The organism is Salinivibrio sp. ML198, from assembly GCF_001996015.1.
Taxonomy (GTDB): domain Bacteria; phylum Pseudomonadota; class Gammaproteobacteria; order Enterobacterales; family Vibrionaceae; genus Salinivibrio; species Salinivibrio siamensis.
Genome location: NZ_MUEZ01000004.1, coordinates 115,344 through 173,014, shown reverse-complemented (window position 1 = coordinate 173,014; position 57,671 = coordinate 115,344). Strand labels below are relative to the sequence as shown.

The 57,671-nt window shown below is 51.6% G+C and carries 48 protein-coding genes (2 of these 48 cut by a window edge); 34 read left to right on the top strand and 14 right to left on the bottom strand.

Annotated elements, in window-relative coordinates; genetic code table 11:
• The 12 genes from BZG25_RS04240 to lpxC all read left to right on the top strand — a co-directional run.
• Positions 1 to 1,579: the 3' portion of a penicillin-binding transpeptidase domain-containing protein gene (locus BZG25_RS04240; RefSeq protein WP_077638561.1), read on the top strand. 188 nt of this gene lie to the left of the window's left edge; 1,579 of the gene's 1,767 nt are visible here — the last part of the coding sequence; its start codon lies beyond the left edge, outside the window; the stop codon is at positions 1,577 to 1,579.
• Positions 1,572 to 3,038 (top strand): UDP-N-acetylmuramoyl-L-alanyl-D-glutamate--2,6-diaminopimelate ligase, encoded by a 1,467-nt coding sequence (gene murE, locus BZG25_RS04235; RefSeq protein ID WP_077638560.1) that lies wholly within the window; start codon positions 1,572 to 1,574, stop codon positions 3,036 to 3,038. Before BZG25_RS04240 ends, murE begins: the two co-directional genes overlap by 8 nt.
• Positions 3,035 to 4,402, top strand: a complete 1,368-nt coding sequence (murF, locus tag BZG25_RS04230; RefSeq protein WP_077606078.1) for a UDP-N-acetylmuramoyl-tripeptide--D-alanyl-D-alanine ligase — start codon at positions 3,035 to 3,037, stop codon at positions 4,400 to 4,402. The genes murE and murF overlap by 4 nt, the downstream gene beginning before the upstream one ends.
• Positions 4,402 to 5,484, top strand: coding sequence for a phospho-N-acetylmuramoyl-pentapeptide-transferase (mraY, locus tag BZG25_RS04225; RefSeq protein WP_046073965.1), 1,083 nt, complete (start codon positions 4,402 to 4,404; stop codon positions 5,482 to 5,484). Before murF ends, mraY begins: the two co-directional genes overlap by 1 nt.
• A gap of 2 nt (positions 5,485 to 5,486) precedes the next feature.
• Positions 5,487 to 6,839 (top strand): UDP-N-acetylmuramoyl-L-alanine--D-glutamate ligase, encoded by a 1,353-nt coding sequence (gene murD, locus BZG25_RS04220; protein WP_077638559.1) that lies wholly within the window; start codon positions 5,487 to 5,489, stop codon positions 6,837 to 6,839.
• The gene (gene ftsW / locus BZG25_RS04215; RefSeq protein WP_046073967.1) at positions 6,836 to 8,041 is read left to right on the top strand and encodes a cell division protein FtsW; all 1,206 of its coding nucleotides are present in this window, start codon (positions 6,836 to 6,838) and stop codon (positions 8,039 to 8,041) included. The genes murD and ftsW overlap by 4 nt, the downstream gene beginning before the upstream one ends.
• Positions 8,034 to 9,095: an undecaprenyldiphospho-muramoylpentapeptide beta-N-acetylglucosaminyltransferase gene (gene murG, locus BZG25_RS04210; RefSeq protein WP_077638558.1), complete on the top strand. Its 1,062-nt coding sequence runs from the start codon at positions 8,034 to 8,036 to the stop codon at positions 9,093 to 9,095. The genes ftsW and murG overlap by 8 nt, the downstream gene beginning before the upstream one ends.
• A gap of 10 nt (positions 9,096 to 9,105) precedes the next feature.
• A complete protein-coding gene (gene murC, locus BZG25_RS04205) occupies positions 9,106 to 10,563 on the top strand; it encodes a UDP-N-acetylmuramate--L-alanine ligase (RefSeq protein WP_046073969.1) in 1,458 nt (485 codons plus the stop codon).
• A 217-nt stretch (positions 10,564 to 10,780) separates the two neighbouring features.
• Positions 10,781 to 11,557 (top strand): cell division protein FtsQ/DivIB, encoded by a 777-nt coding sequence (locus BZG25_RS04200; RefSeq protein ID WP_077638557.1) that lies wholly within the window; start codon positions 10,781 to 10,783, stop codon positions 11,555 to 11,557.
• A gap of 11 nt (positions 11,558 to 11,568) precedes the next feature.
• Positions 11,569 to 12,825, top strand: a complete 1,257-nt coding sequence (gene ftsA, locus BZG25_RS04195) for a cell division protein FtsA (RefSeq protein ID WP_046073971.1) — start codon at positions 11,569 to 11,571, stop codon at positions 12,823 to 12,825.
• A gap of 33 nt (positions 12,826 to 12,858) precedes the next feature.
• Entirely contained in the window at positions 12,859 to 14,034 is a 1,176-nt protein-coding gene (gene ftsZ / locus BZG25_RS04190) for a cell division protein FtsZ (RefSeq protein WP_046073972.1), read from the top strand.
• Positions 14,035 to 14,151: 117 nt separating this feature from the next.
• Positions 14,152 to 15,069: a UDP-3-O-acyl-N-acetylglucosamine deacetylase gene (gene lpxC, locus BZG25_RS04185; protein ID WP_046073973.1), complete on the top strand. Its 918-nt coding sequence runs from the start codon at positions 14,152 to 14,154 to the stop codon at positions 15,067 to 15,069.
• A 105-nt stretch (positions 15,070 to 15,174) separates the two neighbouring features.
• On the opposite strand, the gene BZG25_RS04180 is transcribed toward lpxC, so the two are convergent.
• Positions 15,175 to 15,633 (bottom strand): DUF721 domain-containing protein, encoded by a 459-nt coding sequence (locus BZG25_RS04180; RefSeq protein ID WP_077638556.1) that lies wholly within the window; start codon positions 15,631 to 15,633, stop codon positions 15,175 to 15,177.
• 484 nt (positions 15,634 to 16,117) lie between these two features.
• Between BZG25_RS04180 and secA the strand changes: the two genes are divergently transcribed.
• Positions 16,118 to 18,850: a preprotein translocase subunit SecA gene (gene secA / locus BZG25_RS04175; RefSeq protein ID WP_077638555.1), complete on the top strand. Its 2,733-nt coding sequence runs from the start codon at positions 16,118 to 16,120 to the stop codon at positions 18,848 to 18,850.
• 62 nt (positions 18,851 to 18,912) lie between these two features.
• Positions 18,913 to 19,308 carry an 8-oxo-dGTP diphosphatase MutT gene (mutT, locus tag BZG25_RS04170; protein WP_046073976.1) on the top strand — a complete coding sequence of 132 codons (396 nt, stop codon included), beginning with the start codon at positions 18,913 to 18,915 and terminating at the stop codon, positions 19,306 to 19,308.
• Between the two features lie 43 nt (positions 19,309 to 19,351).
• On the opposite strand, the gene yacG is transcribed toward mutT, so the two are convergent.
• From yacG to nadC, 8 genes are all read right to left on the bottom strand, one after another.
• The gene (gene yacG / locus BZG25_RS04165) at positions 19,352 to 19,552 is read right to left on the bottom strand and encodes a DNA gyrase inhibitor YacG (RefSeq protein WP_069363361.1); all 201 of its coding nucleotides are present in this window, start codon (positions 19,550 to 19,552) and stop codon (positions 19,352 to 19,354) included.
• A gap of 10 nt (positions 19,553 to 19,562) precedes the next feature.
• Positions 19,563 to 20,303, bottom strand: a complete 741-nt coding sequence (gene zapD, locus BZG25_RS04160) for a cell division protein ZapD (RefSeq protein WP_077638554.1) — start codon at positions 20,301 to 20,303, stop codon at positions 19,563 to 19,565.
• A 23-nt stretch (positions 20,304 to 20,326) separates the two neighbouring features.
• A complete protein-coding gene (gene coaE, locus BZG25_RS04155; RefSeq protein ID WP_077606087.1) occupies positions 20,327 to 20,941 on the bottom strand; it encodes a dephospho-CoA kinase in 615 nt (204 codons plus the stop codon).
• Positions 20,941 to 21,810, bottom strand: coding sequence for an A24 family peptidase (locus tag BZG25_RS04150; RefSeq protein WP_077638553.1), 870 nt, complete (start codon positions 21,808 to 21,810; stop codon positions 20,941 to 20,943). The genes coaE and BZG25_RS04150 overlap by 1 nt, the downstream gene beginning before the upstream one ends.
• A gap of 64 nt (positions 21,811 to 21,874) precedes the next feature.
• Positions 21,875 to 23,089 (bottom strand): type II secretion system F family protein, encoded by a 1,215-nt coding sequence (locus BZG25_RS04145; protein ID WP_077638552.1) that lies wholly within the window; start codon positions 23,087 to 23,089, stop codon positions 21,875 to 21,877.
• Between the two features lie 9 nt (positions 23,090 to 23,098).
• A complete protein-coding gene (pilB, locus tag BZG25_RS04140; RefSeq protein WP_241828642.1) occupies positions 23,099 to 24,820 on the bottom strand; it encodes a type IV-A pilus assembly ATPase PilB in 1,722 nt (573 codons plus the stop codon).
• Entirely contained in the window at positions 24,789 to 25,226 is a 438-nt protein-coding gene (locus BZG25_RS16205) for a prepilin-type N-terminal cleavage/methylation domain-containing protein (RefSeq protein ID WP_077638550.1), read from the bottom strand. Before BZG25_RS16205 ends, pilB begins: the two co-directional genes overlap by 32 nt.
• Before the next feature lie 248 nt (positions 25,227 to 25,474).
• A complete protein-coding gene (gene nadC, locus BZG25_RS04130; protein ID WP_046073983.1) occupies positions 25,475 to 26,380 on the bottom strand; it encodes a carboxylating nicotinate-nucleotide diphosphorylase in 906 nt (301 codons plus the stop codon).
• A 159-nt stretch (positions 26,381 to 26,539) separates the two neighbouring features.
• Here nadC and BZG25_RS04125 point away from each other — a divergent pair, with 159 nt between their 5' ends.
• From BZG25_RS04125 to lpdA, 7 genes are all read left to right on the top strand, one after another.
• A complete protein-coding gene (locus BZG25_RS04125; RefSeq protein WP_077606092.1) occupies positions 26,540 to 27,535 on the top strand; it encodes an ABC transporter substrate-binding protein in 996 nt (331 codons plus the stop codon).
• Positions 27,532 to 28,836 (top strand): diguanylate cyclase domain-containing protein, encoded by a 1,305-nt coding sequence (locus BZG25_RS04120; protein ID WP_077606093.1) that lies wholly within the window; start codon positions 27,532 to 27,534, stop codon positions 28,834 to 28,836. The genes BZG25_RS04125 and BZG25_RS04120 overlap by 4 nt, the downstream gene beginning before the upstream one ends.
• Positions 28,837 to 28,860: 24 nt before the next feature.
• On the top strand, positions 28,861 to 29,409 hold the full coding sequence (gene ampD, locus BZG25_RS04115) for a 1,6-anhydro-N-acetylmuramyl-L-alanine amidase AmpD (protein WP_077606094.1): 549 nt from the start codon (positions 28,861 to 28,863) through the stop codon (positions 29,407 to 29,409).
• Positions 29,410 to 29,645: 236 nt separating this feature from the next.
• Positions 29,646 to 30,419 carry a pyruvate dehydrogenase complex transcriptional repressor PdhR gene (pdhR, locus tag BZG25_RS04110; RefSeq protein WP_046073985.1) on the top strand — a complete coding sequence of 258 codons (774 nt, stop codon included), beginning with the start codon at positions 29,646 to 29,648 and terminating at the stop codon, positions 30,417 to 30,419.
• Positions 30,420 to 30,508: 89 nt separating this feature from the next.
• Positions 30,509 to 33,175, top strand: coding sequence for a pyruvate dehydrogenase (acetyl-transferring), homodimeric type (gene aceE, locus BZG25_RS04105; protein WP_077638549.1), 2,667 nt, complete (start codon positions 30,509 to 30,511; stop codon positions 33,173 to 33,175).
• A 12-nt stretch (positions 33,176 to 33,187) separates the two neighbouring features.
• On the top strand, positions 33,188 to 35,068 hold the full coding sequence (aceF, locus tag BZG25_RS04100; RefSeq protein WP_077606096.1) for a pyruvate dehydrogenase complex dihydrolipoyllysine-residue acetyltransferase: 1,881 nt from the start codon (positions 33,188 to 33,190) through the stop codon (positions 35,066 to 35,068).
• 186 nt (positions 35,069 to 35,254) lie between these two features.
• The gene (gene lpdA / locus BZG25_RS04095; RefSeq protein ID WP_046073988.1) at positions 35,255 to 36,679 is read left to right on the top strand and encodes a dihydrolipoyl dehydrogenase; all 1,425 of its coding nucleotides are present in this window, start codon (positions 35,255 to 35,257) and stop codon (positions 36,677 to 36,679) included.
• An 81-nt stretch (positions 36,680 to 36,760) separates the two neighbouring features.
• Here lpdA and BZG25_RS04090 read toward each other — a convergent pair whose 3' ends face one another.
• Positions 36,761 to 37,291 carry a TetR/AcrR family transcriptional regulator gene (locus tag BZG25_RS04090; RefSeq protein ID WP_046073989.1) on the bottom strand — a complete coding sequence of 177 codons (531 nt, stop codon included), beginning with the start codon at positions 37,289 to 37,291 and terminating at the stop codon, positions 36,761 to 36,763.
• A gap of 171 nt (positions 37,292 to 37,462) precedes the next feature.
• Between BZG25_RS04090 and BZG25_RS04085 the strand changes: the two genes are divergently transcribed.
• A complete protein-coding gene (locus tag BZG25_RS04085) occupies positions 37,463 to 37,696 on the top strand; it encodes a hypothetical protein (RefSeq protein ID WP_077638548.1) in 234 nt (77 codons plus the stop codon).
• 51 nt (positions 37,697 to 37,747) lie between these two features.
• Here BZG25_RS04085 and BZG25_RS04080 read toward each other — a convergent pair whose 3' ends face one another.
• Complete coding sequence (locus BZG25_RS04080; protein ID WP_046073991.1) at positions 37,748 to 39,661, bottom strand: methyl-accepting chemotaxis protein; 1,914 nt, start codon at positions 39,659 to 39,661, stop codon at positions 37,748 to 37,750.
• 554 nt (positions 39,662 to 40,215) lie between these two features.
• Between BZG25_RS04080 and acnB the strand changes: the two genes are divergently transcribed.
• A complete protein-coding gene (gene acnB, locus BZG25_RS04075; protein ID WP_046073992.1) occupies positions 40,216 to 42,813 on the top strand; it encodes a bifunctional aconitate hydratase 2/2-methylisocitrate dehydratase in 2,598 nt (865 codons plus the stop codon).
• Between the two features lie 61 nt (positions 42,814 to 42,874).
• On the opposite strand, the gene BZG25_RS04070 is transcribed toward acnB, so the two are convergent.
• Complete coding sequence (locus BZG25_RS04070; protein WP_077606099.1) at positions 42,875 to 44,026, bottom strand: glycerate kinase; 1,152 nt, start codon at positions 44,024 to 44,026, stop codon at positions 42,875 to 42,877.
• A gap of 126 nt (positions 44,027 to 44,152) precedes the next feature.
• On the opposite strand from BZG25_RS04070, the gene BZG25_RS04065 reads away from it, so the two are divergent.
• The 6 genes from BZG25_RS04065 (at position 44,153) to BZG25_RS04040 (ending at position 50,341) form a co-directional block, all read left to right on the top strand.
• Positions 44,153 to 44,536, top strand: a complete 384-nt coding sequence (locus BZG25_RS04065; protein ID WP_046073994.1) for a YacL family protein — start codon at positions 44,153 to 44,155, stop codon at positions 44,534 to 44,536.
• Between the two features lie 299 nt (positions 44,537 to 44,835).
• Positions 44,836 to 45,174 (top strand): P-II family nitrogen regulator, encoded by a 339-nt coding sequence (gene glnK, locus BZG25_RS04060; RefSeq protein WP_046073995.1) that lies wholly within the window; start codon positions 44,836 to 44,838, stop codon positions 45,172 to 45,174.
• 18 nt (positions 45,175 to 45,192) lie between these two features.
• Positions 45,193 to 46,422, top strand: a complete 1,230-nt coding sequence (locus tag BZG25_RS04055; protein WP_046073996.1) for an ammonium transporter — start codon at positions 45,193 to 45,195, stop codon at positions 46,420 to 46,422.
• Positions 46,423 to 46,586: 164 nt separating this feature from the next.
• Positions 46,587 to 47,603, top strand: coding sequence for a Fe(3+) ABC transporter substrate-binding protein (locus tag BZG25_RS04050; RefSeq protein ID WP_046073997.1), 1,017 nt, complete (start codon positions 46,587 to 46,589; stop codon positions 47,601 to 47,603).
• A 63-nt stretch (positions 47,604 to 47,666) separates the two neighbouring features.
• A complete protein-coding gene (locus tag BZG25_RS04045) occupies positions 47,667 to 49,298 on the top strand; it encodes an iron ABC transporter permease (RefSeq protein WP_046073998.1) in 1,632 nt (543 codons plus the stop codon).
• Positions 49,295 to 50,341, top strand: a complete 1,047-nt coding sequence (locus BZG25_RS04040) for an ABC transporter ATP-binding protein (protein ID WP_077578733.1) — start codon at positions 49,295 to 49,297, stop codon at positions 50,339 to 50,341. Before BZG25_RS04045 ends, BZG25_RS04040 begins: the two co-directional genes overlap by 4 nt.
• Positions 50,342 to 50,400: 59 nt before the next feature.
• On the opposite strand, the gene BZG25_RS04035 is transcribed toward BZG25_RS04040, so the two are convergent.
• Positions 50,401 to 51,006 carry a TetR/AcrR family transcriptional regulator gene (locus BZG25_RS04035; RefSeq protein ID WP_077578734.1) on the bottom strand — a complete coding sequence of 202 codons (606 nt, stop codon included), beginning with the start codon at positions 51,004 to 51,006 and terminating at the stop codon, positions 50,401 to 50,403.
• Positions 51,007 to 51,352: 346 nt separating this feature from the next.
• Here BZG25_RS04035 and hpt point away from each other — a divergent pair, with 346 nt between their 5' ends.
• Complete coding sequence (gene hpt / locus BZG25_RS04030) at positions 51,353 to 51,883, top strand: hypoxanthine phosphoribosyltransferase (protein WP_046074001.1); 531 nt, start codon at positions 51,353 to 51,355, stop codon at positions 51,881 to 51,883.
• A 103-nt stretch (positions 51,884 to 51,986) separates the two neighbouring features.
• Here hpt and can read toward each other — a convergent pair whose 3' ends face one another.
• Positions 51,987 to 52,646 (bottom strand): carbonate dehydratase, encoded by a 660-nt coding sequence (gene can / locus BZG25_RS04025; protein ID WP_046074002.1) that lies wholly within the window; start codon positions 52,644 to 52,646, stop codon positions 51,987 to 51,989.
• Positions 52,647 to 52,854: 208 nt separating this feature from the next.
• Here can and BZG25_RS04020 point away from each other — a divergent pair, with 208 nt between their 5' ends.
• The 4 genes from BZG25_RS04020 to BZG25_RS04005 all read left to right on the top strand — a co-directional run.
• Positions 52,855 to 54,510 (top strand): SulP family inorganic anion transporter, encoded by a 1,656-nt coding sequence (locus tag BZG25_RS04020; protein ID WP_046074003.1) that lies wholly within the window; start codon positions 52,855 to 52,857, stop codon positions 54,508 to 54,510.
• 338 nt (positions 54,511 to 54,848) lie between these two features.
• Entirely contained in the window at positions 54,849 to 56,501 is a 1,653-nt protein-coding gene (locus BZG25_RS04015) for a SulP family inorganic anion transporter (RefSeq protein WP_077606103.1), read from the top strand.
• Positions 56,502 to 56,515: 14 nt separating this feature from the next.
• The gene (locus tag BZG25_RS04010) at positions 56,516 to 57,439 is read left to right on the top strand and encodes an ABC transporter ATP-binding protein (protein WP_077606104.1); all 924 of its coding nucleotides are present in this window, start codon (positions 56,516 to 56,518) and stop codon (positions 57,437 to 57,439) included.
• Positions 57,436 to 57,671, top strand: partial view of an ABC transporter permease gene (locus tag BZG25_RS04005; protein ID WP_046074006.1) — the beginning only. It continues 535 nt past the right edge of the window; 236 of the gene's 771 nt are visible here — the first part of the coding sequence; its start codon is at positions 57,436 to 57,438; its stop codon lies beyond the right edge, outside the window. Before BZG25_RS04010 ends, BZG25_RS04005 begins: the two co-directional genes overlap by 4 nt.

Below are 57,671 nucleotides of genomic sequence, written 5' to 3'. Positions count from 1 at the left end.
GCGCGTGGAGCAGGTGCATTCCGCGCGTGGGATGATTGAAGACCGCCAAGGTGAGCCGTTGGCGGTCAGTGTCCCCGTGCAAGCGGTGTGGGCCGATCCGGTGACTGTGTTTAAACACCAAGGGCTGAACAACGTTGAGCGCTGGTATGCGCTGGCCGACGTGCTGGGTCTAGACCGCCAGGCGTTGATTGACAAGATTCAAGCGAACCGCAAGCGGCGTTTTATTTATTTACAGCGTCAAGTGCGTCCAGCAATGGCCTCGTATGTAAACAAGCTCGACTTGCCCGGAGTGGGACTGAAAGCCGAGTCTCGCCGTTTTTATCCTAGTGCGGAGGTGAGTGCCCACTTAGTGGGAATGACGGGGATTGATGGCCATGGCCTGGAAGGCATTGAACGCCGGTTTGACGACTGGTTGGCCGGTGAGCATGGCAAACGTACCGTGCGTAAAGACAGATTTGGTCGTGTGGTTGAACATATTGCCACTGAAGACAAAAAAGAAGGCCAATCACTCACGCTCAGTATCGACCAGCGTTTGCAAGCCATTGCCTACCGGGCGATTAAGCAAGCGGTGGCCGACTATCGCGCCACGTCTGGCTCGTTGGTGATGGTGGATGTGAAAACCGGCGAAGTGATGGCGATGGTTAACGCCCCCTCTTATAACCCTAATAATCGTAGCTCGCTGAAAAGTTTTAATATGCGCAACCGCGCGATCACCGATGTGTTTGAGCCTGGATCAACCATGAAGCCCTTTGTGGTGCTTACCGCGTTGGAAAACGGTGTCGCGGATATGGACACCGTAATTGATACCGGCAATGGCATCATGCAAATCGGCGGAAGCCGCGTGCGGGATGTGTCCAAAGTGGGTAAAGCCAATCTCGCGCGGATCCTCAAAAAGTCGAGCAACATTGGTGTGAGTAAGCTGTCCTTAGCGATGCCAGTGGAGACCCTGTTGGGCGAGTACGGCAGCTTTGGCTTGGGAGCCAGTACCGGTGTCGAGCTTGTGGGTGAGTCGGTGGGCCATTTTCCTTCTCGTCGTCGTTGGTCCGATTTTGAACGAGCCACCTTGGCTTTTGGTTATGGCCTGTCGGTGACCCCGACGCAGCTTGCACGCGCTTACGCTACCCTCGGCGCCTTGGGGATCAATCGACCGCTGAGTATTTTAAAGCGTGAAGGGGTGACCGAAGGCAAGCAGGTTGCGTCGCGTGAGAACGTTTATAAAGTGCTGCAAATGTTAGAAGGCGTGACGCAAGAGGGCGGAAGTGCGCGCCGTGCTGCGGTGGACGGTTACCGAGTCGGGGCGAAAACCGGTACGGCCAAAGTGGCGGTAGCGGGCGGTTATGGCGATGAGTATATCGGCTATACCGCGGGCCTTGCGCCGATCAGCAACCCAAGGCTAGCGATGGTGGTGGTGATCAACGAGCCACAAGGTGACAAGTATTACGGTGGCCAAGTGGCGGCGCCGGTGTTTTCGGATGTGATGAAAAGTGCGCTCCAGATCTTAAACATTGCGCCGGACAAGGGCACAGGCCCTGGGCTGCAAGTGGCAAAATATGCAAGTGAAGTGAACCGGAATGAATGATTTAAACCAATGGCTGAGCCCGTGGCTGGCGGATGTGCCCAGCCTCTCGGTCCAGCAAATGACATTAGACAGTCGCCAAGTCGGTGCCGGTGATGTATTTGTGGCGGTTCAAGGTCACCAGGTTGACGGTCGCCAGTTTATTCAAGCAGCGATTGAGGCAGGCGCGGCGGCCGTGGTGCAACAAGGTGAAAACGACCAGATAGCCTGGCGCGATCAGGTGCCAGTGATCAGCTTGCGCGCGTTACCTCATGCCCTCTCGGCGATGGCGGCGCGCTTTTATCAGGATCCTCAGCAACACCTCGGGTTGATTGGTATCACCGGAACCAACGGCAAAACCACGGTGTCGCAACTGATTGCCCAATGGCTAGACGCTTTAGATCAACGCACAGCCGTGATGGGCACCACGGGGAACGGCTTTATTGGCGCGCTTAAAGCCGCTGACAACACCACTGGGGACGCGATTAGCATTCAAGCCCAATTAGCCGATTTCGTTGAGCAAGGTGCCCGGCATGTGGCGATGGAAGTGTCATCGCACGGCTTGGTGCAAGGGCGCGTGGCCAGCCTTGCCTTTGATGCCGCGGTGTTTACAAATTTAAGTCATGATCACCTTGATTATCACGGCACCCTCGACGCCTACGCCGAGGCGAAAAAGCAACTGTTTGAGTTAGGCTCGCCACTTAAAGTCATCAATGCGGATGATACGGTGGGTCGCACTTGGCTCAAGCAATGGCCAGACGCTATCGCTGTCGCCATGACCACCTCCTCATTAGATGGACATACAGGCCCGTTTGTGCGCGCAACCTCGGTCGCCTATGCCAGCGACGGTGTGCGGGTACAGGTCGACTCATCGTGGGGGCAAGGCGAGATCCAAGCGGCATTAGTGGGAGATTTTAATGTCAGCAATTTGCTGGTGAGCTTGGCCACCTTATTGGGGCTGGGCTATCCGTTAGCGCCGTTATTGGCCGTGAGCCCGCAGCTGCAAGCTGTCACAGGGCGGATGGAGGTTTTTCTCGCCGCTGACAAACCGACAGTCGTGGTTGACTATGCTCACACGCCCGATGCGCTGGAGAAAGCGCTGCTTGCGTTGCGACGTCATTGTAAAGGCGCGCTGTGGTGCATATTTGGCTGTGGCGGAGACCGTGATACACGCAAGCGGCCGTTAATGGCCCGCCTCGCCGAACAGCATGCCGATCATACGGTGTTAACCAATGATAACCCTCGCAGCGAAGCGCCTGAAGCCATTACTCAAGACATGCTTGCGGGCATGGAGGCGCCAGAGCGCGCATGGGTAAAACATGATCGCGCCGACGCGGTGAGCCAGGTTATTCGCCAAGCGAAAGCCGAGGACATTGTTTTGGTCGCAGGCAAGGGCCATGAAGATTATCAAGTGTTGGCGCACGGCAAGGTGCACTATTCCGACCGAGAGACGGTGGCGGCGCAACTCAAGGAGTTATCATGATTCGGACCTCACTCGATACCCTCGCGCACGCGGTGAACGCGACGATTTTACAACGTGAGTTGATACCGGCGAGCCCGCAAGTTGATGCCATTACCACGGATACCCGCGAGCTTGGCGAAGGGGCGATGTTTGTTGCCCTGAAAGGGGAGCGCTTTGATGGCCATGACTTTGCGGCTCAAGCCAAAGAGGCCGGTGCGGCGGCGATAGTGGTCGATCGTCCGCTGGATGTGGCGATCCCTCAATTGCTGGTGGAGGACACGCGTATTGCCCTTGGCCAACTCGGGGCGTGGGTGAAAAGCCAGTGTCAGGTGTCCACCATTGCCATTACCGGCAGCTGCGGTAAAACCACCGTGAAGCAGATGTTGGCGGCGATCCTCGCGCAAAAAGGACCCACGTTAGCCACTGCGGGTAATTTCAATAATGATATCGGTGTGCCACTGACCCTGTTTCGACTGACGCCTGAGCACCAGTATGCGGTGATTGAGCTGGGCGCGAATCATATTGGCGAAATCGCTTATACCACCGCGTTGGTTAAACCCGATATTGCTATGGTGACTAACTTGGCCGCGGCACATCTTGAGGGATTTGGCTCATTGGAAGGAGTGGCGATTGCCAAAGGAGAGATCTACCAAGGCTTACCAGAAGGTGGCATTGCTCTGGTCAATCAGCACAGCCACGGCGGCGAAAAGTGGCAAGCGGTCTTGGCTGACAAGCAGGTGATCACCGTCACTGACACTGAGGCGGCACCACTGAGGTTGCTAGATAGCACGCTCACTGATTCGGGCTGTTATCACATGACCTTGAGTGACGGCCAGATACAAAGAACCGTGACCTTGCCTCTGCCCGGATTGCACAATATTACCAATGCGCTGATGGCAGGCTGTGCGGCCATGCAATTACCAGGCGTGGCGTTGGACGATGTGGTGAGTGGCTTAGCGGCGATGGAAAATGCTGCGGGACGCACTCAGGTCACTGAGCCTCGACCAGGCTTGAGGTTGATTGATGACACCTACAACGCCAGTGTGCCGGCAATGAAATCCGCGATTGATGTGCTGGCCAGCTACCCAGGCGAAAAGTGGCTCATTGTGGGCGATATGGCTGAGCTTGGGCAATACAGTGAACAAATGCATCGTGAAGTGGGAGAGCATGCCGCGCAAGCGCAGTTACACCAAGTTTTCACGACTGGAAACGATAGCCGTGTGATCAGCGAATGCTGTGGCGGTAACCATTTTGATAGTAAAGAGGCGCTCATTGCGCATGTCGTAGCCATGATAAATACACAGACACCTAACACCATTCTTATTAAAGGCGCTCGCGGGATGGCGATGGAAGCCGTTGTTGCCGCCATCAAGGAGGCTTGCTAATGCTTTTATGGTTAGCGGAAGCGCTACAAAACCTTTTACCCTCGATGCGGTTGTTTGAATACCTGACGTTCCGAGCGATTGTGAGTGCATTAACCGCACTATTGTTCTCGCTATGGGCCGGGCCGCGTTTGATTAAACGCCTACAATCGATGCAAATTGGCCAAGTGGTCCGTGAAGAAGGCCCTGAATCTCATTTTAGCAAGCGCGGTACACCGACCATGGGCGGGGTACTGATCGTCGCGGCCATCAGTCTGACGGTCTTTTTGTGGGCGGACTTGGCCAACCCATATGTATGGGCGGTGATGGTGGTCCTGCTTGGCTATGGCGCGGTGGGATTTGTTGATGATTACCGCAAAGTGGTACGCAAGAATACGGATGGGCTGGTCGCGCGCTGGAAGTATTTCTGGCAATCCGCCATTGCGTTAGGGGTGGCGTTTGCCCTCTATGCGCACGGCAAGGACACCGCAGCCACTCAGTTGGTGGTACCGTTTTTCAAAGATGTGATGCCGCAACTTGGCTTGTTCTATGTGGTCTTTACCTACTTTGTGATTGTGGGGACCAGCAATGCGGTCAACCTGACGGATGGTCTCGATGGGTTAGCGATTTTGCCCACCGTGATGGTCGCCGGTGGGTTTGCCTTTATTGCTTGGGCGACAGGAAATGTGAACTTTGCCAGCTACCTGCATATTCCGTATATCCAATACAGCAGTGAGCTGGTGGTTGTTTGCGCCGCGATTGTTGGGGCTGGCCTTGGCTTTTTGTGGTTCAACACTTACCCAGCTCAAGTGTTTATGGGGGATGTGGGCTCGCTGGCATTAGGCGGTGCGCTAGGCACGATTGCGGTACTGGTGCGTCAAGAGCTGTTGCTGATCATCATGGGCGGGGTGTTCGTGATGGAGACGGTGTCGGTGATCTTGCAGGTTGGCTCCTATAAATTGCGCGGCCAACGTATTTTCCGTATGGCACCGATTCATCATCACTATGAGCTAAAAGGCTGGCCGGAGCCGCGGGTAATCGTGCGCTTTTGGATCATTTCGTTGATGCTAGTGCTCATTGCACTGGCCACACTTAAGGTACGCTAATCATGCCAGCCGCGAGCCAGCGTTCATTAACCGAATTTCATCATATCGTGGTGATGGGCTTGGGCGTGACCGGATTGTCAGTGGTGCGCTTTATTGCCCGCCATCATCCCAAGGCGTGCATTCGCGTGATGGACTCTCGCACGCAGCCTCCGGGGCAAGACCAACTGCCGGATAACGTTGAATTGCACACAGGCAGCTGGCAACCCACGTGGTTAGCGGACGCCGACTTGGTGGTCACTAACCCTGGGATATCGCTGCGCACACCCGCCTTGCTGCCAGTCCATGCAGCGGGCACCCCTGTTGTGGGGGATATTGAGTTGTTTGCTTGGTATTGCGACCAGCCCGTGGTGGCGATCACCGGCTCCAACGGCAAAAGTACTGTCACGGCGTTAGTGGGCGAAATGGCTCGAGCGGCAGGCATGAATGTTGGCGTCGGCGGCAATATTGGTGTGGCGGCGTTAGACTTGCTCGACCGCGGTCACGAGCTGTATGTGTTGGAGTTGTCGAGCTTTCAACTCGAAACCACCGAGTCGCTGGTTCTAGATGGCGCGGCCTTTTTGAATTTCTCAGAAGATCACATGGATAGATACGGCAGCTTGGCCGATTATCGTGCCGCCAAGTGCCGTATTTTCACCCATGCGACTACCCTGATTGCCAATGCCGATGATCCGCAAACGCACGATGATCTGCAAACGAACAGCGCCGCCTCCATGCGTCTGTTTGGTTTCCACCAAGGCGATTATTGCCTCATCAGTCACCAAAGTGAAGCTTGGTTAGCGGCACACAGCCAGCCACTGCTTCCCGTCTCTTCACTGGGACTGGTGGGCCGTCATAACGTGGCGAATGGGCTGGCGGCCATGGCGCTGGCTGACAGTGTCGGCATTAGCCAACAAGGACAAAAAGCGGCACTCAGCACGTACGCAGGCCTCCCGCACCGTTGCCAAAAAGTCGCCGAGCATCAGGGCGTGCTATGGGTCAATGATTCAAAAGCCACCAATGTGGCCAGTACCCTGGCGGCGCTTGATGGTTTGGATCTCGACGGGCGGTTACACCTTTTGGTGGGTGGCGATGGTAAAGGCGCCGACTTTCGCGCTTTACAACCGGCGTTGGCGAAACTCTCGGTATCGCTTTATTGCTTTGGCAAGGATAAAGCCCAGTTAGCACAGCTCGATAAGCAGGCGCACTGTGTCGATACTCTGCAACAAGCGATGACGGCCGCTGCTAATCAAGTGACAGCCGGTGATATGGTGTTGTTATCGCCCGCCTGCTCGAGTCTGGATCAATTTGCTAATTTTGCTGCCCGTGGTGACGCTTTTATCGCGGGCGTAGAATCGATGATTGCGAGGCAGACATGACCGTGCGCAGACTTCCTCAATACTGCTGGCAGTGGCTTCGGACACCGTCTCCTGGCGTGTTATACGATCGCCAGTTAGTGTGGACGTCGTTGCTGTTGATGGTCATCGGGTTAGTCATGGTGACGTCGGCATCTTTGCCTGTGGGGCTTAGGCTGGCGGATGCGCCTTTTTTGTTTGCCAAGCGTCATGCTTTTTATCTGACCGTCGCCATCGTCGCCGCAGTGGTAGTGATGTACATTCCCGTGCATTGGTGGCAGCGCTATAGCGGCTACATGTTATTGCTCTCGTCGCTATTGTTACTGGCGGTGCTTGCTGTGGGTCGGTCTGTCAATGGTGCCGCGCGCTGGATCTCTGTGGCTGGGATCAATATTCAGCCTGCGGAGATCGCCAAGTTATCTTTGTTTGTCTTTTTAGCCGGTTATCTAGTGCGTCGTCATGGTGAGGTGCGTGAGCATTTCCGCGGCTTTGCCAAACCGCTGGCTGTCTTGTTGCTGTTTGCGAGCTTGCTGTTGGCACAACCTGATTTAGGCTCGGTGGTGGTGATGTTTGTCACCACTGTGGGCATGTTGTTTATTGCAGGGGCCAAGCTGTGGCAGTTTATTGCGCTGCTGATCACCGGGTTGACCTTGGTAGGCGGCTTGATTGTCGCTGAGCCTTACCGAGTGCGCCGTGTCACTGCCTTTTTAGACCCATGGCAAGACCCGTTTGGCAGTGGTTATCAGCTAACCCAGTCTTTGATGGCATTTGGTCGCGGAGATTGGTTTGGACAAGGGCTCGGTAACTCCATCCAAAAACTGGAATATCTGCCAGAAGCCCATACTGATTTCGTGTTTGCGGTGATTGCCGAAGAGCTTGGCTTGGTGGGCGTCAGCGTCATTTTGTGTTTGATTTTTTACTTGGTGTTTAAAGCCTTGTTTATTGGTAAGCGTTGCCTCGAGCAAAACCAACTATTTGGTGGCTTTCTTGCCTTCGGGATTGGGATCTGGTTTGCGTTCCAAACCATGGTCAATGTGGGGGCTGCTGCTGGTATGCTCCCCACTAAAGGCTTGACCTTACCGTTGATCAGTTACGGGGGCTCCAGCTTGGTGATCATGGCGGTGGCCGTGGCGCTTTTATTGCGCATTGATCATGAATATCGCTTAGCCACATCGCAAGCACATCAAAGAAACCCTTATCAAGATAAAGACCCTAACAATGCGTAAAAAACGATTATTAGTGATGGCAGGTGGCACCGGTGGGCATGTTTTTCCGGGGCTCGCCGTCGCCAAGTATTTAGAGAAACAAGGCTGGGACGTTTGTTGGTTGGGCACTGCGGATCGCATGGAGGCCGATTTGGTGCCTAAATATGGCATCGAGATCGCATTTATTCGCGTTAAAGGCTTGATTGGTTCAGGGCTGATGCGCAAGCTACGAGCCCCTTGGATGATTGTCAGTGCGATTTGGCAAGCGCGACAAGTCATTAAACGGGTTAAACCGGATGCTGTGTTAGGCATGGGCGGTTATGTGAGTGGTCCAGGTGGCATTGCGGCGTGGTTAAGCGGTGTGCCCGTTATCTTACATGAACAAAATGCGGTCGCAGGGTTAACCAACCGCTGGTTGGCGAAGGTCGCCAAACAGGTGTTACAAGCGTTTCCTGGCGCATTCGATGGCAAGACAGTGGTGGGTAATCCGGTGCGCCGAGATGTGTGTGATATTCCGGCGCCTGAACACCGTTTGCATGAACGAGAAGGGCCGTTGCGGATTTTGGTGATGGGAGGCAGCCAAGGGGCGCGTATTCTTAACCAAACGGTCCCCGAGGCGGTCGCGCTCACCGAGCAAGCGGTGACGGTTCGCCACCAAGCAGGCAAGCATAACGCCGACCTGACACGGGATGCTTATCAGCAAACCGGTGTTAGCGATGTGGTTGTCAGCGAATTTATTGACGATGTTGCCGAGGCCTATGCGTGGGCCGATGTAGTGATTTGCCGCAGCGGGGCATTGACGGTTTCTGAGCTGGCGGCGGCTGGCGTTGGGGCGATTTTCGTCCCCTTTATGCATGCCGATAGGCAACAAGCACTCAACGGTGATTATTTAGTCGCCCGTGGTGCGGCTTTAATGATTGAACAGCCATCACTGACAGCAAGCACATTGGCTGAGACAATCAACCAGCTTGACCGTCCGCGCTTGTTAGCGATGGCGACGGCAGCGCGAGAGGCGGCCATTATTGATGCAGATGCCCGTGTCGCGGACGTCATCGTCACGCACGCCAACAAATAGAGAATAGAGAATGGGTAAATTGGATAATCAGCAGCTGGAAAAAATTCGCACCATGATCCCGGAAATGCGCCGGGTTAAGCGGATCCACTTTGTGGGGATCGGCGGTGCAGGCATGTGTGGTATTGCTGAAGTGCTGATTAATGAAGGTTACCAAATAACCGGCTCGGATCTTGCACAGAATATCGTCACAGAGCGATTGGCATCTATGGGGGCGCAGATTTTTATCGGTCATCAAGCCAGCCATATTGAACAAGCCAGTGTCGTGGTGGTATCGACGGCCATCAAGCCGGATAACCCAGAGGTGGAAGCGGCAAAGGCGGCGCGTATTCCTGTGGTGCGTCGGGCGGAAATGCTTGCCGAGTTAATGCGCTACCGGCACGGAATTGCCGTTGCCGGTACACACGGCAAAACCACCACCACCGCGATGGTCACACAAATTTTCTCTGAGGCAGGGTTAGATCCCACGTTCGTCAATGGAGGGTTGGTAAAAAGTGCAGGCACCAATGCGCGGTTAGGTAGCAGTCGCTATTTGATTGCCGAAGCAGATGAAAGTGATGCTTCCTTTTTACACTTGCAGCCAATGGTCGCCATTGTCACCAACATAGAAGCGGACCACATGGACACTTATGGTGGTAGCTTCGCGAAATTGCAGCAGACGTTTATCGACTTTCTCCATAATCTGCCCTTTTACGGATTGGCGGTGGTGTGTATTGATGATCCGGTCGTTCGTGAGCTGATCCCGTCGATTGGACGGCAAGTGATCACTTACGGGTTCTCGCAAGATGCCGATGTATGTTTACATGATTACCAACAGCATGGGCAGTGTGGCGTGTTTAAAGTCACACGCCCTCACCGCGAGACACTGACGATTCGTTTAAATACGCCAGGCCAGCACAATGCGCTCAACGCGGCAGCGGCGATTGCTGTCGCCACAGAAGATGGTGTCGACGATGAGGCTATTTTACGTGCTTTAGCCAATTTTGCGGGTACAGGGCGGCGTTTTGACCAACTCGGTGAGTTTGCCGTGGAGGATGGCACCGCCTTGCTGGTGGATGATTATGGTCATCACCCCAGTGAAGTGGACGTGACCATCAAAGCGGCACGCGCTGGCTGGCAAGACCATCGTTTAGTGATGATTTTTCAGCCACACCGTTACAGCCGTACGCGCGATCTTTATGATGACTTTGCCAATGTGTTGGAAAAAGTGGATGTTTTGCTGATGCTGGATGTGTACTCAGCGGGTGAAACGCCGATTGCGGGGGCTGACGGTAGAAGCTTGTGTCGTAGCATTCGCGCGCGCGGGAAGCTGGATCCTATTTTTGTGCCTAATGCTGAGGCATTACCCCCGGCGTTAGCCAACGTGCTGCAACCTAATGACTTGGTTTTAACACAAGGCGCGGGTGATATTGGTAAAGTAGCAAAAAATTTAGCGGCAAAGCAGCTAGACAAGGCTAAAATGGCGCAATAAAAAGTAGCTGGCGAGATAAAAATAGCGGTCAACATCGGTTGTTGCGAGAATAAACATCGGTTTTTATCGTCTTTGTGGGAAAATGACGCGCAATCGATCCCAGCTTATTGATGAAAGTGCATCTCTAGGTTGGAGAGCGTCACGCGGGATCGCTATAATCAGTCGGTTTTTTCGCTGTGAGTGTCAAGTCGCATCGACACAAGGCGATAAGATAGGTATGAGCATGGTCAATGCCCTGACACGCGTACAAGCAGTGATAAAACTGGATCGGCAAACAGGCGCCTCACTCGCGTTCCTGGTTGGAGTGATCACCCTGATGTTGCTAGGGATCGTCCGTGTGATTGATTGGATGAGTGATGAGCAGCAGCTCCCCTTGTCACAACTGGTGATGGAAGGTGACCAAACACATGTCAGTGTTGATCAAGTTCGCCAAGCGGTGTTGTCAGGCGGCGAGCTAAAAAGCTTTATGCTGCAGGATGTAAATCGCATCCAAGCGAACATTGAGGCGCTCCCATGGGTGAAACAGGTCGCGGTAAGAAAGCAATGGCCCGACACCTTAAAGGTACATATTACTGAATACCGGGCGAGCGCGATTTGGAATGGGCAAAAGTTGCTGACGCCAGACGGGACGGTATTCAATGGCGCCCCGCAAGATGTCGCCGATAAAAAGCTGGTGTCGCTACACGGCAATACCGGCACGTCGGAAGAAGTATTGCATACGAGTCGAGAGCTCGAACGTAAATTACAGCGAATTGGCTTATCGATTCAGGCGTTATCACTCAATAAACGGCGCTCATGGCGTATCGTGACACGAGATGGCGTACGGATTGAGTTAGGGCGAAAGGCGCGACAAGAGAGGCTAGCGCGATTGGTCCGTTTATATCCGCGGATAAAGGCACAAGACAAAGCCATTGCGTATGTCGATTTACGTTATGACACCGGGGCTGCGGTAGGCTGGAAAACAGAGGCAGACGACGCGAATCGCCAAAATTAAGAGATGGTTGAATGAATAAAACGACAGACAAGTCACTGATAGTTGGGCTCGATATAGGGACGTCCAAAGTGTCTACCCTGGTCAGTGAAGTGCTGCCAGATGGCACGATCAACGTGCTGGGTGTGGGCAGTAGTCCCTCTCGCGGCATGGATAAAGGTGGCGTTAACGACTTAGAGTCTGTGGTTAAATCTGTTCAGCGTGCGGTGAATGAAGCCGAGATGATGGCAGATTGCCAAATCAGCTCAGTCTATCTTTCTTTGTCAGGGAAGCATATTCACTGCCAAACTGAGAGAGGGATGGGGACAATATCGGATGAAGATGTTACCCAAGACGACATAGACAATGTTATTCATACCGCGAAGTCGGTCAAAATCAGTGATGAGCAGCGCGTGCTGCATGTGATCCCACAAGAATACAAAATTGATTATCAAGAAGGGATCAAAAATCCGCTCGGGTTATCCGGGGTGAGGATGGAAGCGAGTGTGCACCTCATCACATGTCACAATGACACCGCAAAAAATATTGAGAAAGCAGTCGAACGTTGTGGTCTTAGCGTTGATCAACTGATTTTCTCCGGGCTTTCAGCAAGTCATGCCGTGATCACACCGGATGAGCGAGAGCTAGGTGTCTGTGTCGTCGATATCGGCGGCGGCACCATGGATCTTGCCGTGTGGACAGGAGGTGCCCTCCGCCATGCCGAAGTGATCCCCTATGCGGGCAATGTGATTACCAGTGATATTGCCTATGCCTTTGGCACACCACTGGCCGATGCAGAAGACATTAAAGTGAAATATGGCTGTGCATTGAGTGAGTTGGTGAACAAGGATGCCAAAGTGAATGTCCCAAGTGTGGGAGGACGCCCATCAAGGACATTGCAGCGACAAACCTTGTCAGAGGTGATTGAGCCGCGTTGCTCAGAGCTTTTGGGTCTGGTGAACCAAAAGCTGGTCGCTATCCAAGAAAAGCTGCGTAGCGATGGTGTTAAACATCAAATGGCAGCGGGAATTGTGCTCACTGGGGGCGCATCACAAATGCATGGCTTGGTGGAATGTGCAGAACGCGTATTCCAAAACCAAGTAAGAGTGGGGCAACCTGTGAATGTCACCGGATTGACCGACTATGTGCAAGCGCCTTGTTATGCAACCGCGGTTGGGCTTTTACACTACGGCAAAGAGAGCTTGCTGACAGAAACGAGTGAACCAGAACAAAAGCGGGCTGTGGCTAGCTGGATAAACAAGCTGAGTAGCTGGTTTAAGAAAGAATTTTAACCCTGATGCGAACAGGAAGGACGGAGAGAACTCATGTTTGAACCGATGATGGAAATGTCTGACGATGCGGTGATTAAGGTCGTCGGCATTGGCGGTGGCGGTGGTAACGCCGTTGAGCATATGGTGCGTGAGTCAATCGAAGGGGTTGACTTTATTAGCATTAACACGGATGCCCAAGCACTACGTAAAAGCAGCGTAGGCACGGTCATTCAAATTGGTGGTGATATCACTAAAGGCTTAGGTGCGGGGGCTAACCCACAAGTAGGTCGAGATTCTGCCCTTGAAGATCGCGATGCGATTAAAGCTGAGCTCGAAGGTGCCGATATGGTATTTATCGCAGCCGGAATGGGCGGTGGTACAGGAACCGGCGGAGCCCCCATTATTGCGGAAATCGCGAAAGAAATGGGAATCCTGACCGTTGCTGTGGTCACTAAACCATTCAGCTTTGAGGGTAAAAAGCGACTCGCTTTTGCAGAGCAAGGTATCGAAGAGCTGTCAAAACATGTTGACTCGCTGATTACGATCCCGAACGAAAAACTGCTTAAAGTGCTAGGTCGTGGGATTACATTGCTCGATGCCTTTGCCAAAGCAAACGACGTGCTACGCAACGCCGTGCAAGGGATCGCCGAGTTAATCACGCGCCCAGGTCACATCAACGTCGACTTTGCGGATGTCCGCACTGTGATGTCAGAGATGGGACACGCGATGATGGGCAGCGGCGTGGCAACCGGCGAAGATCGCGCGGAAGAGGCAGCAGAAATGGCCATTTCTAGCCCACTTCTTGAGGACATCGATTTAGCCGGTGCGCGCGGTGTGCTGGTGAATATTACCGCGGGCTTTGATATGCGTCTTGATGAATTTGAGACCGTGGGTAACACCGTCAAAGCGTTTGCATCAGACAATGCGACTGTGGTGATTGGGACATCGATGGACCCAGAGATGAGCGACGAGCTGCGTGTGACTGTCGTGGCCACCGGAATTGGTAATGAGCGTAAGCCAGATATCACCTTGGTGACCAACTCACAGTCTGGGCAAGCACAGGCAGAGCCGAAAAAGGCACAGCCTTTGCAAGAGAAACCTCAGGCGGCAAGTGCAAACCCTGCGGCGAAAGAGCAGCCTGCTGCATCGTCTTCGAATGCAGCACCAAAATCGCAGACCGAGCATGATTATCTCGATATTCCTGCGTTTTTGCGTAAACAAGCTGACTAATCGCAATTGCTTGGTTTGTAGCCAGTGATGTGCTACCATCACGCTCCCCTTGTCTAAGGTGACAGGGTAATGAGTGACGCAGAGCACACTTTTTTGAGAAAAAGTTGAGATAAGCCGATGATTAGACAGCGAACATTGAAAAGTATGGTCCAAACGACTGGTGTGGGTCTCCACTCTGGGCGTAAGGTTACGCTTACTCTGCGTCCGGCTCCTGCCAATACCGGTGTGATTTACCGTCGCACAGACATGGAGCCACCGGTCGATTTTCCGGCTAACCCTGAGGATGTGCGCGACACCATGTTGTGCACCGCCTTAGTCAATGACGCGGGTGTTCGCATCTCAACCGTTGAGCATCTCAGTGCAGCGATTGCAGGCATGGGGATCGATAACATTATTATCGAAGTGGACGCGCCAGAAATTCCAATTATGGATGGCAGTTCAAGCCCGTTCATCTTTTTGCTGCAGTCTGCGGGTATCGACGTCCAAAACGCGCCAAAACGGTTCATTCGCATTAAAAAGCCTGTTCGCATTGAAGACGATGACAAATGGGCGGAGTTGCTGCCGTATAACGGCTTCCGTCTTGATTTTGCTATCGAATTCGACCACCCCGCGATTGAATCTGAGCAACAAAACCTGGTATTAGACTTTTCAAGCCAGTCTTTTATTAAAGACTTGAGCCGGGCTCGTACCTTCGGTTTTATGCGTGACATCGAGTACCTGCAGTCACAAAATTTGTGTCTGGGTGGCAGCTTTGACTGTGCCATCGTGCTGGACGATTATCGTATCCTGAATGAAGAAGGCCTGCGCTTTGACAACGAACTCGTCAAGCATAAGGTGTTGGACGCTATCGGTGACCTTTACATGTGTGGCCACAGTATCCTCGGTGAGATGCGCGCGTACAAATCGGGCCATGCACTGAACAACAAACTGTTGCGCGCGGTCTTGGCCGATCAAGAAGCTTGGGAGTGGGTCACGTTTGAAGAAACCGACACCTCACCGGTCGCATTTGCTGAGCCGGGGATGGTCTTGGCCTAAGCCCTGTCTGATGCGGTAGGCGGTTGCACGGTAAAAGCGCAATGCACCATACTGAGGCAGAATAAACCGCTAATACCCAGAGATTGATAGATAAAAAGCCAGAGCTCACTCTGGCTTTTTTTGATCCTCGGCGAGTTTGGCCAACGCCTCGAACCGTGCTTTTAGTTTGGGAGAGGCATTGTCACCTAGTGCACGCAGTAACTCACCCGAGGCTTGACTAAGGTGGCGGGACGGCGTGGTTTCTTTGTCTTCTCGATCGGCGGCGGCGAGTGCCGGGTTAATTTTCACTTCAATGGTTGTTAGGCTTGCCAGCCCTTTTTGACGTAATACCGACAATAAATGCTGTCGTTCGTAGTTCAGTCGCATCGCCCAGGCGGCGCTACCAGCTTCTACCACCAATACGCCATCACGATAATTGGCGACGCGGCAAGCTTTTGATGTCTCACCGGGTAACAAGGCTAAGATCAGCTTGTTTAGCTTGGCGAGCTCAACCGCTCGCTGAGCAATATTATTGGGGTCGCTCTCCAACAGATGGAGGGTAGAGCGGGGACGGTGGTCTCTCATCGCGCAATAACTGCCTTTTTTGTCATCAATTCGGCGCCTGAACGGGCGCACAGCGTCTAATTTTCGCTAATTGATCCCTTGAGTATTGGATTTGTCATAGGATGTGAAAGTAATTTACCTTATCATACATGCTCCACCTCGGCATGTAGCCTACCGGGTTGATATATCGGTATGTCCTGAGGTGATCACCGTAGAGTGAAAAAACCATTCACAGGTAAGTGTCGCATGGGTAAGGCGATGGCGGCGTATTTTTTCCGTGCCATCTACCACATTTACATTCAGTCACGTGGAAATCGTTGTGAAGTGGCGTCATCGCCCTTGAATTCTGTCCGATTTGGCTCCACTTAAGGTAGATGCGTTTTGGCATCTTGTGTTGAATCGATGAGCTTAAGCCAACCCGCGTTTGAACTGAAACACGCCAGCATAGAGGCAGTGTAGCGGCCGCCCATGTGGGAAAACCATTAAAAAGAGTACCGGCAACGCCATGTTATCGAAAGTCCTGACTAAAGTTATCGGAAGCCGTAATGACCGCACCTTGCGTCGGCTGAGAAAAGTTGTTGATGAAATCAACAAACTCGAACCCCAATTTGAAGCATTGAATGATGATGCGCTGAAAGCGAAAACCGTTGAATTCCGCGAGCGCCTTGATCAAGGTGCCGAGCTTGATGACCTCCTTCCTGAAGCCTTTGCCACTGTACGAGAAGCCTCTAAGCGTGTATTTGGCCTACGCCACTTTGACGTGCAAATGGTCGGCGGTATCGTACTCCACAATGGTCAGATTGCGGAAATGCGCACCGGTGAAGGTAAAACCCTGACCGCGACGCTACCTTCTTATTTGAACGCCCTGACCGGAAAAGCGGTTCACATTGTGACGGTGAATGATTATTTGGCGGAACGTGATGCCGAAACCAACCGTCCGTTGTTTGAGTTTTTAGGAATGACGGTGGGCGTCAATGTCCCCAACATGCCGCCGGAGGCGAAAAAAGCCGCTTATGCGTGTGATGTACTTTACGGTACCAACAATGAGTTCGGCTTTGACTATTTGCGTGACAACATGGCGTTTCGAGCAGAAGACCGTGTGCAACGCGATCGCTATTTCTCGATTGTCGATGAGGTTGACTCGATCCTCATTGATGAGGCGCGTACGCCTCTGATTATTTCTGGGCCAGCAGAAGATAGCTCGGAGATGTATCAGCGTATCAATGCCTTGATCCCAAGCCTGAAGCAGCAAGAGCAAGAAGATACCGAAGACTATCAAGGTGATGGCCACTTCACGGTCGATGAAAAAGCCAAGCAAGTGTACATGACCGAAAATGGTCAAGAGTTTGTCGAAGACTTGCTCAAGAAAAACGGCTTGATGGAAGACGGCGATACGCTGTACTCACCGGCAAATATCAGCCTGATTCATCATATTAATGCCGCATTACGCGCGCACGTCTTGTTTGAGCGCGACGTTGATTACATCGTTAAAGACGATGAAGTCATCATCGTGGATGAGCACACTGGGCGTACCATGCCGGGACGTCGTTGGTCAGAAGGCTTACACCAGGCGGTGGAAGCCAAAGAAGGGGTGAAAATTCAAAACGAGAACCAAACGCTGGCCTCGATCACCTTCCAAAACTTCTTCCGTTTGTATGACAAACTCTCAGGCATGACAGGGACCGCGGACACCGAGGCGTTTGAATTCCAGTCTATCTATGGCCTAGACACCGTGGTTATCCCGACTAACCGCCCAATGGTGCGTAAAGATCACGCCGATCAGGTCTACATGACCGAAAAAGAAAAGTTTGCCGCGATTGCGGAAGACATCAAAACACGTGCCAAAGCCGGTCAACCGGTATTGGTCGGAACGGTATCGATTGAAAAATCTGAATTGTTATCGAATGCCTTGAAAAAAGATGGCATCAAGCACCAAGTGCTCAACGCCAAATTCCACGCCCATGAAGCCGATATTGTTGAGCAAGCCGGTTACCCAGGCACGGTAACGATCGCCACTAACATGGCCGGTCGTGGTACCGATATCGTGTTGGGTGGTAGCTGGAAACAAGTGCTGGGTGATGTTGAAAACCCGACCGATGCGCAAGTAGAAGCGGCGAAAGAAAAATGGCAGCAGCTTCATGACCAGGTCGTTGAAGCGGGTGGCCTGCATATCATTGGTACTGAGCGTCATGAATCTCGTCGTATCGATAACCAGCTGCGTGGTCGTGCTGGTCGTCAAGGTGATCCAGGCTCAACCCGTTTCTATTTGTCGATGGAAGATTCTTTGATGCGGATCTTCGCCTCAGAAAAAGTCTCTAACATGATGAAACGATTAGGGATGGCCGAAGGCGAAGCCATTGAGCACCCATGGGTCAATAAAGCCATTGAAAACGCACAACGAAAAGTAGAAGGGCGTAACTTTGACATCCGTAAGCAACTGCTCGAATTTGATGATGTCGCCAACGATCAGCGCAAAGTGGTGTACGAGCTGCGTGACGCGTTACTGGTGTCAGAAGATATCAGCGAAATGATCGAGCACAACCGCGAGGATGTGGTTAATAACATTGTGAACCAGTACATTCCGCCACAATCGCTAGAAGAAATGTGGGATATTGCTGGCCTTGAAAAGCGCCTTAAAGCGGATTTTGATCTCGAATTGCCGATTCAGCAATGGCTAGATGAAGACGACAAGCTGTATGAAGAGTTGTTGCGCGAGCGCATTCTGACGGCCTTGATCGAGGTTTATAAAGGCAAAGAAGAGGCGGTAGGGGCAGAAACCCTGCGTAACTTTGAAAAAGCAGTGATGCTGCAAACCTTGGATACGCTTTGGAAAGAGCATCTCGCGGCGATGGATCACCTCCGTCAAGGTATTCACTTACGTGGCTATGCGCAGAAGAACCCGAAACAAGAGTACAAGCGCGAATCGTTTGAGCTGTTTGAGGGCATGCTAGAAGCGCTGAAAACCGATGTGGTGACAACGCTTAGCCGAGTGCGTGTTCAGCAGCCGGATGACGTTGAGCGTATGGAAGCCGAGCGCAAAGCGCGCGCAGAGCAGGCCGCGCAAAAGCAGCAAGTTAACCATGCGCAAGCTGATAACCAGTTTGATGATAGCGACAGCGCCGAACAGAGTGGCAGCGGCAACGAAACCGTGGTGCGTGATGGACGTAAAGTTGGTCGTAATGAGCCTTGTCCTTGTGGATCAGGGAAGAAATTTAAGCAATGTCACGGTAGAATCTAAGCCCTGACCATGCATTATCAAAAAGGCCGTTTATCGGCCTTTTTTTATTATCAGGAGAGACCATGAAACGGATAAGTATTGCCGCTGGCATTATTGTTAATCCGACACAAGACAAAGTCTTTATCACTCGCCGCCATGCTCACGCGCATCAAGGGGGAAAGTGGGAATTTCCTGGCGGAAAGATTGAGGGGAGTGAAACCCCGCAACGGGCACTGCTGCGTGAATTAAACGAAGAAGTCGGGATTACTGCAAAAGCGGTCAGCCCCTTTATATCGTTGGACTTTGACTTTCCCGACAAAGCATTAAGTTTGGATTTTTTCTTGGTCTGTGACTTTGAGGGCGAGCCGCAAGGCTGTGAGGGGCAGGAGGGTATTTGGGCACCGATTGCCGAATTGGATAACTATCCGTTTCCCGAGGCCAACGATGCGGTATTAGAAAAAATTCGCGCTCGGTTCTGAGCGCGAGAGAGGCGTCGTAGAAAAGTGAGCAAGGGCAGAGCGTTTACTCGTGCTGCCCTTCTGACCAGAGATCATCATCAGAAAGGTCAGGGGCCCCGGGGATGGCTTTTTCTTCACTGGCCCATTCTCCCAAATCAATCAACTGACAGCGTTTACTGCAAAATGGACGATGTGGGCTGACCTCTCCCCAAACCACAGGCTGTTGGCATGTTGGGCATTTGACAACGGTAGGGGCATCACTCACGTGGATCTCCTTAACAAACACTGATATGAACAGACATATTGTCGGCGACCTCGTGATCGTCGTCAAATGGCATAAAGCGGATCGCGAAGCGGTTTTTGTGCCCAGACACTAACGGGTAAACCCCGAGATCAGGGGATATCTTAAGCCGAATTAAGCAGGCTCCATCCGCCTCTTGCTGGTAAAAGCCTTGTTGGACGTTGGCGGTTCCCCCGTGTGCGCTTTCACGCGTGAGCTGCAGCCAGAACGCCAAAGCGTGGCGTAATGGTGCCAGGGTTTCCATCCAGGCCTGAATCGCACTTTGCCGTGCGGCAAGCGGTTGATGGAGCCAGTAATGGAAATTGGGGAGATCAAAGCTACAGCTCCCCCCTGGAATCGAAAAGCGCTGCTTGATGCTGGTTAAAAAGCGATCTTCTTTTAACGCTTGGCCGAAGCGTTTGGCTTGCAATACTGCGCGTTGGTGTGCGGCGAGTTGTTCGAGTAGCTGGTTGAGCTGTGTCTGATCGACCTGGGGGACGTCAGCCCAGGCTTTGAGTTTTTTCTTGAGTTTGTCCAAATCCTTGGCGAGATCCGCTTTCACTTGCACCTGCTCTAAAATCTCCTGTAGGTCAAACAGGCTGCGGAAAAATTGAATATGGTGGCAGGGCGCAGAAAGCCCGCTCACTTCGTCCAGTTGAGAGAGCAGGTACTCCAGGCGCAAGTAAATTCGCACCTGTTCATTGAGTGGGTGTTCATACAAAGTGAGGCTGGTCATAAGCGTTTAGCTGTCCTGTCCGACTATGGGTCGACGTTTGCCTGGGTTGCCAAGGTTAAATACGTGTGATGTAAGGCATCAACTTGCCGATCAAGTTCCGCTTCGGTTTGCGTATTATCGATCACATCATCGGCGACGGCGAGGCGTTGTGAGCGACTGGCTTGTGCGGCCAAAATCGCGTGAACTTGTTGTTCGCTCACGTGATCACGCGCGAGCGTGCGCGCGATTTGTGTTTGCTCGTCAACATCGACGACCAACACCCGTTGCGCCAATGACGTCAGGTTATTCTCTACTAACAAGGGCACCACAAGCAAACAATACGCTGAACTGGCCTGCGCACAGGCTTGGATCATGCGTTGGCGGATCATGGGATGAAGCAGGTTATCGAGCCATTGCTTGTCGTCTGGATGACTAAACACCCGCTCACGAAGCCAGGCACGATCTAGGCTGCCATCTGGGGTTAATGCCGGCGTGCCAAAACGCGCGACAATCGCGGCCAGACCATCACTACCGGGAGCAACCACCTCACGGGCGATCACATCGGCATCAATAATATCAATGCCCTTGGCGGCAAAACGGTTGGCAACCGTGCTTTTACCACTGCCAATCCCTCCGGTTAACCCGACCACAACGGCCATTAGCGCACTCCTAGAATTTGTGAAAGGTACCAGTGTAACAGGCTATCGCCCCAAAGCAGACTTAGCCAGCCTGCGACGGCAATAAAGGGGCCAAAGGCAAACGCGTGTTGCAGACTTTTTTGTTGTTGGCGCAGTAATAGTGCCCCGACAATGGCGCCACTCAGTGAGGCGAGTAAAATCAGTAGCGGTAAAGCTTGCCAACCGACCCAAGCGCCCAGTGCAGCAAACAGTTTAAAATCACCATAGCCCATGCCTTCTTTGCCAGTGGTGAGCTTGAATGCCCAAAAGAGGCTCCATAGGCTGAGGTAGCCTGTCATGGCGCCGATGACACTGTCTGTGAGTGAGACAGGGCTGATCCCCAAGAGTGCGAGAGCGATCCCAGCCCAAAGGAGTGGCAGGGTAAGCTGATCGGGCAGCAACAGGGTTTCCCAATCAATGAGGGTCAGCGCCAGCAAAGTGAGGCTGGCCGCCATCACCGCGACGGCCCACGCCGGTGAGGAAATAAGCCATGCCGGTAACACACAGACAATAGCACTGGTGACCTCGACCAGTGGGTAGCGCGGACTAATCATCGTGCCACACTGACGGCAGCGGCCTTTTAACATCAGCCAACTGAGCAAAGGAATATTATCGTACCACGCAATCGGCTGCTGACAATCTGGGCAGTATGAGGCGGGAAGACACAAATCAAAGCGCTGCGCGCTAGGGGCGTCAATATTAGCATCGGGAAACGTGGCCAAGCATTCTTGCCGCCAACGCCGCGCCATCATGATTGGCACGCGCGCGATGACCACATTTAAAAAGCTACCGACAATCAGACCAAATAAGCCAGCAAAAAAAATGAATAACGGTGATGAGAATATCAACATGGTACCTTCTGGGCATGAACCTTGTGCGCATCATAGCGCCTTGTGGCGAGAGACTCTATCTTGGCTAGCCAAGAACAGACATCAGATTAAAAATGGGTAGATACATGGCCACCACTAAGCCGCCAATTAATAGCCCTAGCACTAAAATTAACAGGGGCTCGATGATTTTACCGAGATTGTCCACGGTGTTGTCGACCTCGGCTTCATAGATTTGTGCGATGCGATTGAGCATATCATCGAGCGATCCCGACTCTTCGCCAATCATCACCATTTGCGTCACCATCACAGGGAAGCTATTACTGTCGCGCAAGGCTTGGTAAAGCGGAATACCAGTGGCCGTGTGCTGATACACGCCGTTAAGCGCGTGAACATAATAAGCGTTGGTCATGGATTTCGTCGCGGCTTGCAAGCCAGAGAGTAACGGAATACCGGCACTAAAGGTGGTGGCTAAGGTGCGAGAAAATTTGGCAATGCAGGCTTTGCCAATCACTTCACCAATGACGGGGAATTTGAGCAGCCAGCGGTCATAGTGATATCGGTAGGTCGCGTTTTTACGCTGCAGTAATTGATGCGCAGCGGCAAGGCCCGCTACGACAACAGTCATGGTTAAGGCGTGCTGACTGACGATATCAGACAAGGCGAGCACTTGTTGGGTGAGCCAAGGCAGTTCTGCCCCGAAGGAGTCAAAAATATGTTTAAACTTCGGGATCACGAATACCAGCAGGTAGGCACTGACGCCTAATGCCACGCTGACCACGATGCTGGGATAGATCATGGCTTTGATGACTTTACTGCGAAGCAACGCCTGCTTTTCACGGTATAGAGTCAGGCGAGCAAAGATCTCCGGCAGTTGCCCGGTTTGCTCGCCCGTTGCGACCAGATCGCAATAAAAGCGATCAAACAAGGGACTTGCGTGCGCCAACGCATCACTCAAATTGGTACCCGCCTCCAGTTGCTGGCGGATATGACGCACCAGCAAGCGCATTTCGGCTTTGACCTGATTGAGCGCGATGAGGTTGAGGGCTTGCACGATAGGGATGCCAGACTCAAGCAAGGTGGTGAGATCGCGGGAAAATTGGGTGATATCTGCTGCTTTGGCTTTATGACGACGCTGCTGAAAGCTCGATAGTCGGCGGCGTATGAGGCGGCTGGGGACGATAGATTGGTTGGCCAGCTCTTGGCGTGCATCTCGCTCGGTATAGGCGAACACTTGCCCTTGTTTTTCACCACTTGCGGCGGCTTGGCGCCAATGAAAGAGGAACAGGGTGGGTTTGGCCATGACGACTCCTTAGGCAAGTTGAATAACGCGGGTAAGTTCTTGAATACTGGTGCTCCCTTGGTTGAGTTTGGCAACGCCAGAGTCGGCCAACCGCCACATGCCTTCTTCGGTAGCCAGTTGGGTCAGTTCAATGGCACTGGCATTGCGGTAAATGGCGCCAGCAATGGCTTCGGTCACGGGAAGCACCTCGTATACCCCTGTGCGGCCTTGATAGCCCTGATAGCACTGATAACAGCCGTGGGGGTTAGCCTGGTACAGAGTACTTGGGGTTAGAGACGGATAGAGGTTAGCCAAGAACTGAAGGCGAGGATCACCAGACGGATGCGGTTGTTTGCAAATAGGGCATAAACGGCGTACTAAACGCTGGGCCACTACCAAGCTCAGAGAGCTAGCAAGATTGTAGGGCGCAATGCCCATATGGGCTAAACGGGTGATGCTCTCGGCCGCTGAATTGGTATGCAGGGTTGATAACACCAGGTGACCGGTTTGCGCGGCCTTGATCCCGATTTCAGCGGTGTCGATATCGCGAATTTCCCCCACCATCACCACATCGGGATCTTGACGCAAAAAGGCACGGAGTGCGGTGGCAAAGTCTAAACCAATGGTCGGGTTAACATTGACTTGATTGATGCCTTCTAGCTGGATCTCAACCGGATCTTCGACGGTGGCAATATTACGCTCGGGCTGATTGAGATACTTTAACCCACTGTACAAAGAGACGGTTTTGCCGCTTCCGGTTGGGCCGGTAAACAAAATCATCCCTTGCGGTCTATCCAGTGCCTCTTGATAGTGCCGGCGCTGCCACTCGGTTAAGCCTAAATCATGCAGCGTCAGTTGCTGCTGGCCGTTATTCAACAAGCGCACCACCACCTTCTCGCCCCAAACGGTCGGTAAGGTGGAGACGCGCATATCGACGGTGTGATCGGCAGTGAGGGTCAGCTTGATGCGCCCGTCTTGTGGTAAGCGTCGCTCGGCAATATTAAGTTGGGCTAAGATTTTGAGTCGAGTCGACAGCCGCCGCGAGACCCCCGCAGGAGGATGAGCATAGGTGTGCAATAAACCGTCTTGGCGAAAGCGAATTTGGTAGTGCTGCTCAAAAGGCTCAAAGTGCACGTCGGAGGCGTTTTTACGCACCGCATCCACCAAGATCTGTTGAATGTAGCGACTGATGGGCGCCTGATCGCTTTGTAGCTCGGTGCTGTCTTCTTGTGGGCTATCGGTGACGGTCAGGGCGACTAAGTCCTGATCGCTGATAGTCATGCCATCGTGGGTGCCATCGATATCTTCGCCGTACAAGTGACGCAGCGCGGCATCCAAATCCGGCTGACTGAGCACTACCAAACGAACATTGAGCCCAGTAGAAAAGCGAAAGTCGGCGACCGCCTCTTGGTTATCCGGGTCACTGACGCCGAGCAGTAGCTGTTGGCCTTGCTGGGCAAGCGGCAGCACTTGATGACGCTGAATCAAATCGCGCCGGTCTAACGCATAGCAAGTGTCTTTAAACGGATACTGATGGCTCTCCACGAACGGAAGGTGGTGCTGACTCGCGAGGGTGTGGGCGAGCGCGGTGGGGTCAACGCCTGCATCGAGTAAATGCGCGAGGCTGAGCGACGCATCGTCGCCAATGTCCAGCACATCGCGCTGGGCATCACTCAACAAACCAGATTGATATAACGGAGCGGTTGGGATCATTGGCTGCTTATGCTTTTTTACATCCTTTAATATCACCATCTTCGAAAGTTTCTTTCGTTGTGTATTTACATACCCAAGCAAGCTCGTTTTTCTCAAAGGTAATTTCTGTCCCGTCAATAGAGCTTTTTCCATTAAACGTGACCGTAAGCTCAGTCCCTTTATCATCTTCGCCTTCTTTAGGGCCCGAGACCTTGACTGTTGCCAGCTCGCCTAGGTTCTTAGCGTCACCCAAGGCTTTTTTAAATTTATTCAATGAATCGCCACTATTTTCATCCAAATAAAGATCTAACCGTGTAAGGAGAGCACGGCCTGATGCTAACCCTGAGTTAAATTCAGCAATTTTCTGTTTATTAATATAAGCGGGAACGGCGATAGCCGACAGGGCTGCGATAATGCCGACGACGATCAGTAACTCAATCAAGCTAAACCCTTGTTGCTTTTTCATCCTATATTTCTCCTCTCAATGATGGTCGGCCGCCAACGCGGTGGCCGCGAGTGCAGCGACTTTACGCTGGTGAATGTGACGCAAAAAAGAGGGCAAATATGAGTTTGAGAGTGAAGGGTAAAAGCCGGATGTAATGGTGTTTTTTTCTACTGTAGTATTCGACTGACAACAAATTTTTTGTCACGAAAGCGCGATAAAAAAGGCCGCCCATCGTGGGCGGCCTGGTCGAATCTGAGTGAGCGTACGTGTTATTGAAAGCGCATCGACAAATCGAGTGCGGTCACGTGCTTGGTGAGTGCGCCGACAGAAATATAATCCACCCCGGTGGCGGCGTATGTTGCCAACGTCTCTAGGGTGACATTGCCCGAGACTTCCAGCGCAACGCGATTTTGGTTTAACGCCACCGCTTCACGCATCATCGGCACACTAAAGTTATCCAGCATGACAATATCGGCGCCTGCGTTAATCGCTTGTTGCAGCTCATCCAGGGTTTCGGTTTCTACTTCTACCGGTTTATCAGGATTAAGTCGGCGCGCCGCTTTGACGGCGTTCTCTATCCCGCCACAGGCGAGAATATGATTCTCTTTGATCAAGTAAGCATCAAACACACCAATACGATGGTTATGGCCACCACCGCAGGCAACAGCGTATTTGAGGGCACTGCGCAGTCCCGGAATGGTCTTACGCGTGTCGAGCAATTTGGTGTGGGTGCCGTTGAGCGCTGCCACATAGGTGGCGACCTTACTCGCACACCCAGAGAGGGTTTGAATAAAGTTCATCGCATTGCGTTCACCGGTTAACAAGACACGCGAGGGGCCCTGTAAGGTACACAGCGATTGGTTGGCGGTGATGGCGTCGCCGTCCTCGACATGCCACGTCAAGGTGACTTCGCCACCGAGCTGATGAAACACTTCATCCGCAAAGGCACGGCCACAGAAAACGCCATCTTCTCGGGTGATCAATGTGGCTGTGGATACTGAGTCTGCCGGAATGAGGCTGGCGGTTATGTCTTTACTGGCGTCGATCTCGCCACCCAGATCTTCTCGCAGTGCGTCGGTCACCGCGCGGGTCACGTCGGCGCTGAGGTGAGAGGTGAGATAGGCCAGGCGGCGCTCGCTGTCATGGACAGCATGAAAAGGGGTCGATGTCATCATGGCTTACCGCGGTCATCAAAAAGTGGTCGAATGATAACGCTGGTGATAACGAAATGCAGCTTTTCTCTCTCGTTTCCCCGTATTCGTCTATCTTTTTAATCATATTCTGTCTTTTAACTTGTCTACACTTTAGGCAGGAACAGTCAAAGAGGTGATGCCATGAAGCGAGGGTTAGCGCTGGTGGCCATGATAGCGATCGCGTTCATTGGGTTTCGTGCTTGGCAGCAACTCAGACCTCCAGTGTCCGAGCCATTATCGTCACTGACCATCGCCGTCTCGCTTACCCCCTTATCGGCGCCGATTATTGTGGCTAAGGAGCAAGGTTTGTTTAAAAAGCAGGGCATCGACATGACGCTAAAGCCGGTTCATGGGGGCGTAAAAAGCTTTCAATCCTTGATGTCAGGGGAGGTGGACTTAGCCACTACCTCAGAGACGGTGGTGATGTTTAACAGTTTTGAGCGCGATGACTTTAATGTGCTAACCAGCTTTGTCGAGTCAGATAACGACGTAAAACTCTGGTCTATTCGCCGTGAGATTAGCGGCTCGCTGGTGGACGCGCTCGACAAGGCACGCGTGGGCATTGTTGCGTCGAGTGCCAGTGAATATTTCTTTGATTCCTTGCTGCAATTGCACGACATTCCTAGAGATCAGGTGGAAAAAGTTGATTATCCCCCCGAAGCACTGCCCAACGCGCTCCTCGACGAGAAAGTGGATGCGATAGCCATATGGGAGCCCTATGGCTATCAGCTACTCAAGCAGTCTAACCAGCCGGTACAGTCGCTTGACAGTAAAGGCTTGCACAGCCTCTCTTTTCTGTTAGTCAGTGATCGCTTGCTCGTCAATAAGCAACACCAGGACATGCAACGGGTTGTCAGTGCCTTAGACGACGCGGTGAGCTTTATTCATCAGCACCCAGAGCGAGCGAAGGCACAGGTCTCCGCGTATCTTGACATGTCAGACGATAAACTCAGCTGGCTATGGCAAGATTACTTATTTCGCCTTTCATTGAATGACTCATTGTTACTGCGGTTAAAAAACCAAGCGCGATGGGCGCAAGAGGCGGGTTTAGTTGAAGGGAACACGCCGTCATTCCGCCACATACTCAACCCAGGCCCCTTGGTTGAGGCCACGCAAAAGGTGAGTTTATTAGAATGAGGATTGGTCAGCAGCTCAGTATCGTTGTGTATGCTTGTACGGCGCTCACCTTCGTTACGCTGTTAATTACGGTGGAGCTTTTTTATAAGCAAAATCAAATCCAAGCACGGTTAGACAGCATCGTGGCGGTGCATTCGCAGATTGATAGTCTGCGAGGCCGTCTATGGTTATATCGCCAATACCCCAGCACGCAAACACGTCAAGATGTCCATCAGTCAACCAACGCATTGCGGGCGCAGTTAAGCAGTGATGAAGAGGCGTTACCGCCGCAGTCCGCGCAGTCGATCCGACTCGCGGCAAACAGCATTGATCGCCTATTGGGCATTACCGCCGAGCAATTAGATGATGATCCCTCTGTGGATGACAGGCGTTTGATGCTGTTTTCACGTTTTAATGTGTTACTGCAGGCGATGAGTGAAACCGCTTTTTCGGTGCGTCAGCAAGTCATGCACCAGTCGGGGCAGCAACAGAAAACCCTGTTAGTCGTACATGGTGGCGTACTGGTGGTGTTAGCCTTGTTGGTAACCATGTTTGTGACCAGCTTGCGGCGACGGTTAACACACCGCCTAAAAGCATTGCATTCTACGATTACACAAATAAAGCAAGGTGACTTAACCACTGAATTAACCTTGACTGACAAAGATGAGCTGACTGAGTTGGCTGATCATGTCAATGAGATGAAGCGTGCGCTGAGCCATACCATGGTGGACAAAAAACAGTTGAGCGAAGAAGTCGCACGCCAAACCCAACAGCTTCGTGAACAGCAACACCAACTTAAATTCCTTGCCGAACACGACGAGTTGACGGGCTTATTCAATCGGCGTGCGTTTGAATCGCATGTTGAAGTGGCGTTGATGCGCGCTAATCGCGCCCAAACGAACGCTGCCTTACTGTTTATTGATTTGAATAACTTTAAGCAAGTGAACGACACTTATGGACATGGTGTAGGAGATGAGCTTCTCAAGGTGGTCAGTCAGCGCTTGAAACAATCCGTGCGCCGCTCTGATTTGGTTGGCCGCTTGGGCGGTGATGAGTTCATTGTCTGGCTGGATTTGTTAGCGGACAAATCGGCGTTGAATGAAGTGATCACACGTATCCAAGACGAAATGCACGCGCCAATACAGGTTGCCGAGACCTCATTGTCTTTGGCCATTAGTATCGGCGTGAGTTGCTTCCCAACGGATGGACTCGAGCTACAGCAGATGATGAATCAAGCCGATGCCGCCATGTATTACGCCAAAACCCATCCGACAGCGCGTTGTTGCTTGTATTCCAATCTACCGACTGACCAGATAAAGTAGCGATTTTGCTCAAGCGGATCGGGTATGTCTTTTTCACAGATTGACAATCATTGGTTGGTAGGCGCGCGCGCTTGCCTGTCTCCTCATCATAACCAACGCCCGGAGAGTAACGATATCTCCTTGCTGGTGATCCACAATATTAGCCTGCCGCCCGGTCAGTTTGACGGTCCCTATATTGAGCAGTTTTTTCAGGGGCATCTCGATCCGGCTGAACACCCTTACTTTGCCGAGATCGCATCGCTTCGCGTCTCTGCCCACCTACTGATCCGACGAGATGGAAGTGTGATCCAGTTTGTACCATTCAGTGCGCGTGCATGGCATGCTGGCGCTTCGTGTTTTGACGGTCGGCAGCAATGTAACGATTTTTCTATCGGTATTGAGCTAGAGGGCACAGACACACATCCATACACCGATCAGCAGTACCAATCGTTAGCGGCGATCACGCAGACGCTGATGCAGTACTACCCAGCCATTACCCGTGATCGAATCACAGGACACCAACATATTGCCCCAGGACGAAAAACGGATCCTGGCGCGGCGTTTGACTGGAAAAAGTTACACGCGCTGATTTAAATGCCTATTGCGTTGATTGATCTAAATGGTCTGACCAATTTTGAAGGGCGGAGTATTCGTGGCTGTCAGGCTAAAAATACACAGGTTTCCATGATGTCAATCAAAGTTCAGGTGGACAGAATACCCGCTGTCTGGTAACTTTAGGGATCAATAAAGTAATTGGTCTTACCAATTTACAATCAGTCAGTTTCTGCAACTAAGCGCCAAGCTTAGGGTGCGGATGGTCAATAAATACAATGGCATATCAGCGAATTCGTCAACCTAAACTCTCAGATGTAATTGAAAAAGAGCTCGAAGGCTTAATTCTGGAAGGGACCTTGTCTCCAGGCCAGAAGTTACCGCCTGAACGAGAGTTAGCGACGCAATTTGATGTGTCTCGCCCGTCAGTGCGCGAAGCGATTCAACGGCTTGAAGTCAAAAAGCTACTGACGCGCAAGCAAGGTGGCGGCACCTTTGTCAGTGAACGCCTTTGGCAACGCTTCTCTGAGCCACTGCTAGAGTTATTGGCGGACCATCCAGAAACCCAGCTTGACTTACTGGAGTCACGACATGCCTTGGAGGGCATTTCTTCTTATTTTGCCGCACTACGGGGTACAGAAGAGGATTTCTCTCGCATTGAAGACTGTCATGACGCCATTCGCCAAGCGCAGCAAAATGGGGACTTAGAGGCAGAAGCATCGGCTGTGATGCAGTATCTCGTTGCCGTAACGGAAGCGGCGCATAATGTGGTGTTACTTCACATCATGCGCAGTCTCGCGCCGTTACTGGAACAGAATATTTTGCAAAATTTTGAGCTACTTTATCGCCGTCAAGAGACGGTGGAAAACGTCAGCCGACACCGAGCTGAGATAGTGGATGCGATTACCGCTGGCGAGCCAGAAAAAGCCCGACAAGCGTCGCATGCACACTTGGCTTACATTGAGGAAACTCTGTTGGATCTTGGTCGAGAAGAAAGCCGTCGCGAACGGTCTCTACGTCGAATTCAACAACGCAAGGACGAGTTGGAGTAGCCTTATTCGCACCGATAAAAACGCGAAGGGCACTGCAGCTGCGACAACGTTTGTTTTGTACGAGTCAATCAACGAAAGGATAGATCGCCATGTCTGAAGTCATGAAACATGACGTGGACGCACTTGAAACACAAGAGTGGTTGCAAGCTCTTGAGTCAGTCGTTCGTGAAGAAGGTGTAGAACGTGCCCAGTTCCTTCTGGAGCAAGTATTAGGGCAAGCACGTTTAGACGGTGTTGACATGCCAACGGGCGTGACCACCAACTATGTAAATACCATTCCTGCTGATCAAGAACCTGCTTACCCAGGTGATGTGAATCTGGAACGCCGTATCCGTTCTATCATTCGTTGGAACGCAATCATGATCGTGTTGCGTGCGTCCAAGAAAGATTTAGAGCTGGGTGGCCACATGGCATCATTCCAGTCTTCGGCGGCATTTTATGAAACCTGCTTTAACCACTTCTTCCGTGCGCCTAACGAGAAAGACGGTGGCGACCTGGTGTACTATCAAGGTCATATTTCTCCAGGTATCTATGCGCGTGCGTTTGTTGAAGGCCGCTTGAGCGAAGAGCAGCTCGACAACTTCCGTCAGGAAGTCGATGGCAAAGGGGTGTCTTCATATCCGCACCCGAAACTGATGCCTGAGTTCTGGCAGTTCCCAACCGTATCTATGGGTCTGGGTCCCATTGCGTCTATCTATCAAGCGCGTTTCCTCAAATACCTCAACGGTCGTGGCCTGAAAGACACCTCTGAGCAGCGTGTTTATGCGTTCCTTGGTGACGGTGAGATGGATGAGCCAGAATCACGCGGTGCGCTGTCATTTGCGGCCCGTGAAAAACTGGATAACCTCTGCTTCTTGATTAACTGTAACCTGCAGCGCCTTGATGGCCCTGTGATGGGTAACGGTAAAATCGTTCAAGAACTGGAAGGCCTCTTTAAAGGCGCCGGCTGGAACGTGATCAAAGTGGTTTGGGGCTCTGGCTGGGACAAACTGCTGGCCAAAGACACCTCAGGTAAATTACTGCAGTTGATGAATGAAACCATCGACGGTGATTACCAGACGTTCAAATCGAAAGATGGCGCTTACGTACGCGAACACTTCTTCGGCAAGTACCCAGAAACGGCAGCCTTGGTTGCAGACATGACTGACGAAGAGATCTTTGCGCTTAAGCGTGGTGGCCACGAGCCATCTAAATTGTTTGCTGCGTTCAAAGCAGCACAAGAGTGCAATGACCGTCCAACCGTGATCTTGGCGAAAACCGTTAAAGGTTACGGCATGGGTGAAGCGGCTGAAGGGAAAAACATCGCGCACCAAGTGAAGAAAATGGACATGACTCATGTTCACGCGATGCGTGATCGTCTTGGCCTACAAGACTTGTTGTCTGACGACGATGTACAAAACCTGAAGTACCTGAAGTTGGAAGAAGGCTCTGCCGAGCACGAATACCTCCACGCACGTCGTAAGGCACTTCACGGTTATACTCCACAGCGTCTGCCGAAATTTACGCAAGAACTGACATTGCCAAAACTGGACGATTTCTCGGCGTTACTGTCTGAACAGAAACGTGATATCTCCACCACGATGGCCTTTGTACGTTCTTTGAATGTCTTGCTGAAAGACAAGAGCATTGGCAAGAACATTGTGCCTATCATTGCCGACGAAGCGCGTACATTCGGTATGGAAGGCTTGTTCCGTCAAGTAGGTATCTACAACCCACACGGTCAGACTTACACTCCAGAAGACCGCGGTGTGGTGTCTTACTACAAAGAAGACCAAGGCGGTCAGGTACTGCAAGAAGGGATCAACGAGCTCGGTGCGATGTCATCGTGGGTAGCCGCGGCGACCTCTTACAGCACTAATGATCTGCCAATGATCCCATTCTACATCTACTACTCAATGTTCGGCTTCCAACGTGTTGGCGACATGGCGTGGATGGCGGGTGACCAACAAGCACGTGGTTTCCTATTGGGTGCCACTGCCGGTCGTACAACGCTTAACGGTGAAGGTCTACAGCACGAAGACGGTCACAGCCATATCCTGGCGAGCACGGTACCTAACTGTGTTTCTTACGACCCAACCTTCGCGTACGAAGTGGCGGTGATCATGCAAGACGGTATCCGTCGCATGTACGGCCCTGACCAAGAAAACATCTACTACTACCTGACGCTGATGAACGAAAACTATCATCAGCCAGCCATGCCTGAGGGCGCGGAAGAAGGTATCCGTAAAGGTATCTACAAGCTAGAAACCTACACGGGCGACAAAGCGAAAGTCCAGCTAATGGGCTCTGGCACCATCATGACCGAAGTGCGTAAAGCCGCGAAGCTGCTTAGCGATGAGTACGGTGTGGCGTCTGACGTATACAGCGTGACCTCGTTCAACGAGCTTGCACGTGACGGCCAAGATGCAGATCGCTTCAACATGTTGAACCCAGATGCAGAGGCACAAGTTCCTTACATTCAAACTGTCATGGGATCTGAGCCTGCGATTGCTGCGACTGACTACATGAAAAACTACGCTGACCAAGTTCGTGCGTTTATCCCAGCTGACTCTTACAAAGTACTGGGCACTGACGGCTTTGGTCGTTCTGACAGCCGCGAAAACCTCCGTCGTCACTTCGAAGTGAACGCAGGCTATGTGGTTGTGGCGGCACTTAATGAGCTGGCTAAGCGTGGCGATGTTGACAAAAAAGTGGTCGCAGAAGCGATCAAAAAATTCGACATCGATACCAACAAAGTAAACCCGCTGTTCGCGTAAGAGGCTGAAATAATGTCAATCGAGATTAATGTACCTGACATCGGTGCGGATGAAGTAGAAGTGACTGAGATCCTTGTCAGCGTGGGTGACAAGGTTGAAGAAGAGCAGTCGTTAATCACCGTTGAAGGTGATAAAGCATCCATGGAAGTCCCTGCGTCACAAGCGGGTGTGGTCAAGGAAATTAAAATTGCCGAAGGTGATAAAGTGACCACCGGCTCTTTGATGATGATCTTTGAAGCAGAAGGCGCCGCGCCAAGTGCGCCCGCGCAAGAGGCGGCCCCCGCCGCCCCTGCTGCAGCACCAGCGGCTGCGTCAGAAATCAAAGAAGTGCACGTGCCTGATATCGGCGGCGATGAAGTCGAAGTCACCGAGATCATGGTGGCGGTAGGCGATAGCGTCGAAGAAGAGCAATCACTGATCACCGTTGAAGGCGATAAAGCCTCAATGGAAGTGCCGGCACCGTTTGCAGGGACTGTCAAAGAGATCAAGATTGCCTCGGGTGACAAAGTGTCAACCGGCTCTCTTATCATGATGTTTGAAGTCGGCAGCAGTGCCCCTGCTGAGGCGCCAGCACAGGCTGCACCTGCCGCCGCTGCGTCAGAAGCAAAAGATGTAAACGTTCCTGACATTGGCGGTGATGAAGTTGAAGTGACTGACATCATGGTCGCTGTAGGCGATACGGTTGAAGAAGAACAGTCTCTGATCACCGTTGAAGGCGACAAAGCGTCGATGGAAGTGCCGGCACCGTTTGCGGGTACGGTTAAAGAAATCAAAATCGCCGCGGGCGATAAAGTGTCTACCGGCTCGCACATCATGGTGTTCGAAGTCGCCGGTAGCGCACCTGCCGCACCAGCAGCGCCCGCCGCGGCACCTGCTGCAGAGGAAAAATCTGCGCCAGCGCCAAAAGCGGAAGCACCTGCAGCGGCTAAAGCTGATGCCGGTAAAGACGAGTTTGTCGAAAACAAAGAGTACGCCCATGCGTCACCTGTTGTGCGTCGTCTTGCGCGTGAATTCGGTGTTAACTTGGCAAAAGTCAAAGGCACTGGCCGTAAAGGACGTGTACTGAAAGAAGACGTGCAAGGCTACGTGAAAGAGGCGCTTAAGCGTCTTGAATCTGGCGCAGCATCTGGCTCAGGCGACGGTAGTGCACTGGGTCTGCTACCTTGGCCGAAAGTCGACTTCAGCAAATTCGGTGAAACGGAAGAAAAACCACTGTCTCGCATCAAGAAGATCTCGGGTGCGAACCTGGCACGTAACTGGGTGATGATCCCGCACGTGACCCAGTGGGATAACGCCGATATCACTGAAGTTGAAGCGTTCCGTAAAGAGCAAAACGCGATCGAGAAGAAGAAAGAGTCAGGCATGAAGATCACCCCATTGGTGTTCATCATGAAAGCGGCTGCTAAAGCGCTGGAAGCTTTCCCTTCATTCAACGCGTCACTGTCTGAAGATGGTGAAAGCCTGATCATGAAGAAGTATGTCAACATCGGTATCGCGGTTGACACACCAAACGGTCTGGTCGTGCCTGTCTTTAAAGACGTGAATAAGAAAGGCATTCACGAGCTATCTGAAGAGCTGATGGTGGTATCGAAGAAAGCCCGTGGCGGTAAGCTAACGGCCTCTGACATGCAAGGTGGTTGCTTTACCATCTCTAGCCTAGGGGGGCTCGGCGGTACGGCGTTTACGCCAATCGTTAATGCACCAGAAGTGTCTATCTTGGGCGTGTCTAAGTCAGAAATGAAGCCAGTATGGAACGGTAAGGACTTTGAACCTCGCCTAATGCTGCCGCTATCGCTGTCTTACGACCACCGTGTGATTGACGGTGCCGAGGGCGCGCGCTTTATTAGCTACCTCAACGGCTTACTGTCTGATATTCGCCGTTTGGTACTCTAATCGCAATACCAACAACCCGGCTGGCCGGTTAAAGGTCGGTCGGGAATTGTTGTGCAGCTCACAGGCTATGGGTTTTTATTTTTCAGCCCATTAACATGGCTGTAAACTGTGGCTCCCAGATACCCACAACAATAAAAAAATTACCGCTCTTAGCCTGTCAGGGAATAAGACTATAACGAGGTCAGAATGAGTAAAGAAATCAAAGCGCAAGTCGTCGTCCTTGGCGCTGGTCCTGCTGGATACTCCGCCGCTTTCCGCTGTGCCGACCTAGGTTTGGAAACCGTATTGGTTGAACGTTACAACAACCTTGGCGGTGTGTGTCTAAACGTCGGCTGTATTCCATCTAAAGCCCTACTTCACGTTGCCAAAGTGATTGAAGAAGCCAAAGCCATGGCCGAGCACGGCGTGGTATTCGGCGAACCACAAACCGATATCGACAAGATCCGTTCTTGGAAAGATAAGGTCATTGGTCAACTGACGGGCGGCTTAGGCGGTATGGCCAAGCAGCGTAAAGTGACAGTCGTTAATGGCACAGGCCGTTTCACTGGCGCCAACACCCTGTTAGTTGAAGGGGAAGAAAGCACTACCATCAACTTTGATAATGCCATCATCGCGGCTGGCTCTCGTCCAATCGAGCTGCCATTTATCCCGCATGATGACCCACGCATTTGGGACTCCACCGACGCGCTTGAGCTCAAAGAAGTGCCTGAAAAAATGCTGTTAATGGGTGGCGGTATCATTGGTCTAGAGATGGGAACCGTTTACCACGCACTCGGCTCACAGGTTGATGTGGTCGAAATGTGCGATCAGGTGATCCCTGCGGCAGATAAAGACGTGATCAAAGTCTTTACTAAGCGCATCAGCAAGAAGATGAACCTCATGCTGGAAACCAAGGTGACCGCGGTAGAAGCCAAAGAAGACGGCATCTACGTCACCATGGAAGGCAAGAAAGCCCCAGCAGAGCCTGTACGCTATGACGCTGTCTTGGTTGCTATCGGTCGTAGCCCGAATGGCAAACTGCTTGATGCGGGCCAAGCGGGTGTTGAAGTCGACGATCGTGGCTTTATCAATGTTGATAAGCAAATGCGCACCAACGTGCCGCACATCTATGCGATTGGTGACATCGTGGGTCAGCCTATGCTGGCGCACAAAGGTGTACACGAAGGCCATGTGGCGGCAGAGGTTATCTCAGGTAAGAAGCATTACTTCGATCCAAAAGTGATCCCATCGATTGCGTACACTGAGCCAGAAGTGGCTTGGGTCGGCAAAACTGAGAAAGAGTGTAAAGAAGAAGGCATTAACTACGAAGTGGCGACCTTCCCATGGGCGGCTTCAGGTCGTGCGATTGCGTCTGACTGTTCAGACGGTATGACCAAAATGATCTTCGACAAAGACACCCACCGTGTGATTGGTGGTGCCGTCGTGGGTACCAACGGCGGTGAGCTGCTGGGTGAAATCGGTCTTGCCATCGAAATGGGTTGTGATGCCGAAGATGTCGCCTTGACAGTACACGCTCACCCCACCTTGCACGAATCGGTTGGTTTGGCTGCAGAAGTGTTTGAAGGCTCAATCACTGATATGCCTAACCCGAAAGCGAAGAAAAAGAAATAAACCGCGCGTTTATATTTTTCTGACTCAGCCCCGCCATGCGGGGCTTTTTTATCTCTGTCATTTACAACACCTGCGATATGGTTACGCGATGGTCGCAAGCTTATCAGCTAGGCGGCTAAGCATGGCCTCTTTGGTGGAGATAGGCTCACTTAAGCCTTGAAACAAGGTCATGAAATAGGCATCCATCATTAACGCAGTTTTCGCCTGATGATTTGGACTTTGCTCAATAGAAAGGTGAGCTTGAAAAGGCGCGATGTGATGCGCTAAGGCTTTTTGCTGCCACAAGAGTGCACGAAAGAGCTCTCGGCTGAAGTCTGGATGTGTGAGATAAAACGCATAGAGGTGATCGGCATAATGGAGAAGTCGTTGCGTTGGCGTGTCTGAGTGATCCAATTTGGCAGCGTTTTCGAGCACGGTATCAATACGTGTCATCAGCCCAACTTTTAGCAAGTCAATTTTCAACGGAAAGTGTGAGAAGACAGTTCCTGTCGCGACCTCCGCCTTATGTGCAATTTGACGTGTAGTGGTATCCGCAAACCCTTGTTCCACAAATAATGCCCATGCACTGTCGAGGATCTTCTGGCGTGTCGCCTGTTTTTTGGGTGTATCCACATTCACTCCTTTTTTGTTTCATGATACTGACTTGGTGTGGTGCTCGCCATGATCCTTTCCTCGATCTTAATACTGTTTGTCCTTTTTTTAGCCTAAAAACATTGTAAATTGAGCGCGCTCATTTTATTGTTAGTGAGCGCGCTCAGTTTTGGTCTTAGGTAAGGAGAAATAATGAACACATTATTGGAAATGATAAAAACCGTGTTTGGATATATATGCTTTGTGCCATTTTTGTTTCTTTACTCAGGTTTGCTGAGTTTGACATTGGCACCGTTATTATTAGTGGGTGGAGTTGGCTTTTTGTGCGTTATTTTAGGGATTGAGGAGGGCGTTAAACCCTTATGGCGTCAGCTATGGCAAGATGGAAAAGACGTTGCTAGTGCGCGGCCTCGTTCAGCACAATAAAAAAGCGGGCCAAGGCCCGCTTAGTGCGTCAGTCGGTAGCATCGCAATGGTTTAAAGCTTAAAGCTCCCTACCAAGGTATCAAGACGTTTGGAAAGATCGCGCAGTGACTCACTGGCTTCTGCCATGGTGTTGGCGGTATCAGCGGTTTGCTGCGAGCTGTGATTAATCTCTTCAATATTTTGGTTAATATCGTTGACCACGGTGGACTGCTCTTCAGTCGCGGTGGCCACCTGGGTGTTCATGTCCGAGATTTGTACAATCTGCTCGTTGATTGCATTGAGCGATTGTGAGGCCTCATCGGAGGCATTGACCCCTTCAGCGGTCATGGTGCGACTTTGCTCCATGGCATCCACGGCGTTGCGCGCTTCTTGCTGCAGGCGGTCAATCATGGTCTGGATTTCATCGGTGGAATCAGAGGTGCGACTGGCCAAGCTGCGTACCTCATCGGCGACAACCGCAAAGCCACGTCCTTGCTCGCCGGCTCGCGCCGCTTCAATTGCCGCATTCAGCGCCAGTAAGTTGGTTTGCTCGGAGATCCCGCGAATCACATCCAAAATGCCGCCGATCGAATCGGTGTTTTCAGCCAAGGCGCTGATCACTTTCGACATATTCTCCATGTCATCAGCAAGGCGAGCGATTGTATCCCGTGCCTGGGTCACCACGCCTTGGCCACTTGCCGCATCATCAGAGGCTTGGTTGGCGGCACTGGCAGCACTGGCGGCATTGCCTGCAATCTCATTAACGGTCGCCCCCATTTCATTGATGGCGGTAACCACTTGCACGGTGCGATCCCGCTGATACTCGCTTTGCGATTGGGTAGCACTGGCTTGTGAAGAGACTTGCTCGGCCGCACTACGTAATTCGCCACCGGTACGGGCAACGTCTGAGACTAGACGATGGATTTTCTCCACAAAACTGTTGAAACCAGAGGCGAGTTGGCCAATTTCATCTTGGCTATTGATGTCTACACGTTGGCGCAGATCCCCTTCACCTTCACCGATTTCACGGAACACATTGGCGACATATTGGATGGGTTTGGTAATGGTTGCAGCTAACCAGACGGCGACGACGATAAAAATAAGACCGACGACGACCGACACCATCAGGATCTGATTACGCGTTTCATTGAGGGGGGCATAGACTTCTTCGGCAGGGACATCTGCAATAACAAACCAATCCATGGAGGGAACATAACTGGATGCGAGCAGTACTTCTTCACCATTAATACGGGTGTCGAGAAGGTTAAAATCGCCTTTTTGTAGCAAGCTGCGTGCTTGGCCACCATAAATATCACTTAGGGTTTGCTCACCCATCAGATTGGTATCGCGGTGTAATTGGACCAAGCCCTCAGCGTTGACTAAGAACACAAACCCTGACTGCTCAATTTTAAATTGATTCAAAAAGCGGGTCATGTCCTCCAACGAGCGTGAGAAACCGGCTAACCCTTTGCCGTTGAGCTGTTGGAAGTTAACAAATAGCTTGAGTTCGCCGTTTTCTTCTTGGAAAACCTGGGCCATGGTGGCATTGCCACTGTCGAGGAAGTTGTAAAACCAACTGTCTTTTTCACGCGTTAACACCCGTAAAAATCCGTTCTGATTCCAATACTGCCCGGTGTTGCGGTTGGCAATGGAGGCATCATTCAAATCGTATTGCTCACGTAATACGTTGAGCTGTTTGATCACGCGGGTTTCTTCTGCGGGCGTAATATCTTGGTTGATGATATCTAGCATCACCGGGTTAGAAGCCAGCTGACGTGCGGCGGATTGTAGTTGGTTGACCTCACTATCAATGGTATCTCTAAACTGGGTGAGGGTGGTGGGAAGCTCATTTTCTAACAGGCGCTTTTCCATGATGTCGCGTGCTTGGCTCAAGCTCATATAACTGATGATGGCGGTGGAGGCGATCACCGCTGAGACAAATGCCAGCACGAGTTTTTGTTTGATCGTGAGTTGCTTTAGCTTCATGCCCTTCTCTCTATTTGGTCTATTAACAGACGATAGGTTAGCGTGACAAAAATGTGATGATGTTTATGGCACTAACATCTAAGTTAGCAGATATGGGTGAATGATTGGTTATGTATCGACCATGAAACAATAAAATTGAAGCCTTTGCTCAGGGTTATTGATAAAAATGACACTCTCCTCGCGATTTCAACATAAAGCGGTAAAAGTGCGCTGTCGTTTGCGGGACATTGGTGCATCGAGCAATGGTAGCCGGATCACTGCGCTATGGCGAAAAACGGTGTAGAATCAGTCACAACCGCGATAGGCTCTGAGTAACCTGTACTCAGAGGTGGAGGATAGCGTACCGCGTCACTACGACCTAAGTATTATGTTTCACAAAACGAGTAGATTTTAATTTTAGGTTAAAAATGCTATCCTCACGCAGCGGTTACGTGCTCGAACCCTCGTCTTGCTGGAAAATTTTAATAAACTTCGCCGGATAAGCGTGATACGAGTACTAACACTTTCCAAGGATGTTGGATCATACGGTCTGACCGAGAAAAGAGGAAATAGTCGTGCTTGAAGCCTACCGTAAACACGTCGAAGAACGTGCCGCTCAGGGTATTGTGCCTAAACCGCTTAACGCTGAGCAAACCGCCAGTTTGATAGAACTGCTGAAAAACCCGCCCGCTGGCGAAGAAGAAACCCTCGTTTATTTACTGGAAAACCGAATCCCACCCGGTGTGGATGAAGCCGCTTACGTGAAAGCAGGCTTTCTGGCCGCACTGGCAAAAGGTGAAGCGCAGTCTCCGTTGATTAGCCCCGAGCGTGCCACTGAATTACTTGGCACCATGCAAGGTGGCTATAACATCGAGCCGCTGATCACCTTACTTGATGATGACAAGCTCGCGCCGATTGCGGCGAAAGTGCTGTCTCATACCTTATTGATGTTCGATGCGTTTTACGACGTTGAAGACAAAATGAAAGCAGGCAATGCCTACGCCAAGCAGGTGATGGAGTCGTGGGCGAACGCTGAGTGGTACCTGGAAAAACCACAAATTCCTGAAAAAGTGACACTGACGGTGTTCAAAGTCTCGGGTGAAACCAACACCGATGACTTGTCGCCCGCGCCAGATGCTTGGTCGCGTCCTGATATTCCCCTGCACGCGCTGGCCATGCTGAAAAACGAGCGTGAAGGTATTCACCCGGACAAACCGGGAGAGATTGGCCCGATCGAGCAAATGAAAAAGCTGGAAGAAAAAGGTCATCCACTGGTTTATGTCGGTGATGTGGTCGGTACTGGCTCGTCTCGTAAGTCGGCAACCAACTCGGTGTTGTGGTTTATGGGGCACGATATTCCTAACGTCCCTAACAAGCGCTCAGGTGGTTTTTGTTTAGGTGGCAAAATCGCGCCTATTTTCTTTAATACCATGGAAGATGCGGGCGCGCTGCCGATTGAACTTGATGTGAGCAAGCTCAACATGGGCGATGTGATTGACCTGTATCCGGCCGACGGCAAAGTGTGCAAGCACGGCACCGATGATGTCCTATCTACCTTCCAACTAAAAACAGACATCTTGTACGATGAAGTGCGTGCTGGAGGACGTATTCCATTGATCATTGGCCGAGGCCTGACTGACAAAGCCCGCGAATGCTTAGGGCTTGAGCCGTCTGAGGTGTTCCGTCGCCCACGTCCGGTGGCTGATTCCACCAAAGGCTTTACCTTGGCACAAAAAATGGTGGGTAAAGCGTGTGGCGTTGAGGGCGTGCGCCCGAACACCTATTGTGAGCCAAAAATGACCACCGTGGGCTCACAAGATACCACTGGGCCCATGACGCGCGACGAGCTGAAAGATTTGGCCTGCCTTGGCTTTACCGCTGATTTGACCATGCAGTCGTTCTGCCATACCTCTGCTTATCCAAAACCGGTTGATGTGGAAACACACCATACGTTGCCCGACTTTATTATGAACCGTGGTGGCGTGGCGCTGCGTCCCGGTGACGGTGTGATCCACTCATGGCTCAACCGAATGCTGTTGCCCGATACCGTGGGGACGGGTGGGGATTCACACACCCGTTTCCCGCTGGGCATTTCGTTCCCTGCTGGCTCAGGTCTCGTGGCCTTTGCGGCCGCGACCGGCGTGATGCCACTGGATATGCCAGAATCGGTCCTAGTGCGCTTTAAAGGTGAGATGCAACCTGGGGTAACGCTACGCGACCTGGTTCATGCTATCCCTTACTTTGGCATTCAAAAAGGGCTGCTGACGGTGGAGAAATCGGGCAAGATTAACGAGTTCTCTGGCCGTATTTTGGAAATCGAAGGGGTTGAGCACCTGACGGTAGAGCAAGCGTTTGAGCTGTCAGATGCGTCAGCGGAGCGCTCTGCGGCTGGCTGTACGGTCAAGCTGTCGCAAGATTCAGTGGCTGAATACCTCGAGTCGAACATTGTGATGCTTAAGTGGATGATCTCTGAGGGCTATGGCGATCGCCGTACCATCGAGCGCCGCATTCAAGCTATGCAGCAATGGTTGGAAAACCCAAGTTTGATGGAAGCAGATAAAGATGCCGAATATGCGCATGTGCTCGAGATCGACTTGGCTGACATCAAAGAGCCGATTTTGTGCGCGCCGAATGACCCAGATGATGCACGTAGCTTGTCAGATGTGGCAGGTGACAGTGTTGATGAAGTCTTTATCGGCAGCTGTATGACGAACATTGGTCACTTCCGCGCGGCGGGTAAACTGCTGGACAAGTTCGGAGGGAGTTTATCTACCCGTATGTGGGTGGCACCACCGACGAAGATGGACCGAGATCAGCTCACCGCCGAAGGTTACTACGGTATTTATGGCCGAGCAGGGGTGCGCATCGAAACGCCAGGGTGCTCGTTGTGTATGGGTAACCAAGCGCGTGTGGCAGAAAAATCGACTGTGCTGTCGACCTCGACGCGAAACTTCCCTAATCGACTGGGTACAGGCGCGAATGTCTATCTCGCGTCAGCGGAGTTGTCTGCTGTCGGCGCGATCCTTGGCCGTATTCCGACCAAAGAGGAGTACCTTGAGTACGCGGAGCAAATCAATGCGACCGCCAGCGATACCTATCGCTACCTCAACTTCCATCAAATGGATGCCTACACCAAAAAAGCGGATGATGTGATTATTAAAGCAGCGGTATAACGGCTGCTGACTCATTTCGTTCTGAAAGCGCCCCAGACGTGGGGCGCTTTTTTTATGTGTGTTAAGCCGTTGTGGATCGATGGGAGGAGAGTCGGATCATGCGTGCGATGTTTTCACTGGTGCGAATGAGGTTTTTTTTACTGTTCATTAGCGCGTCGCTCAATTCACAGGGGCCGGCTTGAATGGGAAATATCGCCGTGACACCTTGTTGGTAAAGCGCTTCGCAATCGTCGCCCACACTGCCTGCGAGCACCACGACTGGGATCTGATAAGCTTGTGCAATGCTGGCGATAGCAGCCGGCACTTTGCCGTGCTGCGTTTGTCCATCGACACGCCCCTCGCCAGTGATCACCCAATCGGCATTGGCCAATAATGAATGAGCCTGGGTGCGTGAGAGTAATAAGTCGACCCCGGGTTCGAGTCTTGCCCCGAGTAGCCCTCCCAAGGCAGCACCTATACCTCCTGCTGCGCCGGCGCCAGAAAAGTGGCAAACCGACTGTCCCAGTTGCAAGTGACAGATACTCGCAAAGCGGTGCAGGTATTGCTCTAAGACACGGATATCCTCTTCTTGCCCGCCTTTTTGTGGCCCAAAGATAGTGGTGGCGCCGTGCGGTCCACATAATGGATTATCCACATCGCAGGCGGCGGTCAGTGTCACGGCCTTAAGCCGTGAATCAAGCGTATCAAGATCAATTGTCATCAAGGCGCCGAGTCCTTCCCCGGTGGGCGTGATGGGGTGGCCTGCGCCATCAAGGAGCTTGGCACCGAGGGCGGTCAAGATCCCCGCACCGGCATCATTGGTCGCACTGCCGCCCAACCCGATAATGATTTCGTCAATATCATGGTCAAGTGCGGCGCGAATAAGCTCGCCAGTGCCTAAGCTGGTGGTATGACGAGGGTTGCGTGCGTCTTGTGGGACTAAGGGAAGGCCTGAAGCACTGGCAACATCGATAACGGCCAGACGATGTTCGCGATTGATAACAAATTCGGCGGTCACCGGGCGAAAGTCGGGTCCAGTCACCTCACAGTGATAACGCTCACCGCCGATTTGGTCGAGAAAACTTTGCGCATAACCTTCGCCCCCATCCGCCATTGGCAGTTGTGAAAAGCGAGCGTGAGGCAAAATAGGCGCCATGCCTGCCTCGATCGCCTGTGCAACATGGCGAGCATTCAGGCTCTCTTTAAATGAATCAGGCGCGATCACGATATGCATAAGCCTATCCTTTACTGCTTACTGTTATTCCATTTAAGTATGGTTGAAGTGACATTTTGATGACAGCACTGGCTTGGCAATTCTGACAAAAAGCAGGACAATAGCCGGCCAATTTTGGAGGTCAGTGTGGATTACGAATTTTCTCGCAACAGTTTTGATGACAGCTACCGGATTGTTTTTTCGATGGGACATGAAGCCATAGGACGTTGGCTATTGGATGAACTCGGCACTGAGCTGACTCAAGTGACATCCTGTCTACATACCCTGCAGCAACTTGAGTCAGAGCAGCAGTGGCGCGGGCATACGTTCACGCTTACCGCCAATCGTGATGAGGTCGTGGTGGTGGCGAATGCCATGCTGCAACCTGCCTCGGACGAGGCGCAAACCACGCTCAATGAGCAAGCGCTGACCTTTTACGATGAAGAAAGTTACGCGGCGTGTGGTTACCAAGACTTTGTGGTGATGCTGGACGCCTACCAAGACTTCATTGCCCGTTACGGTCGACGTTAAGCGGGTTCTCTGAGTCAACTCTTCATGGCTGAGCACGTATCACCGTCTGCGTGCTTCGAATGGCTGAACCTCCCCCTCGCTTTTTCTCCTGATTCTCGTTTCGATGTTTCCCCTTGGTGCAATCGCATGCTGCTCTCCCTGGCATGCGCTGTGTTGGTGAATAATTCGCACTTATATGGTGCAAATAAAATCCTTTCTATCCCGAACTTATTTAAGTTATTGATTTTAAATAATTTGAATATTGGCACGGCTCTTGATAGTTAGACGATGATGCAAACACAAGGACTCAGGAGAAGGATATGAAACTGATTAGCGCCATTATCAAGCCGTTCAAGCTTGATGACGTACGTGAAGCGTTGGCGGATGCTGGCATTGACGGCATGACTGTCTCAGAGGTGAAAGGTTTCGGCCGCCAAAAAGGGCACACAGAGTTATATCGTGGTGCTGAGTATCAGGTCGATTTTTTACCCAAAGTAAAATTAGAAATCGCTGTGCAGAGCGAACATGTCGACAGTGTTGTGGAGGCGATCTCTAAGGCCGCACAAACGGGCAAGATCGGCGACGGTAAAATCTTCGTCTTTGATCTTCAGCAAGCGGTGCGGATCCGTACTGGTGAGATGGATCTGGAAGCAATTTAAAAACAGGGAGTAAAGACAATGGAACTGGTAAACACGGTGACTGAATTGCGCTACGCGCTCGACACCTTTTTCTTTCTTTTATCTGGTGCGTTAGTGATGTGGATGGCGGCTGGCTTTGCCATGTTAGAGGCAGGCTTGGTGCGCTCGAAAAACACCACTGAGATACTGACCAAAAATATCTGCCTCTATGCTATCGCTTGTACCATGTACCTGTTGGTGGGCTACAACATTATGTACGTGGACAACAGTGGCGGCGGTTTTGTCCCTTCTTTTGGGGCCTTGATTGGCACCCAAGGCGCCGATGCGGATCATTCGCTCGAATCTGACTTCTTCTTCCAAGTGGTGTTTGTTGCCACCGCGATGTCTGTGGTGTCAGGGGCGGTTGCCGAGCGCATGAAACTGTGGGCGTTCCTCGTGTTCTCTGTCATCTTGACTGCGGTGATTTATCCGGTTGAAGGTTACTGGACATGGGGCGGAGGCTTCCTCTCAGAGGCTGGTTTCAGTGACTTCGCCGGCTCTGGGATTGTTCATATGGCGGGCGCGGCGGCAGCCCTCGCAGGTGTGCTACTTTTGGGGGCGCGTAAAGGTAAATACGGCAAAAATGGTAAAATTAACCCCATTCCTGGCTCAAACCTGCCTCTGGCAACACTGGGTACCTTCATCTTGTGGTTCGGCTGGTTCGGTTTTAACGGCGGCTCACAACTGATGGTGTCAGATTTTGAAAATGCCACGGCTGTCGGACAAATCTTCTTGAATACCAATGCGGCGGCGGCGGCTGGTGCGATAGCAGCATTGCTGGTGTGTAAAACCCTGTGGGGGAAAGCCGACCTGACCATGGTGCTCAACGGTGCCTTAGCCGGCTTAGTGGCCATCACGGCGGATCCGTTATCGCCTTCACCCGTGGCAGCGCTGATCATCGGTGCGGTATCGGGTGTGATTGTCGTATTCAGTATTGTTGGTCTGGATAAGGTCAAAGTGGATGATCCTGTCGGTGCTATCTCCGTGCACGGTGTATGTGGCTTCTTTGGCCTGATGGTTGTGCCATTAAGCAACACAGGGGCGACCTTTGGTGCGCAGCTTCTGGGGGCGGCAGTGATTTTTGCTTGGGTATTTGCGGCAAGTTTCCTCGTGTGGCTGGTGCTGAAAAATACCATGGGCATTCGTGTCACCGAAGAAGAGGAGATGTCAGGGATGGATCTTCACGACTGTGGTATTGATGCGTATCCCGAATTTGTTAGCGTAAAATAGTCAGTTACACGTAACTCGAGTAAACTCTGAAACGAAACCTTACATTTTTGGATGTAAGGTTTCTTTCTTTTTGCGTCTGATCATATTGAGCCCTGAGTCATTAGTTGTATACTAACGAAACTGAGATTCGTTATCATTTATCATCATATTTAAGGACTGCCACGATGAAAAAACTACTGATTGCCTCGGCTATCACCGCAAGCCTATTAGGAACCAGCGCCGCGGTTGCGTCCGAAGAAGTCAATGTTTACTCGTATCGCCAACCTTTCTTGATTGAACCCATGTTCGATGCGTTTACCGAAGAGACCGGCATTGCTGTGAATGTTAAATTCGCTAAAAAAGGCATGGCGGAAAAGGTCAAGCAAGAAGGTGAGTACAGCCCGGCTGACGTACTGCTAACCGTTGATATTTCACGCCTTAAAGAGCTGGTAAACCAAGACGTGGTACAGCCCGTGCAAAGTGATGTTATCGATCAAAACGTGCCTGAGCAGTTCCGAGATAGTGAAGATAAGTGGGTCGCGCTGACAACACGAGCTCGTGCGGTATACTCTTCACGCGAGCGTGTCGGCAAATTGGGTGACGATTTTGATTATCTCGACTTGGCAAAACCAGAATGGAAAGGCAAGATTTGCACCCGTTCAGGTAAACACCCATACAATGTCTCTTTAGTGTCAGCTATCATCGAAAACCACGGTGAAGCGAAAGCCAAAGAGTGGCTTGAGGGCGTAAAAGACAACCTCGCACGTAAACCACAAGGCAATGATCGTGCACAAGTGAAAGCGATCAAAGAAGGCCTGTGTGACGTCTCACTGGGTAATAGCTATTACCTAGGCAAAATGCTGAACGACGAAGAACAAACAGCGTGGGCGGAAGCGGTTTACTTGAACTATCCTGGCCAAAACGCGCACGGTACGCACGTGAACGTGAGTGGCATGGCGATGGCGAAGTACGCACCGAACGAAGAAAACGCGCTAAAACTAATGGAATTTTTAACGTCAGACAAAGCACAGCATATGTATGCTGAGGTGAACTTCGAAGAGCCTGTGAAGCCGGGTGTTGAGCAGTCTGAGCTCGTGGCGTCTTGGGGCGACTACAAGCATGACCCAATGCCGCTTGAGGCGATTGCGGATAACTACAGCCAGTCAGTGAAACTGCTGGATGAAGTTCAGTTCGACCTGTAAGCCATTGCATAGGGGCGGATGTCGCCCCTGTTGTCTTTCTCTGACGCCTTAATGTAGTAGGCCATGCGAGATAGATTACCCATGATAAAAACCAGCAGTTGGGGCTTAGCCCTATTGCTGGTTTTGCCGATCTTAGCGATCTTTTATACCGCGGTGGGCGACACTGGGGATATTTTCCCCCATTTATTCGAGACCGTACTGCCGACTTATACCTTGAACACCAGCTTGTTAGTGGCTGGCGTGGTGGCGATTGCGATTATCCTCGGGGTGCCCACCGCGTGGATGCTGGCCATGTATCAGGTACCGGGCAGCCGGCAACTGCAGTGGGCGATGGTGCTTCCGCTTGCGATGCCGGGCTATATTATTGGCTATATCTATACCGATTGGTTTGATTATGCCGGTCCGCTACAACGTGGCTTGCGGGCATTGTTTGAATGGCAAACGGTCAATGATTACTGGTTTCCCGATATGCGTACCTTGCCGGGTGCGTGTTTTGTGCTGGCGTTAGTCTTATACCCTTATATCTACCTGCTCACCCGTGCCGCGTTTATGGAGCAAAGTGTCACCTTGACCCACTCTGCGCGTTTGCTCGGTTGCTCGCCGATGCAAAGCTTTCGTCGCATTTCTTTACCGTTGGCACGGCCGGCGATTGCTGTGGGGGCCTCTTTGGTGGCGATGGAGGCGCTGGGCGATTTTGGAACGGTCAATTACTTTGCGGTCAGCACCCTTACAACCGCAGTCTATGATACTTGGTTGAGCTACTCGAGCTTAACCGCTGCCGCCAAAATCTCTGCGATCATGCTGGTTGCTATCTTCCTTTTGATCAGTGCTGAACGTTATGGGCGACGTAAACAAGCACAATTTAGTCCAAGCTCGAGCAGTGATGCGATTGAGAAAATGCCCTTAACAGGCTGGCGTAAAGTGGGGGTGTTAGCCTGGTGTTGGAGTCTGCTGTCACTGGCGTTTATTTTACCTCTGCTCCAGCTTTTAGTTTATGCATGGCACTACTACGAAAAAAATGCGGTCAGCGAGTTTGCCACTTTTAGCTATAACAGCTTTTATACCTCAAGTTTAGCGGCGCTCATTGCCGTCGGCATTGCGTGGACAGTGAATGTGTATCGCCGCCTGCGTGGGCATGGGGTCAGTGTGGCGCCCATGCGATTGGCGTCTATGGGGTATGCGGTGCCGGGCACGGTGCTTGCGATTGGCGTGATGTTAGTGCTGACGCGCGGCGATCACTTCATTAACGATATCGCCACGCATTACGGCTGGGGACGGCCTGGCCTCCTATTATCTGGCACCATGGTGGCCTTATTGGTGGCCTTTGTCGTGCGGTTCAGTGCCGTCGCCATTGGCAGCATTGAATCAAGCATGGCCAAAATTCCTCCTTCATTGGATATGGCGGCGCGAACCATGGGGTGCACCACCACAGGGGTGATTCGTCGTGTGCATTTACCCTTAATTCGGCGGGGGACGCTCATTGCGATGCTGTTGGTGTTTATTGAGTCGATGAAAGAGCTTAATGCTGCGATTCTATTACGCCCTTTTAATTTCGAAACACTGGCCACTTATGTGTACAACTTTACCTCGGATGAGCACCTAGAGTATGCCGCCTTACCTGCCATTTTGTTGGTCGTGGTTGGCTTGGTCCCCCTTATCCTGATTAATCGGTCATTGGAGCAAAAATATCAATGAAGTGTGCGCTCGCGATAGAGAATTTGACCTGCAGTTATAACGGCACCCCTGTTTTAAAAGATTTGTCGCTGCAAGTCGCGCCGGGAGAAATTGTGTGCTTGCTCGGCGCCAGTGGCTGCGGGAAGACGACGTTGCTAAAAGCGATGGCAGGATTAATGCCATTATCGTCAGGAAAACTATCGATTGGGTGCAAACTCATGGACGATAATCAGCATTCAATCCCGCCAGAGCAACGTAATATTGGGATGATTTTTCAAGACTATGCGCTGTTCCCACACCTTACGGTGGCAGACAATGTGGGGTTTGGTCTGTCTGGATTCAGCGCGGCAGCGCGAAGTGAAAAAGTGGCTGAGATGCTCAAGCTGGTGCGTCTGGCGGAGCTGGGTGACCGCTATCCTCACCAGCTCTCGGGCGGCCAACAACAGCGCGTGGCGATAGCGAGAGCGCTGGCTTATGAACCGGATCTGTTATTGCTTGATGAGCCCTTTTCAAATATTGATACCCAGGTTCGTCATGATTTAATTGAAGAAATCCGACGCATTTTTAAATCCCAAGGCGTCACGGCGATCCTTGTGACGCACAGTCGGGAGGAAGCATTCGCGTTTGCCGATAAGCTAGCGGTAATGAATCAGGGGCTCATTGAACAGTATGGTGATACCACAGACGTGTATTACCAACCTGCGAGCCGTTTCGTCGCTGATTTTCTTGGCCAGGGCTCTTATGTGCCCGTAACGGTCTCGTCGCAAGAACAAATGCAGACACCGCTCGGTCCGTGGCCACGTCCGGTGCATTGTCACCCCGGCCCGCATTGGTGGTTACTGCGCCCTCAATTTCTAAGCATTCGCGCGGATGCTGAGGGGGAAGGACAGGTGTTATCCCAACAGTTTATGGGTGACAGTAGCCGTTATACCATCGATATCCATGGTCAAAAACTGTCGGTGCACGCGCGTGAGCCGCTATTGGTAGGAGATAAAGTCAGCTTACATATTCGCCCTCACGAGCCAGTCCTGTTCAATGATGGGCCGAGTTTTATTGACGATTAAGGCACCAGAACCAAAAAAGCCAACCGAGGGGTTGGCTTTTTACGGCGTTGACAACGCGGCTAGCTTTGTTGGCACAATACGTCAATATAGTGTTGAGCCATGGCGTTTAAAGCCGTTTTGTCTGGTTGCTGATGCGCCTGTAAAAAGAGCACATAGCATACCCCTGCCAACATACTGGCAAGCTCACGCGGTTGGTGACGGTCGACCATCTCACCTTTTGCCATCCCGTGCTCGAACACTTGCTCGAACTGATCCATCGCGTCTCGACTGCCTTTGACAAAGCGTGGCCAAATATCCTCGCGAATAGAGGTACTCCACTCAAACCAGACTTTCATCCACGCTTTGTCTGCCAGAGCCGTGTCAATAATTTGCGAGGTAATGCAGTTTAGCGATGCCCGCATTGATTGATCTTGCCCGGTGCACTCATTAATCAGTTTAATGAAGTGTTTCTCGGTCTGGGCCAAGATCTCTTCCACCAAGTCTTCACGGGTTGGGAAGTAGTTAAATACCGTTGCGACGGAGACGTCTGCCATTTCGGCAATATCGGCGTGCCCCGCACGACCAATCCCGCGTTTGGCAAACACATCTAAGCCACACCCTAATAACTGCTCTTTGCGGCGCTCGGGCGATAGCCGCGTCCTTGTTCTCTCATTTGATTGAGCCATCCTAAAACCTGCCAACTTATTTTTGGTTTGTACAAATTAATTATTGTTTGTGCTAATGATTTTATTATTAGCGGGATTGAGTTTATACCAGCCATTTATGGCCTGACAACGGCTAGAAGCCTGATCTAGGCCGTAAAAACGTAATTTTGTCTGCAAAAAAAGTCATTCATTACAAAAAACAAAGGCACGGATTATTTTTTCTTATCAATCAGTGTGATACCCAACTAGTGTGCGGGTGCATAAGCGATGAAACGCGCTCGCTGGGATCCGCAATCGATTTAGTGCTAGACTATGCCACCTTTGTTAGTGACCTCCCTTTTGTGGAGAGACAACCATCGGGGCAGATATGAAACACACCGTTGAAGTGATGATTTCAGAGCAGGACGTACAGGCGCGAGTGAAAGCCTTGGGCGCTGAGATCAGCGAGCACTATAAAGACTCATCTGAGTTGGTATTAGTGGGGCTGCTGCGTGGCTCGTTCGTTTTCATGGCGGATTTATGCCGTGCGATTGATATGCCGCATGCGGTCGACTTTATGACCGCATCAAGTTACGGCAACAGCATGGAAAGTACGCGTGATGTGCGTATTTTGAAAGACTTGGATGATGATATTAAAGGCAAAGACGTACTCTTAGTCGAAGACATCATCGATACTGGCAATACGCTGAGCAAGGTGTGTGAAATCCTGTCTTTGCGCGAGCCAAATTCAGTACGCATTTGTACATTGTTAGACAAGCCAGAGCGCCGAGAAGTTGACGTTAAGGTTGATTGGTTGGGCTTTACGATTCCAGATGAATTTGTGGTTGGTGTGGGCATTGATTATGCGCAAAAATACCGCCATCTGCCGTACGTCGGTAAAGTGATTCCGTTGGACTAAAGGGTTCAAGGAATGCGAAAGGAGAAAGCCGAGCCGATGCTCGGTTTTTTTGATCTATGAACAGGTGAGTGCCAATCTGCTTTGTCAGGGAGGTGTGGAAAGACTAACACTCGACCTTGTCAGACACGAGTTCACACATTGCCGCTTGATAGTTGATTTCCAGTGATTCCCGGCTATTGGCAGTCATCCCCAGATCCCGCAAGATCCCATCGGTCGTATCGTAAAACCAGCCATGGACCTTCACATCTTGGCCGCGCTCCCAGGCCGCCCGCAAAATAGTGGAATTACCAAGGTGGTACACCTGCTCGGCGACATTGATCTCACATAGCCGATTACCGCGTGCTTGTGCAGGCAGGTGGCTAAGATAGCTTTTGTGCTTGAGGTAGAGATCACGAATATGCAGTAACCAATTGTTAATTAAACCCAGCTCAGGGTTTTCAATTGCAGCATGCACCCCGCCACAACCATAGTGGCCACAGACAATAATGTGCTTGATTTGCAGCACATCAACGGCGTACTGCACGACCGACAGGCAGTTTAAATCGGTATGAATGACTTGATTGGCGACATTACGATGGACAAAAAGCTCGCCCGAGTCTAGGCCAGTCAGGCGCTCTGCAGGAACTCGACTATCCGCACAGCCAATCCATAAGTATTCTGGATGTTGCTCCTTCGCCAAGTCGGCAAAAAACTGTGGGTTGGTATCACGAATGTCTTTTGACCAGGCTTTATTGTTGGCGAACAACGCTTTGATTTGGGCCATATCCACTCAGTCTTTTGGCAAGGTTATCAATTGCCACTATACCGCAATGATGAGGTTTGAAATATACTGAGATCAAATTTCACATTCTTTTACATCTTGCGCGCCCAATAGATCACGCTGTTTACCTTCAAAGCCACTGCTCGGATAGGTTAATCCAAGAAAATTCGTATACTGTCTCTTCCACCATCAATGCAGTAGAGGGTAGTGAGTGTTTGATAAGGGACGATTTGCGCAGCTGACATTAAAAGGGGATTTGTTTGGTGGGGTGACCACCGCGATCATCTCTTTACCATTGGCACTTGCATTTGGTGTGGCCTCTGGGGCTGGCGCGGAAGCGGGGCTATGGGGCGCGATTTTAGTCGGGTTGTTTGCCTCGCTATTTGGTGGTTCGTCTACACTGATCTCTGAACCGACCGGCCCGATGACAGTGATCATGACCACGGTGCTAACCGCGATGATGTCTCGCTACCCGGAAGGAGGCGTAGCGATGGCGTTCACTGTGGTGATGATGGCAGGCGCGTTCCAAATACTGATTGGTAGCTTAAGGCTGGGTAAATACGTCACCTTAATGCCATACAGCGTGGTGTCGGGATTTATGTCAGGGATTGGGGTGATTTTGATTTTGCTCCAGCTGGCACCCTTGCTGGGGCAAGCGGCCCCGACAGGCGGGGCGCTTGGCACACTCAAAGCATTGCCTGATTTAATCAGTCAAGCCGACATGAAAGAGGTATTTCTCGGTGTTTTGACGCTTGGCATCTTGTTTTATTTCCCTGCCAAGTATCGTCGTTTTATTCCCGCACAGCTTGTCGCACTCGTGAGTATCACCTTGGTCTCTATTTTGCTGTTTGATACCGACAGCATTCGCCGTATTGGGGAAATACCGACAGGCTTACCCTCGCTGGTGATCCCGCATATCACGACAGAACATTTTACCGCGATGGTAATTGATGCCCTCGTGTTGGGCACCTTAGGGTGTATTGATACCTTGTTAACCGCGGTGATTGCTGACTCACTGACTCGGCAAGAGCACAACTCCGATCGCGAGCTGCGTGGGCAGGGCATTGCCAATATGATTGCCGGGTTATTTGGTGCGCTCCCTGGCGCGGGGGCCACCATGGGCACGGTGGTGAATGTGCAAGTGGGCGCGCGTTCTCCTTTGTCAGGGATTTTGCGGGCGGCGATGTTAGCCGCTGTGGTATTGGTGGCTGGTGCGCTTACCGCGCCGATCCCGATGGCGGTACTCGCGGGTATTGCGGTATATGTCGGGTTTAATATCCTCGATTGGAGCTTTCTTCACCGCGCACATAAAATCAGTTTACAACAAACCGGTATCATGTATGGCGTGATGGCGCTGACGGTGTTTGTCGACTTGATTGTTGCCGTCGGCCTAGGGGTATTCATTGCGAACTTGCTGGTCATTGAGCGTCTAAGCCGAGAGCAAGCCAAGCAAGTACGGGCCATCAGTGATGCCGAAGATGATGAAGTGCCGCTTGATGACGAAGAGCGTGCGCTGCTTGATGCGAGCAATGGCCAAGTGTTGTTTTTCTATCTCTCAGGGCCAATGATCTTTAGTGTCTCGAAAGCGATTGCACGCCAGCATGCGCACATCAACGAGTTCCGCGTGATGATCTTAGATTTAAGCGATGTGCCTATGTTAGACATGACGGTTGGCTTGGCGTTAGAGAACGCGATTAAAGATGCGCGCGAGGCCGATTGCACAGTATTTTTGCTGTGCCCGCATGATGAAACGCGCGAGCAATTGCAGCGTTTGCATATCGGTGACTGGGTCAGAGAAGCGCATATTTTTACCACACGCAAGCCAGCGCTCGAGGCGGCCAACCGCTTGGTAGAAGTGATGCCTTAGCACGCTGTTCAATTTATCTTACACACGCATACGCTGGTGCGCGTCAACGGGCTAGGTTGGCGCGTGCCAGTGTCGTTACGGATCCCGACAGGTGCTCGGTACTTTCAGTCTCAAAACTACGTCATACACGATCACTTAAATACAATGTATTTAGTGAATATTTGCCACATTTCTCATCATTTCATTCTTTTTGGTTGAAAACTAACCATGCGTTTCCCCTCCTGATTTGATCTTGTGCACATTCCTATATACTGGCGCGCGCACTGGGGGACCCCCGTGCCAGTGAGTAAAGCCGTCATGGCCGTGATACTGCATACGACTTGAAAGGATCAGCTGTTTTGAAATTCGAACGATTCAAGAACTGGACCCTGAAAGGGGACCTGTTTGGGGGCGTCACCACGGCGGTTATTTCTTTGCCCCTCTCGCTGGCGTTCGGGGTAGCGTCAGGTGCAGGCGCCGAAGCCGGGATGTGGGGGGCCATTTTGGTGGGGCTTTTTGCCGCGTTATTTGGTGGCTCTTCAACCCTTATCTCAGAGCCGACCGGCCCGATGACAGTGATCATGACCGCGGTACTCACCACCATGGTGTCACGTTACCCCGAAGGGGGCATGGCAATGGGCTTTACGGTGGTGATGATGGCGGGCTTATTCCAAGTGATTTTAGGGACCTTGAAGCTTGGAAAGTACGTTACTTTAATGCCATATAGCGTGATATCTGGGTTTATGTCCGGTATTGGCGTTATCTTGATCATTTTGCAGCTGCCGCCTTTGTTGGGGCACGTGACCCCCGAAGGTGGCGTGCTGGGCACACTGAAGACGTTGCCTGAGCTGATTGCACACACTCAGCGCAGTGAGCTTTTATTGGGGCTGCTTACACTTGGGATCCTCTTTTCTTTCCCACAAAAATATCGCCGTTATATGCCGGTACAACTCGTTGCTTTGGTGGTGGTGACTTTGCTGTCAATGTGGTGGTTTGATCTCGAGGCGATTCGTCGAATTGGTGTTATTCCAACTGGCTTGCCAACCTTGATGCTGCCACACATCGACAGTGAGGTGCTGACCACCATGGTGGTGGACGCGTTAGTGTTGGGGACCTTGGGCTGTATTGATACTTTGCTCTCTGCTGTGATTGCCGACTCGCTCACGCGTGAGGAGCACGACTCGGATAAAGAGTTGCGCGGTCAGGGGCTGGCCAATATGGTCGCGGGGTTATTTGGCGCTTTGCCGGGAGCGGGTGGCACCATGGGCACGGTCGTCAATGTGCAAGTGGGCGGGCGCTCACCCTTTGCGGCCATTGTGCGCGCCCTCATTTTAGCGGCGGTGATCTTGGTCGCAGGCTTTTTGACTGAGCCCATCCCGATGGCGGTGCTGGCGGGTATCGCCATCTATGTGGGCTTCAATATCCTTGACCGCACCTTTATCCAACGTGCTCACAAAGTCAGCTTACATCAAACCGTGATCATGTATGGAGTGATGATATTAACCGTGCTGGTGGACTTAATCGTGGCAGTGGGTGTGGGCGTGTTTATTGCCAATATTATTGCCATCGAACACTTAAGCCGTGAGCAAGAAAAGCAGGTCAAAGCGATCAGTGATGCGGATGAAGATGACGTCCCCCTGAGCGAGATGGAAAGGGCTTTGTTAGACAGCGCCAACGGAAAAGTGTTGTTTTTCTATCTCTCAGGCCCAATGATATTCAGTGTCTCGAAAGCGATTGCACGTCAGCACAGTAAAATCGAGGAATTCGATGTCATGATCTTAGACCTCAGTGACGTGCCCATGATTGATATGACCGTCGGCCTCGCGCTGGAAAATGCGATCAAAGATGCGGTTGACGCCAATTGCCAAGTTTTTCTGCTCTGCCCCCATCAAAAAACACGGGATCAGCTTGAGCGCTTACATGTTAAAAATTGGCTCACTGACGATCATACTTTTGATAGCCGTTATGACGCACTCCGTGCTGCGCACCGAGTGACCGAGGTCATGCCTTAAAAGAACGGGAGCTTATGAAAGCCATCGACATCAAAGACCTGGTCAAAACCTATGGGACCAGTGTTAAGGCGCTAAAAGGGGTATCGCTCTCTGTGGAGGAGGGCGATTTTTATGCGCTATTGGGGCCAAATGGGGCGGGCAAATCCACCACCATTGGCATTTTGAGCTCACTGGTGAATAAAACCCAGGGGCAGGTGAGCATTTTTGGCTACGATCTCGATACCCAAAAAGTGGAAGCCAAAAAACAAATCGGGCTGGTGCCACAAGAGTTTAACTTTAACCAGTTTGAGAAAGTGGAGCAGATCGTGGTGAACCAAGCGGGTTACTATGGTGTGCCCCGCGACCAAGCCAAATTACGCGCGAAAAAATACCTCTCGCAGCTCGATTTATGGGATAAGCGCCACGAGCCTGCCCGTAATTTGTCGGGAGGCATGAAGCGTCGCTTAATGATCGCCCGTGCGCTGATGCATGAGCCTCGTCTGTTGATTTTGGACGAGCCAACCGCCGGTGTCGATATTGAGCTGCGTCGTTCAATGTGGGACTTTCTCTCCGAGATAAACCGGCAAGGGATCACCATTATTCTCACCACTCATTACCTTGAAGAAGCCGAAACCTTGTGTCGCAACATCGGTATCATCAATCGAGGCGAGCTGGTGGAAGATACCTCCATGAAGGCCTTGCTGGCGAAGCTGGACGCAGAGACGTTTATCCTTGATTTACAGCCAGGGCATAAACTGAGCACCTTAGACGGTGTCAACTGGCAGAAAACCGATACCAATACCTTGGAAGTCGAAGTGAATAAGTCAGTCGGATTGACCCCTGTCTTTGATCAGTTGTCGCAACAAGGGGTGCAGGTGCTGTCGATGCGCAATAAGGCAAACCGCCTTGAGGAGCTATTTGTCACCTTAATTCAGCAAAATGGGGAGGAGCGTGCATGAATGCTTTGTATTGGGTCGCCTTTCGAACTCTGATTCATAAAGAAGTGGCGCGCTTTACCCGTATCTGGGTGCAAACCTTGGTTCCGCCCGCGATTACCATGAGCCTCTATTTTATCATTTTCGGTAATCTGATTGGCTCGCGGATTGGCCAGATGGAAGGCTTCTCCTACATGGAGTATATCGTGCCGGGGCTTATCATGATGTCGGTGATCACCAACTCCTACTCGAACGT

Excerpts from the sequence above, each read along its gene's own strand:
- murE (WP_077638560.1), top strand. The coding sequence starts at position 1,572 with ATGAATGATTTAAACCAATGGCTGAGCCCGTGGCTGGCGGATGTGCCC.
- murF (WP_077606078.1), top strand. The coding sequence starts at position 3,035 with ATGATTCGGACCTCACTCGATACCCTCGCGCACGCGGTGAACGCGACG.
- mraY (WP_046073965.1), top strand. The coding sequence starts at position 4,402 with ATGCTTTTATGGTTAGCGGAAGCGCTACAAAACCTTTTACCCTCGATG.
- murD (WP_077638559.1), top strand. The coding sequence starts at position 5,487 with ATGCCAGCCGCGAGCCAGCGTTCATTAACCGAATTTCATCATATCGTG.
- ftsW (WP_046073967.1), top strand. The coding sequence starts at position 6,836 with ATGACCGTGCGCAGACTTCCTCAATACTGCTGGCAGTGGCTTCGGACA.
- murG (WP_077638558.1), top strand. The coding sequence starts at position 8,034 with ATGCGTAAAAAACGATTATTAGTGATGGCAGGTGGCACCGGTGGGCAT.
- murC (WP_046073969.1), top strand. The coding sequence starts at position 9,106 with ATGGGTAAATTGGATAATCAGCAGCTGGAAAAAATTCGCACCATGATC.
- BZG25_RS04200 (WP_077638557.1), top strand. The coding sequence starts at position 10,781 with ATGAGCATGGTCAATGCCCTGACACGCGTACAAGCAGTGATAAAACTG.
- ftsA (WP_046073971.1), top strand. The coding sequence starts at position 11,569 with ATGAATAAAACGACAGACAAGTCACTGATAGTTGGGCTCGATATAGGG.
- ftsZ (WP_046073972.1), top strand. The coding sequence starts at position 12,859 with ATGTTTGAACCGATGATGGAAATGTCTGACGATGCGGTGATTAAGGTC.
- lpxC (WP_046073973.1), top strand. The coding sequence starts at position 14,152 with ATGATTAGACAGCGAACATTGAAAAGTATGGTCCAAACGACTGGTGTG.
- BZG25_RS04180 (WP_077638556.1), bottom strand. The coding sequence starts at position 15,633 with ATGAGAGACCACCGTCCCCGCTCTACCCTCCATCTGTTGGAGAGCGAC.
- secA (WP_077638555.1), top strand. The coding sequence starts at position 16,118 with ATGTTATCGAAAGTCCTGACTAAAGTTATCGGAAGCCGTAATGACCGC.
- mutT (WP_046073976.1), top strand. The coding sequence starts at position 18,913 with ATGAAACGGATAAGTATTGCCGCTGGCATTATTGTTAATCCGACACAA.
- zapD (WP_077638554.1), bottom strand. The coding sequence starts at position 20,303 with ATGACCAGCCTCACTTTGTATGAACACCCACTCAATGAACAGGTGCGA.
- coaE (WP_077606087.1), bottom strand. The coding sequence starts at position 20,941 with ATGGCCGTTGTGGTCGGGTTAACCGGAGGGATTGGCAGTGGTAAAAGC.
- BZG25_RS04150 (WP_077638553.1), bottom strand. The coding sequence starts at position 21,810 with ATGTTGATATTCTCATCACCGTTATTCATTTTTTTTGCTGGCTTATTT.
- BZG25_RS04145 (WP_077638552.1), bottom strand. The coding sequence starts at position 23,089 with ATGGCCAAACCCACCCTGTTCCTCTTTCATTGGCGCCAAGCCGCCGCA.
- pilB (WP_241828642.1), bottom strand. The coding sequence starts at position 24,820 with ATGGTGATATTAAAGGATGTAAAAAAGCATAAGCAGCCAATGATCCCA.
- BZG25_RS16205 (WP_077638550.1), bottom strand. The coding sequence starts at position 25,226 with ATGAAAAAGCAACAAGGGTTTAGCTTGATTGAGTTACTGATCGTCGTC.
- nadC (WP_046073983.1), bottom strand. The coding sequence starts at position 26,380 with ATGATGACATCGACCCCTTTTCATGCTGTCCATGACAGCGAGCGCCGC.
- BZG25_RS04125 (WP_077606092.1), top strand. The coding sequence starts at position 26,540 with ATGAAGCGAGGGTTAGCGCTGGTGGCCATGATAGCGATCGCGTTCATT.
- BZG25_RS04120 (WP_077606093.1), top strand. The coding sequence starts at position 27,532 with ATGAGGATTGGTCAGCAGCTCAGTATCGTTGTGTATGCTTGTACGGCG.
- ampD (WP_077606094.1), top strand. The coding sequence starts at position 28,861 with ATGTCTTTTTCACAGATTGACAATCATTGGTTGGTAGGCGCGCGCGCT.
- pdhR (WP_046073985.1), top strand. The coding sequence starts at position 29,646 with ATGGCATATCAGCGAATTCGTCAACCTAAACTCTCAGATGTAATTGAA.
- aceE (WP_077638549.1), top strand. The coding sequence starts at position 30,509 with ATGTCTGAAGTCATGAAACATGACGTGGACGCACTTGAAACACAAGAG.
- aceF (WP_077606096.1), top strand. The coding sequence starts at position 33,188 with ATGTCAATCGAGATTAATGTACCTGACATCGGTGCGGATGAAGTAGAA.
- lpdA (WP_046073988.1), top strand. The coding sequence starts at position 35,255 with ATGAGTAAAGAAATCAAAGCGCAAGTCGTCGTCCTTGGCGCTGGTCCT.
- BZG25_RS04085 (WP_077638548.1), top strand. The coding sequence starts at position 37,463 with ATGAACACATTATTGGAAATGATAAAAACCGTGTTTGGATATATATGC.
- BZG25_RS04080 (WP_046073991.1), bottom strand. The coding sequence starts at position 39,661 with ATGAAGCTAAAGCAACTCACGATCAAACAAAAACTCGTGCTGGCATTT.
- BZG25_RS04070 (WP_077606099.1), bottom strand. The coding sequence starts at position 44,026 with ATGCATATCGTGATCGCGCCTGATTCATTTAAAGAGAGCCTGAATGCT.
- glnK (WP_046073995.1), top strand. The coding sequence starts at position 44,836 with ATGAAACTGATTAGCGCCATTATCAAGCCGTTCAAGCTTGATGACGTA.
- BZG25_RS04055 (WP_046073996.1), top strand. The coding sequence starts at position 45,193 with ATGGAACTGGTAAACACGGTGACTGAATTGCGCTACGCGCTCGACACC.
- BZG25_RS04050 (WP_046073997.1), top strand. The coding sequence starts at position 46,587 with ATGAAAAAACTACTGATTGCCTCGGCTATCACCGCAAGCCTATTAGGA.
- BZG25_RS04045 (WP_046073998.1), top strand. The coding sequence starts at position 47,667 with ATGCGAGATAGATTACCCATGATAAAAACCAGCAGTTGGGGCTTAGCC.
- BZG25_RS04040 (WP_077578733.1), top strand. The coding sequence starts at position 49,295 with ATGAAGTGTGCGCTCGCGATAGAGAATTTGACCTGCAGTTATAACGGC.
- BZG25_RS04035 (WP_077578734.1), bottom strand. The coding sequence starts at position 51,006 with ATGGCTCAATCAAATGAGAGAACAAGGACGCGGCTATCGCCCGAGCGC.
- hpt (WP_046074001.1), top strand. The coding sequence starts at position 51,353 with ATGAAACACACCGTTGAAGTGATGATTTCAGAGCAGGACGTACAGGCG.
- can (WP_046074002.1), bottom strand. The coding sequence starts at position 52,646 with ATGGCCCAAATCAAAGCGTTGTTCGCCAACAATAAAGCCTGGTCAAAA.
- BZG25_RS04010 (WP_077606104.1), top strand. The coding sequence starts at position 56,516 with ATGAAAGCCATCGACATCAAAGACCTGGTCAAAACCTATGGGACCAGT.